At 62.7% G+C, this 54,050-nt stretch carries 60 protein-coding genes, 1 other RNA gene and 2 pseudogenes (2 of these 63 running past the window's edge); 26 read left to right on the forward strand and 37 right to left on the reverse strand.

The features are described 5' to 3' along the window. The 4 genes from tolA to ybgC form a co-directional block, all read right to left on the reverse strand. A protein-coding gene (gene tolA, locus NLY37_RS20775; RefSeq protein ID WP_023733017.1) for a cell envelope integrity protein TolA crosses the window boundary here: on the reverse strand, positions 1–847 show its 5' portion. It extends 311 nt beyond the left edge of the window; only the first 847 of its 1,158 coding nucleotides appear in the window; the start codon lies at positions 845–847; the stop codon falls past the left edge of the window. A gap of 7 nt (positions 848–854) precedes the next feature. Beyond that, positions 855–1,307 carry a protein TolR gene (tolR, locus tag NLY37_RS20780; protein ID WP_023673843.1) on the reverse strand — a complete coding sequence of 151 codons (453 nt, stop codon included), beginning with the start codon at positions 1,305–1,307 and terminating at the stop codon, positions 855–857. Between the two features lie 9 nt (positions 1,308–1,316). Continuing rightward, positions 1,317–2,027 (reverse strand): protein TolQ, encoded by a 711-nt coding sequence (gene tolQ / locus NLY37_RS20785; protein WP_023673844.1) that lies wholly within the window; start codon positions 2,025–2,027, stop codon positions 1,317–1,319. Positions 2,028–2,339: 312 nt separating this feature from the next. Then, positions 2,340–2,810, reverse strand: coding sequence for a tol-pal system-associated acyl-CoA thioesterase (ybgC, locus tag NLY37_RS20790; protein WP_023673845.1), 471 nt, complete (start codon positions 2,808–2,810; stop codon positions 2,340–2,342). Between the two features lie 65 nt (positions 2,811–2,875). On the opposite strand from ybgC, the gene NLY37_RS20795 reads away from it, so the two are divergent. Further along, positions 2,876–4,126, forward strand: coding sequence for a glycoside hydrolase family 5 protein (locus NLY37_RS20795; RefSeq protein WP_023742242.1), 1,251 nt, complete (start codon positions 2,876–2,878; stop codon positions 4,124–4,126). A gap of 144 nt (positions 4,127–4,270) precedes the next feature. On the opposite strand, the pseudogene NLY37_RS20800 reads toward NLY37_RS20795, so the two are convergent. From NLY37_RS20800 to NLY37_RS20825, 6 genes and pseudogenes are all read right to left on the reverse strand, one after another. Beyond that, positions 4,271–5,170: pseudogene (locus NLY37_RS20800) on the reverse strand (metallophosphoesterase). Between the two features lie 134 nt (positions 5,171–5,304). Next, a complete protein-coding gene (gene ruvB / locus NLY37_RS20805) occupies positions 5,305–6,342 on the reverse strand; it encodes a Holliday junction branch migration DNA helicase RuvB (protein WP_023700287.1) in 1,038 nt (345 codons plus the stop codon). A 43-nt stretch (positions 6,343–6,385) separates the two neighbouring features. After that, on the reverse strand, positions 6,386–7,006 hold the full coding sequence (ruvA, locus tag NLY37_RS20810) for a Holliday junction branch migration protein RuvA (RefSeq protein WP_023668770.1): 621 nt from the start codon (positions 7,004–7,006) through the stop codon (positions 6,386–6,388). A 10-nt stretch (positions 7,007–7,016) separates the two neighbouring features. Beyond that, on the reverse strand, positions 7,017–7,523 hold the full coding sequence (gene ruvC, locus NLY37_RS20815) for a crossover junction endodeoxyribonuclease RuvC (RefSeq protein WP_023668769.1): 507 nt from the start codon (positions 7,521–7,523) through the stop codon (positions 7,017–7,019). Between the two features lie 66 nt (positions 7,524–7,589). Next, a complete protein-coding gene (gene rcdA / locus NLY37_RS20820) occupies positions 7,590–8,120 on the reverse strand; it encodes a protease adaptor protein RcdA (protein ID WP_023668768.1) in 531 nt (176 codons plus the stop codon). A 385-nt stretch (positions 8,121–8,505) separates the two neighbouring features. Then, the gene (locus NLY37_RS20825; protein WP_023668767.1) at positions 8,506–8,886 is read right to left on the reverse strand and encodes a hypothetical protein; all 381 of its coding nucleotides are present in this window, start codon (positions 8,884–8,886) and stop codon (positions 8,506–8,508) included. Positions 8,887–9,197: 311 nt separating this feature from the next. Here NLY37_RS20825 and NLY37_RS20830 point away from each other — a divergent pair, with 311 nt between their 5' ends. Continuing rightward, a complete protein-coding gene (locus NLY37_RS20830) occupies positions 9,198–9,749 on the forward strand; it encodes a DUF2269 family protein (RefSeq protein ID WP_023694595.1) in 552 nt (183 codons plus the stop codon). Between the two features lie 7 nt (positions 9,750–9,756). On the opposite strand, the gene NLY37_RS20835 is transcribed toward NLY37_RS20830, so the two are convergent. Continuing rightward, the gene (locus NLY37_RS20835; RefSeq protein WP_023668765.1) at positions 9,757–10,527 is read right to left on the reverse strand and encodes a sulfite exporter TauE/SafE family protein; all 771 of its coding nucleotides are present in this window, start codon (positions 10,525–10,527) and stop codon (positions 9,757–9,759) included. Positions 10,528–10,769: 242 nt separating this feature from the next. Between NLY37_RS20835 and NLY37_RS20840 the strand changes: the two genes are divergently transcribed. Then, positions 10,770–11,228, forward strand: a complete 459-nt coding sequence (locus NLY37_RS20840; protein WP_023668764.1) for a GNAT family N-acetyltransferase — start codon at positions 10,770–10,772, stop codon at positions 11,226–11,228. On the opposite strand, the gene NLY37_RS20845 is transcribed toward NLY37_RS20840, so the two are convergent. Continuing rightward, positions 11,225–11,662, reverse strand: coding sequence for an Lrp/AsnC family transcriptional regulator (locus tag NLY37_RS20845; RefSeq protein ID WP_023704892.1), 438 nt, complete (start codon positions 11,660–11,662; stop codon positions 11,225–11,227). The genes NLY37_RS20840 and NLY37_RS20845 overlap by 4 nt on opposite strands. 129 nt (positions 11,663–11,791) lie before the next feature. Here NLY37_RS20845 and NLY37_RS20850 point away from each other — a divergent pair, with 129 nt between their 5' ends. The 3 genes from NLY37_RS20850 to NLY37_RS20860 all read left to right on the forward strand — a co-directional run bounded on the left by NLY37_RS20850 (position 11,792) and on the right by NLY37_RS20860 (position 14,611). Further along, positions 11,792–12,709, forward strand: coding sequence for a DMT family transporter (locus NLY37_RS20850; RefSeq protein WP_023704893.1), 918 nt, complete (start codon positions 11,792–11,794; stop codon positions 12,707–12,709). A 143-nt stretch (positions 12,710–12,852) separates the two neighbouring features. Further along, positions 12,853–13,500, forward strand: coding sequence for a thiamine phosphate synthase (locus NLY37_RS20855; protein ID WP_023704894.1), 648 nt, complete (start codon positions 12,853–12,855; stop codon positions 13,498–13,500). Positions 13,501–13,546: 46 nt separating this feature from the next. Then, the gene (locus NLY37_RS20860; protein WP_196814837.1) at positions 13,547–14,611 is read left to right on the forward strand and encodes a tetratricopeptide repeat protein; all 1,065 of its coding nucleotides are present in this window, start codon (positions 13,547–13,549) and stop codon (positions 14,609–14,611) included. A 9-nt stretch (positions 14,612–14,620) separates the two neighbouring features. On the opposite strand, the gene NLY37_RS20865 is transcribed toward NLY37_RS20860, so the two are convergent. After that, positions 14,621–15,637, reverse strand: coding sequence for a zinc-dependent alcohol dehydrogenase family protein (locus NLY37_RS20865; RefSeq protein WP_023742241.1), 1,017 nt, complete (start codon positions 15,635–15,637; stop codon positions 14,621–14,623). 80 nt (positions 15,638–15,717) lie between these two features. Here NLY37_RS20865 and NLY37_RS20870 point away from each other — a divergent pair, with 80 nt between their 5' ends. The 7 genes from NLY37_RS20870 (at position 15,718) to NLY37_RS20900 (ending at position 21,863) form a co-directional block, all read left to right on the forward strand. Next, positions 15,718–16,602 carry a LysR family transcriptional regulator gene (locus tag NLY37_RS20870; protein WP_156933948.1) on the forward strand — a complete coding sequence of 295 codons (885 nt, stop codon included), beginning with the start codon at positions 15,718–15,720 and terminating at the stop codon, positions 16,600–16,602. Between the two features lie 141 nt (positions 16,603–16,743). Then, positions 16,744–17,310 carry an elongation factor P gene (gene efp, locus NLY37_RS20875; RefSeq protein WP_023668757.1) on the forward strand — a complete coding sequence of 189 codons (567 nt, stop codon included), beginning with the start codon at positions 16,744–16,746 and terminating at the stop codon, positions 17,308–17,310. Between the two features lie 22 nt (positions 17,311–17,332). After that, entirely contained in the window at positions 17,333–18,133 is an 801-nt protein-coding gene (locus tag NLY37_RS20880; RefSeq protein ID WP_023742238.1) for an inositol monophosphatase family protein, read from the forward strand. A 110-nt stretch (positions 18,134–18,243) separates the two neighbouring features. Then, positions 18,244–18,960 carry a PAQR family membrane homeostasis protein TrhA gene (gene trhA / locus NLY37_RS20885; RefSeq protein ID WP_023700276.1) on the forward strand — a complete coding sequence of 239 codons (717 nt, stop codon included), beginning with the start codon at positions 18,244–18,246 and terminating at the stop codon, positions 18,958–18,960. Positions 18,961–19,139: 179 nt separating this feature from the next. Next, positions 19,140–20,165, forward strand: a complete 1,026-nt coding sequence (locus NLY37_RS20890) for a MotA/TolQ/ExbB proton channel family protein (protein WP_023668754.1) — start codon at positions 19,140–19,142, stop codon at positions 20,163–20,165. Position 20,166: 1 nt separating this feature from the next. Next, on the forward strand, positions 20,167–21,198 hold the full coding sequence (locus tag NLY37_RS20895) for a peptidoglycan -binding protein (protein WP_023684164.1): 1,032 nt from the start codon (positions 20,167–20,169) through the stop codon (positions 21,196–21,198). A 239-nt stretch (positions 21,199–21,437) separates the two neighbouring features. Then, complete coding sequence (locus tag NLY37_RS20900) at positions 21,438–21,863, forward strand: hypothetical protein (RefSeq protein WP_023742237.1); 426 nt, start codon at positions 21,438–21,440, stop codon at positions 21,861–21,863. A 78-nt stretch (positions 21,864–21,941) separates the two neighbouring features. Here the strand turns inward: NLY37_RS20900 and NLY37_RS20905 are convergent, their stop codons facing one another. Next, the gene (locus tag NLY37_RS20905; RefSeq protein ID WP_023668751.1) at positions 21,942–22,295 is read right to left on the reverse strand and encodes a DUF1304 domain-containing protein; all 354 of its coding nucleotides are present in this window, start codon (positions 22,293–22,295) and stop codon (positions 21,942–21,944) included. Between the two features lie 146 nt (positions 22,296–22,441). On the opposite strand from NLY37_RS20905, the gene NLY37_RS20910 reads away from it, so the two are divergent. Beyond that, entirely contained in the window at positions 22,442–23,929 is a 1,488-nt protein-coding gene (locus NLY37_RS20910) for a carboxypeptidase M32 (protein ID WP_023742236.1), read from the forward strand. Between the two features lie 10 nt (positions 23,930–23,939). Here NLY37_RS20910 and NLY37_RS20915 read toward each other — a convergent pair whose 3' ends face one another. Beyond that, on the reverse strand, positions 23,940–25,742 hold the full coding sequence (locus NLY37_RS20915; RefSeq protein WP_023668749.1) for an ABC transporter transmembrane domain-containing protein: 1,803 nt from the start codon (positions 25,740–25,742) through the stop codon (positions 23,940–23,942). Between the two features lie 204 nt (positions 25,743–25,946). Here NLY37_RS20915 and rpmE point away from each other — a divergent pair, with 204 nt between their 5' ends. Beyond that, a complete protein-coding gene (rpmE, locus tag NLY37_RS20920) occupies positions 25,947–26,168 on the forward strand; it encodes a 50S ribosomal protein L31 (protein WP_023668748.1) in 222 nt (73 codons plus the stop codon). Between the two features lie 185 nt (positions 26,169–26,353). Here rpmE and NLY37_RS20925 read toward each other — a convergent pair whose 3' ends face one another. Next, complete coding sequence (locus NLY37_RS20925; RefSeq protein WP_023684159.1) at positions 26,354–26,995, reverse strand: TetR/AcrR family transcriptional regulator; 642 nt, start codon at positions 26,993–26,995, stop codon at positions 26,354–26,356. A 117-nt stretch (positions 26,996–27,112) separates the two neighbouring features. Between NLY37_RS20925 and NLY37_RS20930 the strand changes: the two genes are divergently transcribed. Further along, the gene (locus NLY37_RS20930) at positions 27,113–27,940 is read left to right on the forward strand and encodes an NAD(P)H-binding protein (protein WP_023668744.1); all 828 of its coding nucleotides are present in this window, start codon (positions 27,113–27,115) and stop codon (positions 27,938–27,940) included. A 1-nt stretch (position 27,941) separates the two neighbouring features. Continuing rightward, positions 27,942–28,418 carry an anthrone oxygenase family protein gene (locus NLY37_RS20935; RefSeq protein ID WP_023698432.1) on the forward strand — a complete coding sequence of 159 codons (477 nt, stop codon included), beginning with the start codon at positions 27,942–27,944 and terminating at the stop codon, positions 28,416–28,418. 33 nt (positions 28,419–28,451) lie between these two features. Here NLY37_RS20935 and NLY37_RS20940 read toward each other — a convergent pair whose 3' ends face one another. The 4 genes from NLY37_RS20940 to NLY37_RS20955 all read right to left on the reverse strand — a co-directional run bounded on the left by NLY37_RS20940 (position 28,452) and on the right by NLY37_RS20955 (position 30,883). Beyond that, positions 28,452–28,763 (reverse strand): Rdx family protein, encoded by a 312-nt coding sequence (locus NLY37_RS20940; protein ID WP_023668742.1) that lies wholly within the window; start codon positions 28,761–28,763, stop codon positions 28,452–28,454. Then, complete coding sequence (locus tag NLY37_RS20945) at positions 28,760–29,548, reverse strand: RDD family protein (RefSeq protein ID WP_023742235.1); 789 nt, start codon at positions 29,546–29,548, stop codon at positions 28,760–28,762. Before NLY37_RS20945 ends, NLY37_RS20940 begins: the two co-directional genes overlap by 4 nt. A gap of 81 nt (positions 29,549–29,629) precedes the next feature. Beyond that, positions 29,630–30,379 carry a YebC/PmpR family DNA-binding transcriptional regulator gene (locus NLY37_RS20950; RefSeq protein ID WP_023668740.1) on the reverse strand — a complete coding sequence of 250 codons (750 nt, stop codon included), beginning with the start codon at positions 30,377–30,379 and terminating at the stop codon, positions 29,630–29,632. Between the two features lie 180 nt (positions 30,380–30,559). Further along, entirely contained in the window at positions 30,560–30,883 is a 324-nt protein-coding gene (locus NLY37_RS20955; protein WP_023668739.1) for an ArsR/SmtB family transcription factor, read from the reverse strand. A 50-nt stretch (positions 30,884–30,933) separates the two neighbouring features. Between NLY37_RS20955 and NLY37_RS20960 the strand changes: the two genes are divergently transcribed. The 3 genes from NLY37_RS20960 to NLY37_RS20970 are packed head-to-tail and all read left to right on the forward strand — an operon-like array spanning position 30,934 to position 32,311. Next, complete coding sequence (locus tag NLY37_RS20960) at positions 30,934–31,416, forward strand: SRPBCC domain-containing protein (RefSeq protein WP_023668738.1); 483 nt, start codon at positions 30,934–30,936, stop codon at positions 31,414–31,416. A gap of 20 nt (positions 31,417–31,436) precedes the next feature. Next, positions 31,437–31,799 (forward strand): VOC family protein, encoded by a 363-nt coding sequence (locus tag NLY37_RS20965; RefSeq protein ID WP_023700266.1) that lies wholly within the window; start codon positions 31,437–31,439, stop codon positions 31,797–31,799. A gap of 29 nt (positions 31,800–31,828) precedes the next feature. Beyond that, positions 31,829–32,311, forward strand: a complete 483-nt coding sequence (locus NLY37_RS20970) for an SRPBCC family protein (protein WP_023742234.1) — start codon at positions 31,829–31,831, stop codon at positions 32,309–32,311. 21 nt (positions 32,312–32,332) lie between these two features. On the opposite strand, the gene NLY37_RS20975 is transcribed toward NLY37_RS20970, so the two are convergent. The 5 genes from NLY37_RS20975 to ssrS form a co-directional block, all read right to left on the reverse strand. Further along, a complete protein-coding gene (locus NLY37_RS20975) occupies positions 32,333–33,094 on the reverse strand; it encodes a TerC family protein (protein ID WP_023694576.1) in 762 nt (253 codons plus the stop codon). 73 nt (positions 33,095–33,167) lie between these two features. Continuing rightward, entirely contained in the window at positions 33,168–33,992 is an 825-nt protein-coding gene (locus NLY37_RS20980) for a TIGR00282 family metallophosphoesterase (protein WP_023668734.1), read from the reverse strand. Positions 33,993–34,048: 56 nt separating this feature from the next. Continuing rightward, complete coding sequence (locus NLY37_RS20985) at positions 34,049–34,576, reverse strand: DUF3592 domain-containing protein (protein ID WP_196813862.1); 528 nt, start codon at positions 34,574–34,576, stop codon at positions 34,049–34,051. 82 nt (positions 34,577–34,658) lie between these two features. Further along, positions 34,659–35,243 (reverse strand): 5-formyltetrahydrofolate cyclo-ligase, encoded by a 585-nt coding sequence (locus NLY37_RS20990; RefSeq protein WP_023698428.1) that lies wholly within the window; start codon positions 35,241–35,243, stop codon positions 34,659–34,661. Positions 35,244–35,335: 92 nt separating this feature from the next. Then, positions 35,336–35,491: non-coding RNA, 6S RNA (gene ssrS / locus NLY37_RS20995), on the reverse strand. Positions 35,492–35,640: 149 nt separating this feature from the next. Here ssrS and NLY37_RS21000 point away from each other — a divergent pair. After that, on the forward strand, positions 35,641–36,480 hold the full coding sequence (locus NLY37_RS21000) for an AAA family ATPase (RefSeq protein WP_023700255.1): 840 nt from the start codon (positions 35,641–35,643) through the stop codon (positions 36,478–36,480). A gap of 41 nt (positions 36,481–36,521) precedes the next feature. On the opposite strand, the gene NLY37_RS21005 is transcribed toward NLY37_RS21000, so the two are convergent. After that, positions 36,522–38,060: an MFS transporter gene (locus NLY37_RS21005; RefSeq protein ID WP_023700254.1), complete on the reverse strand. Its 1,539-nt coding sequence runs from the start codon at positions 38,058–38,060 to the stop codon at positions 36,522–36,524. Positions 38,061–38,202: 142 nt separating this feature from the next. Between NLY37_RS21005 and NLY37_RS21010 the strand changes: the two genes are divergently transcribed. From NLY37_RS21010 to msrB, 5 genes are all read left to right on the forward strand, one after another. Then, positions 38,203–39,066 carry a LysR family transcriptional regulator gene (locus NLY37_RS21010; protein WP_023698426.1) on the forward strand — a complete coding sequence of 288 codons (864 nt, stop codon included), beginning with the start codon at positions 38,203–38,205 and terminating at the stop codon, positions 39,064–39,066. Between the two features lie 58 nt (positions 39,067–39,124). Then, on the forward strand, positions 39,125–39,571 hold the full coding sequence (locus NLY37_RS21015) for a GNAT family N-acetyltransferase (RefSeq protein WP_023668728.1): 447 nt from the start codon (positions 39,125–39,127) through the stop codon (positions 39,569–39,571). Between the two features lie 306 nt (positions 39,572–39,877). Next, positions 39,878–41,068 (forward strand): vWA domain-containing protein, encoded by a 1,191-nt coding sequence (locus NLY37_RS21020; RefSeq protein ID WP_023700253.1) that lies wholly within the window; start codon positions 39,878–39,880, stop codon positions 41,066–41,068. A 16-nt stretch (positions 41,069–41,084) separates the two neighbouring features. Next, entirely contained in the window at positions 41,085–41,882 is a 798-nt protein-coding gene (locus tag NLY37_RS21025) for an MBL fold metallo-hydrolase (protein WP_023684142.1), read from the forward strand. 100 nt (positions 41,883–41,982) lie between these two features. Further along, complete coding sequence (msrB, locus tag NLY37_RS21030; protein WP_013529102.1) at positions 41,983–42,387, forward strand: peptide-methionine (R)-S-oxide reductase MsrB; 405 nt, start codon at positions 41,983–41,985, stop codon at positions 42,385–42,387. Between the two features lie 61 nt (positions 42,388–42,448). Here msrB and NLY37_RS21035 read toward each other — a convergent pair whose 3' ends face one another. From NLY37_RS21035 to NLY37_RS21085, 11 genes and pseudogenes are all read right to left on the reverse strand, one after another. Then, the gene (locus NLY37_RS21035; protein WP_031196451.1) at positions 42,449–42,760 is read right to left on the reverse strand and encodes a hypothetical protein; all 312 of its coding nucleotides are present in this window, start codon (positions 42,758–42,760) and stop codon (positions 42,449–42,451) included. A 7-nt stretch (positions 42,761–42,767) separates the two neighbouring features. Next, complete coding sequence (locus NLY37_RS21040) at positions 42,768–43,208, reverse strand: hypothetical protein (protein ID WP_023694568.1); 441 nt, start codon at positions 43,206–43,208, stop codon at positions 42,768–42,770. Positions 43,209–43,300: 92 nt separating this feature from the next. Further along, entirely contained in the window at positions 43,301–43,561 is a 261-nt protein-coding gene (locus NLY37_RS21045) for a DUF2312 domain-containing protein (RefSeq protein WP_023668722.1), read from the reverse strand. 149 nt (positions 43,562–43,710) lie between these two features. Continuing rightward, entirely contained in the window at positions 43,711–47,169 is a 3,459-nt protein-coding gene (gene pyc / locus NLY37_RS21050; RefSeq protein WP_023742233.1) for a pyruvate carboxylase, read from the reverse strand. A gap of 281 nt (positions 47,170–47,450) precedes the next feature. Continuing rightward, complete coding sequence (locus tag NLY37_RS21055; protein WP_023668720.1) at positions 47,451–48,572, reverse strand: branched-chain amino acid ABC transporter substrate-binding protein; 1,122 nt, start codon at positions 48,570–48,572, stop codon at positions 47,451–47,453. A 137-nt stretch (positions 48,573–48,709) separates the two neighbouring features. Then, complete coding sequence (locus tag NLY37_RS21060) at positions 48,710–49,057, reverse strand: DUF6867 family protein (RefSeq protein ID WP_023668719.1); 348 nt, start codon at positions 49,055–49,057, stop codon at positions 48,710–48,712. A 112-nt stretch (positions 49,058–49,169) separates the two neighbouring features. After that, positions 49,170–49,898, reverse strand: coding sequence for an ABC transporter ATP-binding protein (locus NLY37_RS21065; protein WP_023668718.1), 729 nt, complete (start codon positions 49,896–49,898; stop codon positions 49,170–49,172). Positions 49,899–49,918: 20 nt separating this feature from the next. Continuing rightward, a pseudogene (locus NLY37_RS21070) lies at positions 49,919–51,025 on the reverse strand (ABC transporter ATP-binding protein); the annotation flags it as partial. Further along, positions 51,025–52,620 carry a high-affinity branched-chain amino acid ABC transporter permease LivM gene (livM, locus tag NLY37_RS21075; RefSeq protein ID WP_023742232.1) on the reverse strand — a complete coding sequence of 532 codons (1,596 nt, stop codon included), beginning with the start codon at positions 52,618–52,620 and terminating at the stop codon, positions 51,025–51,027. The pseudogene NLY37_RS21070 and the gene livM, both read right to left, overlap by 1 nt. Before the next feature lie 4 nt (positions 52,621–52,624). Continuing rightward, on the reverse strand, positions 52,625–53,527 hold the full coding sequence (locus NLY37_RS21080; RefSeq protein WP_023668715.1) for a branched-chain amino acid ABC transporter permease: 903 nt from the start codon (positions 53,525–53,527) through the stop codon (positions 52,625–52,627). A gap of 460 nt (positions 53,528–53,987) precedes the next feature. After that, a protein-coding gene (locus NLY37_RS21085; protein WP_023742231.1) for a 4-hydroxyproline epimerase crosses the window boundary here: on the reverse strand, positions 53,988–54,050 show its end. 939 nt of this gene lie beyond the right edge of the window; only the last 63 of its 1,002 coding nucleotides appear in the window; its start codon lies beyond the right edge, outside the window; its stop codon occupies positions 53,988–53,990.

A 54,050-nucleotide genomic window follows, 5' to 3' on the forward strand; every position in this document is an offset into this window, starting at 1 on the left:
GATCCTTGTCGCCGCCTAGCGATGCCTGCTGGGTCGAGCGCTTAGCGCCGCCGCCGGATGGCTTCTGCTTGTCGAGCAAAGCCTTGATGTCAGCCTCATTAAACTGCTTGTCATCCGACTTCGGCTTCGACGAGGCTTCCTTGACTGGCTTGTCAGCGTCCTTGCGGTCCGGTGCCTTGGCGCTTTCGGCCTGCGCCGGCTGCGGCTTCGGCCGTGCTTCGGGAGCAGGAGCGGAAGTCGGAAGCTGCGCTTCTTCCAGAGGCTGCTGATCCGATATGGCTTCGGCGACCGCATCGGGCTTCACGCGTGGCTTCGGCTCTATGGCGGCGGTCGTGTCCGGCTGCGGTGTTGGTGCAGGCTCCTTCACCGGGGTCGGCTTCGGTTCAACCTGCTTCACCGGCTCGGGCTTGACCTCTTCCTTCGGCTGCGGCTCCGGCGCCACCTCCGTCGCAGGTGTCGGCTTCGGCGCTTCCTTTGGCTTCGGCGTGTCCTCGGTCTTCGGCTTTTCGGTCGGCGTCGGCGCCGGAGCAGCCGTCGCTGTTTTCTCCACCGGCTTCGGCTTGGGATCGTCCGTCACCGGCTTGTCGGTATCAACGCTGTTCTCGCCGATTTTCTGTGCATCTGGCACGATGTCGGGACGCTTGGTCGGCATCGGCGCCGGCTTTTCATGCATCACCGCCTTCTTGTCGCCCTGCAGCGTCTGCGCAATGGCTTCCATGGGAACGATGTCGACCGCTATCGACTCCACATCCGTGGACGGCAGCGCGGCCGGCGCCGACAGGGTGAACAGGCCGAAAGCCAGTGCCACCGTATGCAGTATCACCGATGTGGTGAGGCCGGTCTTCATCGTGCGTCTACTGATCCTGTTGCTGCAGTGAAATCAGGCCGATATTCTTGTAGCCGGCGGCCTGGATGAGGGCCATGACCTCCATCGCGGCGCCATAGTTGGTCGCCTTGTCGCCTCGGATGAAGATGCGCTCTTCGTAGCCGGTCTTGGAAATCGCCTGCAGTTTGGCGACCAGCTCTTCCCTTGGGATTTCGGTCTCCTGCAGGAAAATCTTGCCGGCCGCGTCGATCGAAACGGTGATCGGCTGGGTGTCGGCGTTCATAGCCTTGGCCTTAGTCTCCGGCAGGTCGACCGGCACGCCGACCGTCAACATAGGTGCGGCGACCATGAAGATGATCAAGAGCACCAGCATCACATCGACCATCGGCGTGACGTTGATTTCCGACATCAATGCATGGTGGCGGCCGCGCCGCCTGTGTCCGCGCCCGCCGCGTCCTGCCATGCCAACCGACATACCCATCTTCTTACCTCAGCCCTTAGGCGCTACTTTTTCATCGATTTGGCGCGAGAGTATGGCGGAGAACTCATCCGAGAACCCTTCCATCCGCACCGCGATCTTGTTCGCGTCGGATGACAGCTTGTTGTAGGCGATAACCGCCGGTATGGCGGCGAGAAGACCGATGGCCGTCGCCAGCAGCGCTTCGGCAATGCCGGGTGCAACAACCGCGAGACTGGTGTTCTTCGAACCGGCAATCGCCTGGAACGAGGTCATGATGCCGATGACGGTGCCGAACAGGCCGATGAAGGGTGCGGCCGAACCAGTGGTGGCGAGAAAGCCGAGACGGCCCTCCAGCTTCTCCATCTCGCGCGTCAACGCCAGGTCCATCGCCTTGTCGATGCGGGTCTGCAGGCCGAGCGGCGATTTGGCCCCCTTCTCGAAGCTCTTCTTCCATTCGCGCATGGCCGCAACGAAGATCGCACCCATGCCCGTGGTCTTGCGGTCGGCAAGCGTGCGATAGAGCTCTTCCAGCGACTGCCCCGACCAGAACACCTGTTCGAAGCGATTGAGCGACAGACGCATGCGGGCATAGCTGACCAGCTTGTCGACGATGATCGCCCAGGTCCAGACCGAGGCGCAGAGCAGACCGATCATGACCAGCTTGACCACCCAGCTGGCCTGTGTGAACAGCGCCCAAATCGACAATTGCGCTGCCGGATCGGCGAGTGCGGTAGTTTCCATGCTTCAGTCCTTAAGATTTTCCGGGCATCGCTGGCGGCTGGCCCATGGGCATCCCTTGTGGTCCGTTCGCGCTTGGCTTGCGGATTAACCCCAAAATGCACCGTTGGCGGCCTTTTCAGGGCAAATATTGGTGAAAGGAAGGCGCGCGGATTCTTCCAATCTTCACCGATCTCTTCATGAACCGTTATGGTTAAGGATGGGTTAGGAAATATGGCGCGGCGCATTGCCGCGCCAAGGCACGACGCGGGCCATCCATCCACAATCGAATGCGCTGCCGATTGGCCGCTCGTTGCCGGCCGGCAGGCCTGGATATCAGCTTGCTCCTGGTAGAAAGGCCGCGATCCATTCTTTCGGAAAGCGCTTCGGCCGGCCGTTCTCGCCGATGATCGCCGCCTCGACCTTTGCTTCGACCAGAACCTCTGTCCCGCGTTTCAATTGCTGCGCCATGACGATGCGGGCGCCGGAAATATCCTGCGTTGATGTGTCGATGGTCAGGATGTCGTCCATGCGGGCAGGCGAGCGGAAATCTATCTCCATCCGCCGCACCACCCAGACGATCCGTTCGCCGTGCTTGCCTTCGTGAAGTTCTGTGTGGTGGACGCCCGCCAGCCTGAGATAGTCCGAGCGGCCGCGCTCGAAGAATTCGAGATAGCGCGCGTGGTAGACGACGCCGGAAAAATCGGTGTCGGCATAATAGACTCGCGCCATCAGCCGATGGCCGAATTCCGTCAAGGCTCCGGAAAGCCCGCCGGCAAGCGCCGCCGATTCACCATGATCGTCCATCGCGCTTTCCTTTTTGCCCCCGGCGGGGCACCTGTCTTGCCAAAATCACCAGCGCAGCAAACCGGATGGCATTGTTGACGGCGATGATCAAGACCGTGATGGCAGCGCTGCTGGTGCTGGCGGCGTCTGCGCTTCCCGGTCAGGCCGCTAGCTTTTCGATGAAGCGCGGCCTCAACCTCGACCAGTGGACGACCTGGGTCGGGGAAGACAAATGGAACGACCGACAAGCCATCCTGCCCTATCCGGAATGGCGCAAGTTCCTGAACGAGGATGACCTCAAGGCGCTGAAGGCCGCCGGTTTCGACTTTCTGCGCATGCCGGTCGATCCCTCGCCGTTTATGTCGGATCAGACACTGGCGCTGCGCGACGACCTTTATGCCAGCGTGCGGGACTCGGCGCGCATGATCAACCGGGCCGGTCTGAAAGTGATCGTCGACATGCACCTGATCCCGGCCGGCGGCGGCCGCGAGATCGGCATGGGCCAGGTGATGGACGATCCCGCAACCTTCGACGCCTATGTCGAGGTCGTCCGCAAAATGGCGCGCACGCTTGCCACCGAGGACCCGGCGCAGGTCGCTTTCGAGCCGATGAACGAGCCTATCGTCGACTGCGACAGCGAGGGCACCAGCCTGTGGCCGGAGCGTCAGCAAAAGCTGTTCGCGGCCGCGCGCGCCTCGGCCACCAGGCTGACGCTGATCCTGACCGGCGCCTGTTATTCCAGTGCGGCTTCGCTGGTCAGGATCGACCCAAAGTCGATCCCCGACGACAACATCATCTGGACCTTCCACTCCTACGACCCGTTCCTGCTGACGCATCAGGGCGCGACCTGGGCCGGCGATTTCATTCTCTATGTTACCGGCCTGCCCTATCCGCTGACCGCGGTGCCGCGCGCCGAGCTCGATGCGACGCTGGATGCGATCCGCGCCAAGATAAAAGCCGAGGCGCCACGGACCAGACGGAACGGCCTGCTCGCCTATCTCGATGAACAAGTCGCCAGCATGGACACGGACGAAAAGCTGCTCGGCGTCATGGATGCGCCGTTCGAAAAGGTCGAGGCCTGGGCGAAGGCCAACGCCATCAAGCCGGAAAACATCACGCTGGGCGAGTTCGGCATGATCCGCCAGGAATATGGCAATCCCTATGTGATGCCGCCCAAATACCGCGCGGCCTATGTCAAGGACATGATCGCGCGCGCCGAGGCGCATGGCTTCTCATGGTCGGTGTGGAGTTTTGGCGGCGCCTTCGGCATCGTCGACGCTTTCAACGGCGAAAAGGCCGAACCCGCCGTGATGGATGCGATCCGCTCGCTCCATTAGCCCTAGGGCATGTCGAGATTCAGGTCAGGCCGAGTCGAAAATGAGGGGTCCGAAAACCGGAACGGAGCGGACTTTGGTCCGTGACTACCGGAAGCGCAGGAACACCTCATTTGCAGGCCGGCATCACCTGAATACCGGCATGCCCTAACCGAGGTCGATCTGCAGGATCTCCGGCCGCATGCCAAAGCGCACCGGCGCGATGCTGAAGCCGAGTCCGCCTGACACGATCAAATTGCGGTCATTCTCGACGACATGGCCAAAGGCAAAGCGGTTGCCGAAGCGGGACGGCACCACCGGTGAATAGCCGAACAGCCTGACCTGCCCGCCATGTGTGTGGCCCGACAGCGTCAGCGAAACCCGTCACGGCACTTTCGGGAAAATGTCAGGCTCATGCGCAAGCAGGATGATCGGTGCCTGGTCGGTGATCTTGGCCAGCGTGCCGTCGAGATCGTCCAGGCCTTCAAATCTGTCGCGGCCTGCGGCCTTGTTCGGTAACAGTGCCAGCTGGTCGGCGAGCCCGGCGATCCAGAAGCCGTATCCATCCTTTTGCAGGCGCACGGCGTCGTTCTCCAGAACCGAGATGCCGGATTCCTCCAATGCCTTGCGCGCCACAGTCCCCGCTCCGGCCTGCTGCGCGAAAGGATCGTGCCACCAGTCGTGATTGCCGAGGATCGACAGCACACCAAGCGGCGCCTTCAGTCCTGACAAGGCCGGCGCCCATTCATGGGCCTCCACCCGGTTCGTCACCAGGGACATGCCTGAGAAATAGTCGCCGAGCAGTACGATCAGATCGGGCTTCAGCACGTTCGCATCTTCGACGAGCGAAGCGATCCGCTCAGGCGTCATCCAGGGACGGCAGGCGTGAATATCGGCAAGTGCTACGACGCGCAGCTTGAGATCTGCAGGCCAATGCGGCGGCGTCAGCTGGTAGCGCTTCACATGCGTCAACAGCATCGGCTCGATGCCGACCGCATAGGCACTGAGCGAAGCCAGCGAGAGGAACGAACCTCCGGCGAATTTCAGGAACCCGCGTCTGGTGATCACTTTTCTGGCTCCGACCTTGATCGGAGCAGTTCGCGCCGACATTGCGACGCCCGATACAATCGAGGAATGCGCCTTCACGCTGGCAGGTTTGAGGAGATTCTGCACAGAAATCCGTTCCGAAGAACAAATGTCCGTTACTCTTCCTGGAACAGGTTGATCTGCTGCTGTGCCAGATCCTTTGGCGCGTCGAGGCCGAGATGGCGCCAGGCGTTGGCGGTCAGCACGCGGCCGCGTGGCGTGCGTTGGATGAAACCCTGCTGGATCAGATAGGGCTCGATAATGTCCTCGATGGCGTCGCGCGGCTCGGAGAGGCCGGCGGCGATGGTTTCGATGCCGACCGGCCCACCACCGAAATTGCGCGCGATCATCGAGAGATAGCGGCGGTCGAGTGCGTCGAGGCCGAGCGCGTCGACCTCGAGCCGGGTGAGAGCTTCGTCGGCAATCTGCTTGTCGACGTGGCCGTCACCGGCGACGGAGGCGAAATCGCGCACGCGGCGCAGCAGCCGGCCGGCGATGCGCGGCGTGCCGCGGGCGCGACGTGCGATCTCCAGCGCGCCATCGTCGCCAAGCGGCATTTGCAGGATGCGGGCGCCGCGCCGCACGATCTGCTCCAGTTCCTCGACAGAATAGAAATTGAGCCGCACCGGAATGCCGAAACGGTCGCGCAGCGGGTTGGTCAAAAGGCCGAGCCTGGTGGTGGCGGCGACGAGCGTGAAGCGGGCAAGATCGATCTTGACCGAGCGTGCCGCCGGACCTTCGCCGATGATCAGGTCGAGCTGGAAATCCTCCATCGCCGGGTAAAGGATCTCCTCGACTGCCGGATTGAGCCGGTGGATCTCATCGATGAACAGCACATCGCGGTCTTCGAGATTGGTGAGAAGTGCGGCGAGATCGCCGGCCTTGGCGATCACCGGACCGGAGGTCGAGCGGAAATTGACGCCGAGCTCGCGCGCCATGATCTGCGCCAGCGTTGTCTTGCCAAGCCCCGGCGGCCCGACGAACAGCACATGGTCAAGCGCCTCGCTGCGGCCCTTGGCGGCCTCGATGAAGACTTTGAGATTGGCCCGCACTGCGGCCTGGCCGACGAAATCGGCGAGCGTCTGCGGCCGCAAGGTCTGCTCAGCATCCTCGCCGCGCTTTTCCGGGGCAATGAGGCGGGGTGAAAGGCTCATGCGGCCTTCCTCGCACAGGGCAAAGGACCGGACAAGCAATCACTCACCGCGCCAGTTCCTTCAGCCCGAAACGAATGAGCTTCGAGGCATCGGCGTCCTCGCCGGCCGTCTTCAGCGCCGCCGCGACAGCATTGGCTGCTGTGTCGCGCGAATAGCCGAGATTGACCAGCGCCGAGACGGCGTCGGTAATCGGCGCCGGCGCCACGCCTTCGCCGAGCTCCTGCTTAAGGCCGATGGTGCCGGAGGCGGTTCCGGCATAGGCCGGCGCCTTGTTCTTCAACTCGGTGACGATGCGCTCGGCCACCTTCTTGCCGACGCCGGGCGCGCGGCTGACCATGGCGATGTCGCGCAGCGCGATCGCATTGGCGAGGTCTGCCGGCGCCAGCGTCGACAGGATGGCCAGCGCCACCTTGGCGCCGACGCCTTGCACATTGCTCATCAACAGCCGGAACCATTCGCGCTCAAGCACCGACTGGAAACCGTAGAGCCGGATCATGTCCTCGCGCACATAGGTCTCGATGAACAGCACCACCGCCTCGCCGGGCGAAGGCAGCGCGGCCAGCGTGCGCGCCGAGCAATAGGCGACATAGCCGACGCCGTGCACATCGACGAGGCAGAAATCCTCCTCGATCTCGTCCAGCGTGCCTTTCAATTTGCCGATCATGCGTGATCCCTCATGCCAGCGCCATCCTGTAGGCGACGCTTTGCCGGTGATGCGCGTGGCAGATGGCGATAGCCAACGCGTCTGCGGCATGTTCGGTGTCGAAAACGGCTTTCGGCAACAGCACCTTTACCATCATGTGGATCTGCTTCTTGTCGCCATGGCCAACGCCGATCACCGCCTTTTTGACGGCATTGGGGGCATATTCGGCCACAACAAGGCCGGCGCGCGCCGGCACCAGCATGGCTATGCCGCGCGCCTGGCCGAGCTTCAGTGTCGCCACCGCATCCTTGTTGACGAAGGTTTGCTCGACGGCCGCTTCCTGGGGCATGGCCGCATGCAGGATCTCGGCCAGCCCGTCATGCAATTGGCAGAGCCGTGTCGCCAGCGCCGCCTTGTCGTCGGAGCGTACAGTGCCGGAGCTGATAAAGCGCAGCGAGTTGCCGAGGCTCTCGACGATGCCCCAGCCGGTGCGCCTCAGCCCCGGATCGATACCGATAATGCGAATCGCTTCCCTCATGCGCGAAGTCTACCTCCGGCGCACAGCGATGTCAGCGAAATGTGAACAAACCGGAAACGGAGGCGTTTAACCTCGAGCGAAAGCCGTGTTCAGCAGCGTGATCTGGTCGGAAACCGGATTGGCGCGGCGGGCGGCGGCAGGCGTCTCGGCAAACGCGCCGCCATAGATCTCTTCGTCCATGCGGCGCACCAGCGCCTGCAGGCGCAGCGAGCGGGTGACGAGGTCGAGGAAATCCTTCGGCAGTTCGCCCCAGCCGACCGCTTCGTCATGCGCCGAGGCGGTGTCGAGACGCACCTTGGATTTTTCCGAAGCGACCTGGTCGCGGGTCATCTCGCCGGAATTTGCCGCCCGCTGCAAAAGCAGCCAGGAGGCGACTTGCATCAACCTTGTGGTCAGCCGCATCGATTCGGCCGCATAGAGCGTCGCCGCCAGCCTGGACAGCTTCTTGGCCTCGGCCCGGCCCTTGCCGTCAAGATACTCGGCTGCCTGTTCGACCAGGCCCATGCCTTCCTGGTAGAGCGGTTTGAAGGATTGGGAGAAAACCCGGCGTTCCGCCAGCTTGATGGTTTTCGCGATGCCCTTCGAAGGCTCGTTCATCGATACGCCCCTGCACTGCCCCGTCGGCTGATTCGGCTTCTCGCCGTCACGCCGGCACCCTAGATGACTGAAGCTTGAAAATGCGCTTCGCCGCCGGCGAAGGCAAGCACATGTTTAACAAACGGTTAACGCCTGCGCAGGGGCGCCAAGCGGACCAAAAGCAGACAAAAAAAGAGCCGCGGATAAGGCGGCTCTCAGGAGTTTAACAGGGAGGCGTCAAACGAAGTGGCTCCAACCACTCGGTAAGAATCCAGATCACTGGATGGACATAGTAAACACCTGTAAAGCTTAATGAATCCTTAACGGCGCGGATATTTCTTGATCGACCGCTGCCCTTCTGTGCCGTATCAGCACAACGGTGCCCTAAGCCTGATCGTCGGCTTGTTCATGCCTTCTTCCACACAGCCGGCAAGGAAATGAAGGCGAACAGCAGCATTGCCGCATAAAACCCCATCGAGGAGGAAGCCAGCACCGGCTCGATCTCCGGATGGCCGGCAAGTTCAAAGTAAAGCCCAATCATCAGTGCGATGCCGCAGATTGCCGTCAGCCAGAAATGCACGACGGCAATCGTCTTTTGCCCGACCGCTGGAAACAGGTGGTAGAAGAAGGCAAACACCGCCGACATCAGCCAGCCCGCCACCATGGTGTGCGCGTGGGTCGGCATCTGCCCATGGTCATTGGAGATCGCCATATGCAGGCCGAGCGCCATGCCGCACAGGGAATAGATGACGGCCAGGGTGAAGAAATTTCGTGCTACGCCTTGCATGGGATACCCTCGTTGGTTGTTGCAGACTTGGTCCGACCGCGCGCGGCCAAAATGGAGCGTCGGTCGCGAGCGGCTTAGTCCCCGCAGGTTTCAGGATCATGCCGCGAAACCAGCCAATGCCGACACGGCGTCTATCCGGCAAATGCCGGGTATTGTGCGGGCTGGCGGTAAAATCCGGCGACGGCGCCACCGCAACAAGCCGGCACCCACGCGGCATCTTCTGGATACATGTACGGAGATAATCCGCCCTCCTTCGGAAGCAGACGCGCGAAAGCAGCGTTTACCCCCGGAACGATGCACAAGGAGCGGCAATGGACTGGTATTCTCTCTTCAAATTCCTGCATGTCATGGCAGCGATCCTCTGGCTCGGCGGCGGTTTCGCCATGCTGCTGGTTTCGATACTCGCCGATCGCGACGGCGACGACGAGACGCTGATGGTCATGCTGAGAACGACGGACAAACTCGGCTTGCGTCTGTTCGTGCCGGCGTCTATCGCGACCCTGGCTTCTGGTCTGGTGCTGACTTCGCTATGGACCGGCTTCTCCGACCTTTGGGTCGTCATCGGCCTTTGCGGCTACGCCGCCGCGTTTCTGACCGGTATCCTCGTGCTGAAGCCTTCGTTCGAAAAGCTTGCCACAATGCTTGCCGCGGACGGCATGACCCCGGCTGCCATAGCGTTTGGGCGCCGCATGATACGGATCGTCAAGTTCGATTTCGTCATCATGATCGTCGTCGTCGCCGACATGGTGCTGAAGCCGACCGCGCACGACATCGCCACTCTCGGCGCCATGGCGGTCGTGGTCGTTGGTGGTGCATCGCTGACCTTTGCGAGCGCCCCGCGAACCAAACCGGCAGCCGCCTGAGCGGGATTTAGAGCAGGCCGGCGATCCCGTCCCAAAGCAGCTTGACCGCGACCACGGCCACGGTCGCGTAGGTGAAGGGATAAAAAATCTCCGGCCGCATGCGCCGCACCAGCCAGGCGCCGGCGATGGTGGCCAGCGGCGCCAGCGGCATCAGCACGGCCGACGCCGTCAGGTTGGCGGTGTCGAACTGGCCAAGCGCGAAGTAGGGGATCAGCTTCAGCGCGTTGGTGGCGGCAAAGAAGATCGCCGATGTCCCTGACAGCACCTTCGGATCGAGCCGGATCGGCAGCGCATAGACCTGGAAGGGGGGCCCGCCGACATGGGCGACGAAGCTGGTGAAGCCGGCGACGGTGCCCCAGAAGGCGGCGGCGATGCGGTTGGGCGCCGCCGCATGGTCGGAACCGTGGCGGAACTGGAGATAGAGCCAGCGCAGCACGAAGATCAGCGCGACAGCGCCGACGATCAGCCGCACCATCTCTTCGGTGACGAGCGCTGCCGTCAGCCAGCCGAGCCCAATGCCGATCACCGCGCCCGGCATCATGTCGACCAGCATCTTTCTGTCATACACACCCCACCACGTCCACACCGAAACGATGTCCATCAGGCACAGGATCGGCAGCAGGATGGCCGCCGCCTGCACCGGCGGCATGGCCAGCGCCATCAAAGGCACGCCAACGAAGCCGACAGCGCCGCCGAAGCCGCCTTTCGACAGCCCGACAAGTATCACCGCCGGAATGGCGGCGGCATAAAACCACGGATCGGCGAGCAGACCTGACATGAACTGGAAATGCTGGAGGGAAGACGGTTGCCCTGCAATAGCCCAGAAACCCTTGCGCCGCGACCGGGAAAATGCCGGCCGTGTCGATCAACTGTGCGTAAAGCGACGGTTCCGGATTTACGGCAAGATCGCCGCCGATGCATAAGGGCGCCGTCCGATGCATCAGGTTTTGGCCCCAGGTTTTGGCCCCAGGTTTTGACCCCAGGTTTTGACCCCAGGTTTTTGACCCCAGGTTTTTGACAATGAGCGAACCCCACATCCGCCGCGCCGAAGCGGCCGACCTGCCTGCCATCGTAGCCATGCTCGCCGACGATCCGCTTGGCCGCAGCCGCGAGGATGCGACCGAGCCACTCGCCAAGGCCTATCGCGACGCCTTTGCCGCCATCGACGCCGACCCCAACCAGTTTCTTGCCGTGATGACGGATAGCGGCCGCGTCATCGGCACGTTGCAGATCAGCTATCTCGCCGGGCTGTCGCTGCAGGGCGCCTTGCGCGGCCAGATCGAGGCTGTGCGCGTCGTCGCAGACCGCCGCGGCGAACGGCTGGGACAGCGTCTGCTGGAATGGGCGATCGAACAGTGCCGTGAACGCGGCTGCAAGATTATCCAGCTGACCACCAACAAGAGCCGCCAGGACGCGCATCGCTTCTATGACCGGCTCGGCTTCAAGGCCAGCCACATCGGTTACAAATTGGAGCTTTAGTTCAGCGGTGGAGGACGGCGCCGGATCGGCTGCGCCTTGATGATGGCGGTGCTGGTTTCCGCCTTGTCGGCGATGCGGTCGAGAAGCTTGTCGAGCTCGCCGATGGAGCGCACGTAGAGCCGGGCCACGAAACAGTCGTCGCCGGTGACCTTGTCGCATTCGCCGAATTCCGGGATCTCCTCGATCAGCTTCTGCACGATGTGCAGCTTGCCCGGCAGTGGCCGCACCCGCACGATCGCCTGCAACGGAAACCCCAGCGCCTCCGGGTCGATCTCGATGGTGAAGGCGCGGATGACGCCGCGTTCCTCGAGCCGCCGCAGTCGTTCCGAGACGCTCGGCGATGACAGCCCGACCTGCTGCGCCAGATCCTTCAACGAAGTCCGCGAATCCAGGATCAGGATGTCGAGAAGCTTTCTGTCCAACTCGTCCAGCATTTTCATCTCCTCGCAAAAGGGCAGCGCGCGCCTTATTAAATAAGGTCCTGCCCCCATATCACCTTTCATAGGGTATATAAACCCTCAAGACGGCATGAGATTATGGCCTCAACAGATAGAGGTATTGTCATGGACAACACGGTACGCGGCACGATCGAGATGACGGCGGCGATGACGATTGTCGGCACGATCGGCTGGTTTGTCGTCATGTCGGGCCAGCCCGTTATGGACGTGGTGTTCTGGCGCTGCGCCTTCGGCGCGGTGGCGCTGCTGATCACCTGCGCGGCACTCGGGCTGCTGCGCGGCAGGCTGACGCTGCGCATTGTTGCCATCGCCGCTCTTGGCGGCGCGGCTATCGTCATCAACTGGCTGTTGCTGTTCAGCGCCTTCTCCCGCGCCTCGATCTCGATTGCCACGGCGGTCTACAACACGCAGCCCTTCATGCTGGTCGGCTTCGGCGCGCTGTTCTTCGGCGAGCGGCTGACACTGGCCAAGCTGACCTGGCTCGGCATCGCCTTCGCCGGCATGCTGCTGATCGTGCAGACAGGGCCCGATGCGGGTGTCGGTTCCGGCATAACCGGCACAGATTATGTCATCGGCATCGTCATGGCGCTCGGAGCGGCCTTCTTCTGGGCTGTCGCGGCAATCGTCGCCAAGAAGCTCAAGGGCACCCCGCCGCATCTGATCGCGCTGATCCAGGTCTGCGTCGGCGTCGTCATGCTGGCGCCCTTTGCCAACCTCTCGCATTTGCCCGCCGATGCCTGGAGCTGGGCCATGCTGGCCACGCTTGGCGTCGTTCACACCGGCCTGGTGTACATATTGATGTACGCCGCCATCCAGAAACTGCCGACGCATCTGCAGGGGTCGCTGTCCTTCATCTATCCTGTCGTTGCGATCCTGGTCGATGTGATGGCCTTCGGCCACCGGCTGCATCCGGCCCAGTTCGTCGGCGCAGCCGCCATCCTGATCGCCGCCGCCGGCATGAATCTCGGCTGGACTTTGTGGAGGGCCAAATCGCCGGCCGAAAGCCCGCAAGCCGTCAAATGAGCCGCAGAGCGTCGGCTCGCCGGCGATCGTAAACCAAAGCCATCGCATCGATCCCCGCCCGCCTGTTCAAGGCGGGCGCTTTGTTCTATGCCGCAATGCAACCATCTTCGCCCGGCATAGGCGAAACCCGGGATCGAAAGCCAATGAACGACGCAACACCCCCCAACCGCTGCCGCATCGTGCTGATCGCACCCAGGGACGCTCCGGCGCGCCGCATTGCGGCTGCCTTCGACGGCGGTGATATCGCTTCGCTGATCCTGCCTGAAAACGGCATGGACGAGGCTGCCTTCCAGGCTTTTGCAGAACAGATCGTACCGGCCGCGCAAGCGGCCGGCATCGCCGTCATCATCGCCGGCGATACCCGCATTGCCGGCCGTGTCCAGGCCGACGGCATTCATGTCGAGGTTTCCAAGGACGCGCTCGCCGAGACCATCGAACACTTCCAGGGCAAGATGATGGTCGGCGCCGGTGGCGCCAAGACGCGCGACGACGCGCTGGAACTCGGCGAAACCAGACCCGACTACATCTTCTTCGGCCGCTTCGGCTACGACAACAAGCCGGAACCGCATCCGCGCAACCTGTCGCTCGGGCAATGGTGGGCGGACGTGATTGAGATCCCTTGCATTGTCATGGCCGGTTCCGCCATCGCCTCGGTAGAAGCGGTGGCCGCCACTGGCGCCGAGTTCGTGGCGCTGTCCAGCGCCGTCTTTGCCGAAGGCGCCGATCCGAAGGCGGCGATTGCCGCCGCCAATGCGCTGCTCGACCAAACCGCGCCGCGCTTCGAGGGCTGACGTGCGCCGACATGGACTTCCTCTCGCGGTTCTCGTTGCGGCGTTGATGAGCGGGGCAGCGATCGCGGCGGAGACCGTTCCGCTGCCGCAGCCGAGGCCGGACACCAGCGCACCCGCCCTCAGCGTGCCGGATGCGGTCGCCCCCGATGCGGGTGCCCCAAAAGCCGGTGCCACGGATTCCGGCGTCCATATCGACAAGCCGATCGACACCCCGCTGCCGCAGCCGGCGACAACCGCGCCGCTGCCGTCGGCCGACGCGATCAACCCCGAACGTTTCGGCGCCAAGCCGGCGGACCCCGCCTATGGCGCTTTCCAGCGCGGCCTTTACAAGACGGCCTACAATCTGGCGTTGGTGCGGGCTCAGAATGGCGACCCGGCGGCGCAAACGCTGGTGGCCGAGATCCTGTCGCGCGGGTTGGGCGTGCCGCTCAACCCAGCGGAAGCCGCCAAATGGTATGCGCAGGCCGCCGAGCAGGGGATTCCTGAATCGCAGTTCCAGTATGCGCTGATGCTGCTCGACGGCCGCTACGTCAAGAAGGACGAGAAGGGAGCTTATGCGCTGATGCAGGCCGCCGCCGAGGCCGGCAACCGGCTGGCGCAGTTCAACTTCGCGCAATTGCTCGTGCAGCAGGATCCGGGCGATGCCGGCATCGCCAGGGCTGTGCCTTATTATGAGCGTGCCGCGGCGACAGGGCTTGCCGACGCCCAGTATGCGATGGCGCAGGTCTATGCCAATGGCGTCGGCGGCAAGACCCGCGACGATGCAAAGGCCCGCAGCTTGCTGGCACAGGCTGCCAGGCAGAACTACGACACCGCGCAGATCGATCTTGCCGCCTGGATGATCGAGGGCCGGGGCGGTGTTCGCGACCTGAAATCCGGCTTCAACTGGATGAAGCAGGCAGCTGAAGGCGGCAATGTCGCTGCCCAGAACCGGTTGGCAAAGCTCTATATGGGCGGCATCGGAACCGACCCCGACCTGATCCTGGCCGGGGCCTGGTATGTGGTCGCCCGCCGCGCCGGCCTTATCGATCCGGAGATGGACGATTTCCTGCAAGGGCTGACCGACGATCAGACAAAGCAAGCCTTGCAGAAGGCCAACCGCCTGCCCTGACACGCAACGTCACTGTGTATGATCCAGCACGACCTTGCCGAAGGGAGAGCCGTGTTCGAGATGGCGAAAGGCCTGCGCTGCCTCTGCCCATGGGAAGACCCGGTCGATCACCGGCCGCAGCCGATTGACGGCGAGCGCCCGGTTCATCGCTTCGAAGGACTCGCGCGAGCCGACCGGTATGCCGCGTGCTTTCACCTGGCGTCGGAAGATGTCGAGCGGATTGATCACCCCTTCGCTGCCGCCGAGATAGCCGATGACGTTGATCTGGGCGCCGCGCGCCGACGCCTTGAGCGACTGCGCGAAACTCTGGGGACCACCGACTTCGATGATGTGGTCCGCGCCGCGGCCATCGGTCAGCGCCAGCACGGCCGACGACCAGTCCGGATTGTCGCGGTAGTTGATGCCGTGATGCGCGCCAAGCCCCTTCGCCCGGGCAAGCTTCTCATCGCTGCTCGACGTAACAATGACGCGCGCGCCGGCCGCCCTTGCCAACTGCACGGCAAACAGCGACACGCCGCCGGTGCCGAGGCTGAGCACGGTTTCGCCTGGCTTGAGCTTGCCCTCGGTGAACAACGCATGCCAGGCAGTGACCGCGGCGCAAGGCAACGTCGCCGCCTCGACATCGCTGAGCTGCGCCGGGGCGATGACCGCCGCCTGTTCGTCCAGCCGGGCGAATTCGCTTAGCAGCCCATCGATGGGGCCACCGCGCTGGTATGAGGGTTCGGCCATGGCGAAGCTGCCGCCGACCCATCGCTGCCAGAACGTGCCGCAGACCCGGTCGCCGACCTTGAAGCGGCTGACCTCGGAGCCAACCGCAACGACCTCGCCGACGCCGTCGGAAAGCGGCACCAGCGGCAAGGGGAATGTCGTGTGATAGCTGCCGCGCGCGATCTCGACATCGCGGTAGTTGAGCGCCGTCGCCTTGACGCGGACGATCATCTCCTGACGGCCGGGTTCCGGCGTTGGCCGTTCGACCATCATGAGATTGTCGATGCCGCCTGGGCTCTGCAGTTCGATTGCCTTCATTGTCATTGTCCTTCCGTTTGAAAGGAAAATCGCTTGCCAGGCGGTGGATTTCAAATTCATAATGTTCAGAATGATTATGCTTGCGAAACATCGTTCTGACTATGCTTGAGGAATTGCGCACGCTCGCCCTGTTTGCCGAGGAGGGCTCGATCCAGAAGGTCGCCCGGCGCCTGCCGCTGACGCAGCCGGCTGTGACCCGGCAAATCCAGCGGCTGGAGGACATGCTTGGCACGACGCTGCTCGACCGCCGGCAAAAGCCGCCGCGACTGACGCCGACGGGGCTGGAAGTGCTGGCGCGCGGCCGCGATATCATCGCTTCCGTAGAAGCGCTGAAATCCTTCGCCGGAAAGACCGAGCCGGAAGGACTGTTCCGCCTGGGTCTCGCCCATGGCCTCTCGGACCGCGACATAGCGGGGGCCATCGCCAACGCCGCGGCGGCATTCCCGAAAGTGTCGCTACGGCTCAAGACCGGCTGGAGCGCCGAACTGATCGATCAATTCGAACGCGGCGAGCTCGATGTGACGATTGTTCTGCGATCGTCGGACAAGCCAGGTCCGGAAGCGCTTGGCACTGAACGTCTTGGCGTCATCGCTGCGTCCACCGTCGCCGATCCGGAAGACGGTGGCCGGACACCCATGCCGTGGGTGCTTAGTCCGGCACCTTGCGACGCGCGCCAGAAGCTCACGTCCGTTCTGGTCGGCGGAAGGCGTTATTTCGAGATCGCGGCGGAGATACAGGATCCGGCCTTGCAGATGGAATGGGTCCGTCGGGGGCACGGCCTTGGGCTAATGCCGTTGCGTCTTGCAAGGCGCCGACTTCCCGACGGCCTCATGCTCGTCAACACGGAAGATGTCGACCTTTCCTTACAGGTCGCCGCACTTCGCTCGCCTCATCTCAACCGGCTGACTGAGGCTGCGGATGCCATCGTCGAGGCCGTCGGCAAAGTCATTGCAGCCCAGGTTTGAGGCTACCAGCCGCTGTCGGGCGATCTGGCATCCCTTGCCTCTCCTGCCGATTTGTGGTCTTGGGGGCCCGAAATCGCTTGTCCAGCGATCATCCCCATACCAACGGCCAAGCCGTTGGTAGCATCCCGGATCAATCTCATCATGGCCAAGATCAATGGCAACGAAATCCGTCCCGGCTATGTCATCGAACACGATGGCGGCCTCTGGGTGGCGGTCAGGACCAACACCGTCAAGCCCGGCAAGGGCGGCGCGTACAACCAGGTCGAACTGAAGAACCTGATCAACGGCACCAAGCTCAACGAGCGCTTCCGCTCGGCGGAGACCGTCGAGCAGATCCGGCTCGATCTGAAGGATTTTTCCTTCCTCTACGCCCAGGACGACGCGCTGGTGTTCATGGACACGCAGAGCTACGAGCAGCTCGAGCTGGCGAAGGATTTCGTCGGCGACCGCGCCGCCTTCCTGCAGGACGGCATGATGGTGACGGTCCAGCTCTATGAGGACAGGCCGATCGGCATTTCGCTGCCCGACCAGGTGACGCTGACCATCACCGAGGCCGACCCGGTGGTGAAGGGCCAGACGGCCGCGTCCTCGTACAAGCCGGCGGTGCTGGAAAACGGCATCCGCGTGCTGGTGCCGCCATTCATCGGCGCCGGCGAACGCATCGTCGTCGACACCAACGAACTCACCTACATGCGCCGCGCAGACTGACGCGTAGGCAGGAACAGATACGATGGCACGCTCCGCACTTCTCAATGTCATGGTCCAGGCCGCCATGAAGGCCGGCCGCTCGCTGTCGCGCGACTTCGGCGAGGTGCAGAACCTGCAGGTGTCGATGAAGGGACCGGGCGACTATGTCAGCCAAGCCGACCGCAAGGCCGAGGACATCCTGTTTGCCGAACTGTCGAAGGCACGGCCGGGCTATGCCTTCCTGATGGAAGAGCGCGGCATGATCGCAGGGGACGACGACCAGCACCGTTGGATCGTCGACCCGCTCGACGGCACCACCAATTTCCTGCACGGCATTCCGATCTTTTCCATCTCGATCGCGCTGGAGCGACAGGGCCAGTTGGTCGCCGCCGTCATCTACAATCCGGCAATGGATGAGCTCTACACCGCCGAGCGCGGCGGCGGCGCCTTCATGAACGATCGCCGGCTGCGCGTTGCCGGCCGCAGCAAGCTCACCGACTGCGTCATCGGCTGCGGCGTGCCGCATCTCGGCCGCGGCCAGCACGGCAATTTCCTCGTCGAGTTGCGCAATGTGATGGCCGAGGTCTCGGGCGTGCGCCGCCTGGGTTCCGCCGCGCTCGATCTCGCTTATGTCGCCGCAGGCCGCATGGACGGCTTTTGGGAAACCGGCCTGTCGGCCTGGGACATTGCCGCCGGCCTGCTGCTGATCCGCGAGGCCGGTGGCTTCGTCTCCGACATGGATGGAGGCCAGGATATGCTCGAGGGGGGTTCGCTCGTCGCTGGCAACGAGGTCATCCAGCGCGCGCTGCTCAAGGCCGTGAAGAAGCCGCTTTCGGCGCGCTGATCACTTGGCATGCCGGCGCGGCGCGCTGAAGCGCCGCAGTCGCAAAACCGCAATCAAAGCTTGAAATACTGCCCGGCGGCCGCCCAGATAAGGGTGACGCAGGATCTTTTATGACGAGCATACCTTCACTATCCTCGCGAGAAGCGCAGCCAGACCAGCCAATTGAAATCCCTTTTGTCGGGCGTTGGCACTATTCGCGTGCGGAGATGATCGCCGATGGCATCGTCCACGCGGTCGGCATCGTGCTGGCGATAGCCGCCGGCTCGGCGTTGCTGGCGCTGGCCGCCTTCCATGCCGGTCCCGGCGAATACATCGCCGCCGCCTTCTTCGTGGTGTCGCTGCTGACTGTGCTGTCGATTTCGCTGACCTACAATCTGTGGCCGGTGACGTCGCCGGCGAAGTGGATCTTGCGGCGCTTCGATCATGCGGCGATCTATCTCCTGATCGCCGCGACCTACACGCCCTTTCTGGCCCAGCTCGACGGCTCGCCGCTGGCGCTGCCGATGATTGTCCTTGTCTGGACCGCTGCTTTGACCGGCATTGCCATGAAAGTGTTCCTGCCCGGCCGCTTCGATCGTCTGGCCATTGTCTTCTATCTCGCCATCGGCTGGAGCGGCGTCGTCCTGGTCAAGCCGCTGGTGGCGACGTTGCCGACGACCTCGATCGCGCTGATTGTCGCCGGCGGCATCGTGTACTCCTGCGGCGTCATCTTCTTCGCCTGGAAACGCCTGCGCTTTCACAATGCCCTCTGGCACGGCTTTGTCGTCACCGGCGCCGGGCTGCATCTTGCCGCCATGGTCGACTGCCTGGTCGTCAACCGCCTCTGAACGGCGTGGTGCGGCCCGACAGTCGGGCAATATTGCCAAGCGCCATTCAATTTGGTCACAATTCCGTTTAGAGTCGCGAATTACGTGGTCGGCGGCACTGGAGCGGTTCCAGGGAAGTATGAGCGGCTTCCCGTTCGGAATTGCGTCAAGGCAAATAGAGCATCGGAAACGGGGCACGGATGGCTTTTCTCAGATCCTTCGGCGTGGGCAGGCGTTCTGATGTCCTGATGTACGATCCGCACAAACTGTCGAGCCCGCAGGTCTTCCTCCTGACCATGGTCATCTTCCTGGTCATCGTCGCCTTCATCGCCGCCATCCTCACCCGCCAGATCTCGACCGCTTTCGGGAGCAATCCCGGCCTCAACGGCCTGATCGTCGGCGTCCTTGTGGTCGGCATCCTGCTTGCCTTCGCCCAGGTCGGACGACTGTTTCGCGAAGTGCGCTGGGTCAATTCCTTCCGCGCCGGTTCCGAAACCACCGAGCCGGTGCTGCTGGCGCCGATGAAGGCGATGATCGGCCGCTCCTCGACGGTCGCCTTCTCGACGTCTTCGATGCGCACCATGCTGGATTCGATCGCCACCCGCCTCGACGAAAGCCGCGACACCTCGCGCTATCTCGTCGGGTTGCTGGTGTTCCTCGGTCTGCTCGGCACCTTCTGGGGCCTGCTCAACACCATCGGCTCGATCCGCGAAACCATCGAATCGCTCGATCCCGGCACCGGCGACGCCGCCGCCGTGCTCGATTCGCTGAAGCAGGGGCTGTCGGCGCCGCTGGCCGGCATGGGTACGGCCTTTTCGTCCTCGCTGTTCGGCCTTTCCGGGTCGCTGGTGCTAGGCTTCCTCGACCTGCAGGCCGGCCGCGCGCAGACCCGCTTCTATACCGAGCTTGAAAACTGGCTGTCCTCGGTCACCGATCTCTCCTCCGACATCGCCGTCGCCGACCCGGCCAAGACTGAATCCTCCGACGAGATCCGGGTCCTGTCGGAACGGCTGCGCAGCATGCAGGAAAGCGGCGGCGGCTCCAATCCGCGCGTCGCCACCGCCATGGCCAATCTCGCCGACGGCATTTCCGGCCTGGTCAAGAACATGCGCTCCGAGCAGCAGATCATGCGCGACTGGGTCGAGGCCCAGTCGGACGAGCAGAAGGCGATGCGCAACACGCTGGAAAAGATCGCCGACGCGCTGAAGAAACCCGGGGTCCACTAGCATGGCTCTCGCCAGGGGCCGGCGCACCGATCGCCGCATCGACTATTGGCCGGGCTTCGTCGACGCGCTGTCGACGCTGCTGCTGGCCATCATGTTCCTGCTCACCGTTTTCGTGCTGGCGCAGTTCCTGCTCGGACGCGAACTCTCCGGCAAAGATACGGCGCTCACGCGCCTCAACTCGCAGATCAACGAACTGACGCAGTTGCTGGCGCTGGAGCGCTCGAGCGCGCAGGACAAGGACGATTCGCTGGCCAATCTGCAGGCGTCGCTGTCGGCCGCGGAAGCTGAGAAGAGCCGGCTCGAGCAGCTGCTGGCACAAGGTGCCGGCGCCGGCGACGCCGCCACCCAGCGCGCCGCGGAACTCGGCGGCGAACTCGACAGCCAGCGCCAGATCAGCCAGCAGGCGCTGAGCCAGGTCGAGATCCTGAACCAGCAGATCGCAGCACTGCGCAAGCAGATCGGCGCGCTCGAGGACGCCCTCAATGTGTCCGAAACGCGCGACCGCGATTCCAACACCAAGATCGCCGATCTCGGCCGTCGGCTCAACGTCGCGCTGGCGCAGCGCGTGCAGGAGCTGAACCGCTATCGCTCCGACTTCTTCGGCCGCCTGCGCGAAATCCTCGCCGACCGCGAGAACATCCGCATCGTCGGCGACCGCTTCGTCTTCCAGTCGGAAGTTCTGTTCCCGACCGGGTCGGAAGTGATCAACGATGCCGGCAAAGTCGAGATGAAGAAGCTCGCCGATGCCATCATCGAGTTGCAAAAGGAAATCCCGCCCGAGATCAACTGGGTGCTGCGCGTCGACGGCCACACCGACAACAAGCCGCTGTCCGGCGCCGGCCGCTATCGCGACAATTGGGAATTGTCGACGGCGCGTTCGACCTCGGTGGTCAAGTTCCTGATCGAGAACGGCGTGCCCGCCAACCGGCTGGTTGCGGCCGGCTTCGGCGAATTCCAGCCGCTCGACCCCGCCGACACCGAAGACGCCCGCAACAAGAACCGACGCATTGAACTGAAGCTCACCGAACGGTGATTTTCAGTCACGCGAAATTGTTTGCCGGCTCAACTCTAGAGCGCAACGCCAGGTCGGCAAGGCCTGAAAACATTATCTTTCTTTAATTACACTTCGCGTTTCCGGGCTCCTACTTTGACGCGCAGGGCCGAGAACCGCCGGCGATGCCTCCCATCGCGACGCGACGGAACCGGACGGCCCGCTTCCGGAAGGCGGAGCGAAAGCGCTTGCCCCTTCCATAGCAGGAGGAGACGCACATCATGCGCTCTTTGAAGACTCTCAGGACCGCAACCCTCACGACACTTCTGATCACTGTTCCACTCGCCGGCGCCTATGCCGCCGGACATCACAAGGGCGCCCTCGACGCCAGCGACCCGACCGACATGACCGGTCCGCGCGTGACCGGCCTGATCGAGCAGGTGCGGGGCGTCGAACAGGGCATCACGGATGCGCGCGAGACGAAGGGCATCTCGACCTCGGAAGCGCAGTGGCTGCATCTGCGTGCTGCGCATATCGGCCAGCCCGCCGAACGGGTCGCCGCTTCGGACCATGGCCGGATCCCGGCCGCGCAATATCACGATCTGCTGCGCCGCCTCGACAATGTCGATCAGAGGCTGATGTCCGACACCGGCAGCGGCTTCATGATCGGTGATGGCTCCGACGGCGGAAATTATCCGAACGGCTGAGATCCGCTCTGATATCTCCAGGAATGAGGAAGGGACTGTCTGACGCCCCCGGATCTGGCTCCGAGGGCGTCTTTTTTGTCACCAGCCCAGCCACAGCGCAGCGAGGGCCAGCACCGCCGGCACGGTCTGAATATAGAGGATCTTCCGGCTGGCAGTCGCCGCGCCATAGAGGCCGGCGACGGCGATGCAAAGCAGGAAGAACACCTTGATCTGGAATCCCGCCGCGCCGAGATAGAGGCCCCAGATCAGCCCGGCGGCAAGGAAGCCGTTGTAGAGCCCCTGATTGGCGGCGAGCACCTTCGATGCGCTGGCGAAGTCCGGCTTGAGGTTGAACGCCCTGTGCCCGCGCGGTGTGTCCCACGCCACCATCTCCAGATAGACGATAAAGAGGTGGATCAGGGCCACCAGCCCGACCAGGATATTGCCGATCATCTTAGTCTCCCCTCCATGGCGGTGTTCCACCGTCAGCCAGCATTCCACGCACCAGCTCACCGGCGCAAGCTGCATAGCCACCTTTGAGGGTTGCCAATCCTGGCGCGTTGGTATCTTTTCCCGCGGTCCAAAACGCGGAACCTGTCATGTCTTTTCAGAAGCTCGATGATCTCGGCCACAAGCTCGAAGCGCTGGAACATGCGCTCGCCATCCTCGGCGCCGACGAGGCGACCCACATGGCCGTCGGCGGCGGCGAGAAGCGCGCCGAAGCGATGTCTTCCCTTGCCGGCATGCTGCATATCAGGGCTACCGCGCCGGAGATCGCCGACTGGCTCGCCGCTGCAGAAGCTGAAGCGCTCAACGAGGAGCAGCAGGCGGCGGTCCGCGAACTGCGTCGCCAATACACCAACCTGACCTGCCTGCCGGTCGAATTCGTCGAGCGCCAGACGGTAGCGCGCATGCGCTCGGAGCAACTCTGGCGCGACCTGCGCGCCAAGAACGACTGGGCCGGATTCCTGCCGGCGCTCGAAGGTGTCATCGCGCTGGTGCGCGAGGAAGCCGCTTTGCGCGCCGACGCGCTCGGCCTCGATCCCTACGACGCACTGATGGAGCAATACGATCCTGGCAACCGGGCCGCCGACATCACGCCGGTCTTCACCGAGCTGAAGACATTCCTGAAGGGCTTCGTGCCGGAAGCGCTGGCCGTACAGGAAGCGCGACTGGCCAAGCGCCCGCTGAAGCCGCTCTCCGGCAGCTATGCGATCGACAAACAGCGCGAGCTTGGTCTCGCCATGATGGCTTCGGTCGGCTTCGACCTCACCCATGGTTCTCTGTCCGTATCGCACCATCCTTTCTGCGGCGGGGTGCCGAGCGACGTTCGCATCACCACCCGCTACAAAACGTCCGATTTCCTGTCGGCTTTGATGGGCGTGCTGCACGAGACCGGCCACGCGCTCTACGAGCAGAACCTGCCGAAGGCCTGGGCGCACTGGCCGCTCGGCAAGGCGCGCGGCATGGCGGTGCATGAAAGCCAGAGTCTGTTCGTCGAGAAACAGGTCGGCCGCAACCCCGAATTCTGGCGCTGGGCGCTGCCCGTGGTCGAAAAGCATCTCGGCGAAGCCTGGTCGCTCGACGACATCCTGCCGCATGTGCACCGGGTCGAGCGCGGCCTGATCCGCGTCGACGCCGACGAGGTCACCTACCCGCTGCATGTCATCCTGCGCTACGAGTTGGAGCAGGAGGTGGTCTCGGGGCGGCTGCAGGCGGCCGACCTGCCCGAAGCCTGGGACGCCAAGATGCGGGAGTATCTTGGCCTTTCGACCATCGACAACCCAGCCGACGGACCGATGCAGGACGTGCATTGGCCAGGCGCCGCCTTCGGCTATTTCCCGTCCTATACGCTGGGCGCTATGATGGCGGCGCAGCAATGGGCTGCGCTGACGCGCGACCATCCTTCAGCCGACAGCGACCTCGCCAAGGGCAATTTCGCCGCCATCAATGACTGGCGCCGCGACAATATCTGGTCGCAGGGATCCCGCTGGTCGACGCCCGAACTGCTTGAGCGCGCCACCGGGGAAAAGCTCAACGCCGCGTATTTCACCGAGCATCTCCGCAAGCGGTATGGTCCCGCCTGATTGCGGGTTGCTACTCCGCGGCACCCCTGAAGGCGCTTGCTCCGGTTTCGAACTGCAGCTTGGCCAGCCTTGCATAGATTCCGCCCTTGGCGACCAGGCTCTGGTGCGTGCCTTCCTCGACGATGCGGCCGCCATCCATGACCAGGATGCGGTCGGCCTTCAGCACGGTCGCCAGCCGGTGGGCGATGACGATGGTGGTGCGGCCCTGCATCAGCCGTTCCAGCGCCGTCTGCACCAGCGTTTCGCTTTCGGCGTCGAGCGCCGACGTGGCCTCGTCGAGCAGCAGGATCGGCGCGTCGCGCAGGATGGCGCGGGCGATCGCCACGCGCTGGCGCTGGCCGCCGGACAAGGTCACACCGCGCTCGCCGACCTGGCTGTCGTAGCCCTTGTCGAGCCTGAGGATGAACTCGTCGGCCAGCGCGTCCCTGGCGGCGGCCTCGATCTCGGCATTCGTCGCGCCCGGCCGGCCAAAGCCGATATTGTCGCGCGCGCTTGCCGCAAAGATGGTGACATCCTGCGGCACGATCGCAATGCGCTCCCGCACTTCAGCCGGATCGGCTTCGCGCACGTCGACGCCGTCAATGGCGATGCGGCCAGTTTCGGGATCGTAGAAGCGCAGGATCAGCGAAAAGACGGTGCTCTTTCCGGCGCCCGACGGGCCGACGATCGCCACCGTCTCGCCGGGCTTGACCTGAAAACTCAAGCCGTGGACGGCGGCACGGTCCGGCCTTGCCGGGTAGGAGAAGGAGACGTCGTCGAAACTGATCGCGCCTGTCGCCTTGGCGGGCAGCGGCAGCGGATTGGCCGGCGGTTGAATCGCCGGCGTCTCGTCGAGTATCTCGGTCAGCCTTTCGGCCGCACCCGCCGCCTGGGCAAGCTCGCCCCAGACTTCCGACAGTGCGCCCAGCGCGCCTGCGGCAAACACGGAGTAAAGCAGGAACTGGCCGAGCGTGCCGGGCGACATCGTGCCGGCAAGCACGTCACGCGAGCCGAACCACAACACCGCCACGACCGAGGAAAAGATCATGAAGATGGCAAAGAAGGTGAGCAGCGAGCGGGAGAAGATCGACGAGCGCGCCGCCTGGAAGGCGGCTTCCACCGCGGCCGAGAACCGCCCGGTGACCAGCGTCTCGTTGGTGAACGCCTGCAGCGTGCGCACCGCGCCGATCTGCTCGCTGGCATAGGCGGTCGCTTGCGCCAGCGTGTCCTGCGCCTGCCGTGACCGGCGCCTCACCGAACGGCCGAACGCGACCAGCGGCAGTACGATGAGCGGAATGGCCGCGATCACCAGGCCCGACAGTTTCGGGCTGGTGACGACCATCATCGCCACCGCGCCGAGCCCGAGGATGACGTTGCGCAACGCCACCGAGGCGGTGGCGCCGACCGCGGATTTCACCTGCGTGGTGTCGGCGGCAAGCCGCGAGACGATCTCGCCCGATTGCGCGGTGTCGAAGAAGGACGGCGAAAGCGTCGTGACATGCGAAAACACGTCGCTGCGGATGTCGGCAACGACCCGCTCGCCGAGCGTGATGACGAAGTAGTAGCGTCCGGCCGACGCTGCCGCCAGAATGGCTGCCATCGCCACCAAAGCGGCGAAATACTCGGCGATGAAGACGGTGCCGGAAGCACTGAAACCGTGATCGATCATGCGCCGCACGGCCAGCGGCAGCGCCAGCGTCGTCGCCGCGGCGATGGCGAGCGAAATGAGGGCGCCTATGACCAGTTTGCGGTAGCGGAATATGTAGGGATACAGGCGCCTGAGCGGCCCGAGCGAGCGCCTGCGCCCGTCTTGCTCGCCGCTGATGTCCGCCATGACCGTTTCCTCTGGCCGCTCCAGGTGGGCGCGTTCAATATGCGCCTGCCGTGGCCTTGTGATTCAATTCCGGCTGATGTATAGGCTCGCCGACCGTTTTAGAAGCCGTGGCTTTTCAATAGCTGCGGCTTCGAGTTTTAAAAAGGGGCGCATCGACGCAGGCCGCGGGCCCGTCTGTAGCGCCGCAAGCCAGGAAGCACGACAATGAAGGCCGATATCCATCCCGACTACCACACCATCAAGGTCGTCATGACCGATGGCACCGAATACTCGACCCGTTCGACCTGGGGCAAGGAAGGCGATACGATGAACCTCGATATCGATCCGACCACGCACCCGGCCTGGACCGGCGGCCAGCAGACCCTGCTCGACCGCGGCGGCCGCCTGTCGAAGTTCAAGAAGCGCTTCGAAGGCTTCGGCCTCTAAAGTTTACCTGTATCGCTGAATCAAGAACCCGCCTTTGTGGCGGGTTTTTTTGTTGCCGCCAAAGTCAGTCGCTTCGAGCTAACGCGCCGATACCTCCCGCTTGTGGGGAGGTCGCCCAGGGTCGGGTGCGGTCCGACGCCTCCACCCTGCTGCTTCGAAGCGACCCTTCCCAGAGTGGTGCGAGCCTACCCGTCCACCAATTCCCGCAGCGCCATGCGCTTGTAGGCGGCGACCAGCCTGTCGCCCTCCTGCCGGTCGACCGAGATCGCCAGCCGCACGGCAGCCTCGCCCATCTGCCAGACGAGGAAGGCCGTCGTCTCCAGCGCCACCGGATCGGCGCCGGGATGCAGCCGCTTCAGCACCATGGTCAGGAATTCGGCATTCGCCCGGCTGTCGGCGAGTTCGAGCTGGCGCAGCGCCTTGTCGGCCTGCGTGCCCGACCAGATGTCGCGCATCACCGGCTCGGCCAGGAACAGCTGATAGTAGATATCCACCAGCTCCGAAAACGCCTGCCGCAGGCCCTCGGCGTCGACGACATCCTTGAGCGCCGAGGAGATGCAGGCCTGGCTTTCGGCGGTGTAGCGCTCGGCCAGCGCCCAGACGATCGCCCGCTTGTCGGGAAAGAACTGGTAGAGCGAGCCGATCGACACCGCGGCCCGCTCCGCCACCTCGCCCATGCGCATGGCGTCGCTGCCTTGCTCGGCAATCAGCGCCGAGGCTGCGGCCAGCATGCGCTCGACCCGCTCGCGGCTGCGCTGCTGGGTGGGCGCCCGTCGCGGCGATGCGACCTGCTCCTGGGCAGATGCGGGCGTTGCTGTGTCTTCCATGACGGCCTCCGGTCTCGACAAAATCTGCCAACAAACGGCTTGACTCCCAAAATACGAGGGTTTATCACATTTTGCAAATGTGAGGATTACTCATATTTGTAACAAAGGAAAACCACCATGACCGACACCAAACCAGTCCTGATCCTCGGTGGCACTGGCAAGACCGGCCGTCGCCTCGCCGGGCGGCTGACCTCACAGGGCATTCCCGTGCGCATCGGCTCGCGTTCCGGCAGCCCCCGCTTCGACTGGGAGGTTCCGGCGACCTGGGAGCCTGCCATGCAGGGCGTGGGCGCCGTCTACATCAGTTACTATCCCGACATCGCCGTGCCGGGCGCCGCCGAGACCGTCGGCGCCTTCGCCAGGCTTGCGGTGGCAAATGGCGTCACCCGCATGGTGCTGCTCTCCGGCCGCGGCGAGACCGAAGCCCAGCGCGCCGAAGAGATGGTCAAAGCCTCGGGCGCTGACTGGACGATCCTGCGTTGCGCTTGGTTTTCGCAGAATTTCAGTGAAGGTTTTCTCGTCGAGTCCTTGCGGCAAGGCGAAGTGGCTTTGCCTGTCGGCCCTGTTGGCGAGCCCTTCGTCGATGTCGACGACATCGCCGATGCTGCCTTCGTTGCGCTGACCGAACCGGGTCATGTCGGCCAGCTCTATGAGTTGACCGGGCCGCGGCTGCTAAGCTTCGCCGACGCGGTTGCCGAGATCGCCAAGGCGACCGGCCGCGACATCCGCTATATCAAGATCTCGCATGACGAATTCACCGCCGCGACGGCGGCATACGAACTGCCGCCCGAAATCGCCTGGCTGCTCAACGAGCTGTTCACCGAAGTGCTTGACGGCCGCAACGAGACGCTGACCGACGGCGTCCAGCGTGTGCTCGGCCGCGCGCCGAAAGACTTTTCCGCCTACGCAAATGAAACCGCTGCAACCGGCATCTGGAGCAACTGAGATGATCAAGCTTCTTCCCACCCTCACCATCATCGCCGCCATCGGCTCGGGCGTCGTCGGCGGCGTGTTCTTCGCCTTTTCCGACTTTATCATGGCGGCGCTTGCCCGGCTGCCGGTCCCCCAAGGCATCGCAGCGATGAATTCGATCAACATCACGGTGATCACGCCCACCTTCATGACGGCGCTGTTCGGCACCGGCCTGCTCTGTCTGGTGCTTATCGCCGCCGTTCTCATGGGGTGGAGCCAGTCCGGCTCATACTGGCTGCTTGCCGGCGCCGTGATCTATTTGATCGGCAACCCGATCGTGACCATGGTCTTCAATGTGCCGCTCAACGATGCGCTCGCCGCCGTCGACCCGGCCAGCGCCAATGGCGCAGCCGTGTGGGCGAACCATCTGAATCAATGGGTGATGTGGAACCACGTCCGCACCATCACCGCCATCGTGTCGATGGCCTGCTTCATGTTCGCATTGCTCTGAAAAATGACACTTCGCAAACGCAAGGACCTCGCCTCAAGCGGGGTCCTTTTGCGTGTGACCCTTGCGGTCGGAATGACCGAGATCGCGGCCCGGATCGATGACGTCGCGCACCAGCTGCTTGAGCTTGGCGGCATCGGGAAAGCCGCCGTCGCGCTTGCGGTCCCAGACCAGCACATCGTTGCAGGAAACGGTGAAGATGCCGCCTGTGCCCGGCACCAGCGTCACTTCACCAAGATCCGTGCCGAAGGTGGAGAGCAGTTCCTGCGCCATCCAGCCGGCCCGCAACAGCCACTGGCACTGCGTGCAATAGGTGATGACCACGCGGGGCCTCTCCGGCACACTCATGTCTGGGCCTCCTGTATGCGCACCGTGGTATTTGCGAATCGATCGTGTATCGGGTCGTCGCCCAGAGCTATGGATATCGCAATCCAGACCGGCCAGATCAGCACCAAAACGAGGGCAGCGGATGCAACCACTATTTCCAGGCTGGAGTAATCCTGCACGCCACCGGGAGCGGTGCCCCAAGCCTGAAAAGCATACCAGCTTCCCGTCAGGACGATCGGTAATGCGCCGAGAAACTTGATAAGTTGCCGCCGAACAGCCTTTCTCGCCGGCAGGCCGACCCTATGTCTGTCGTCCTCATCATGTACAGTGAGCTCCGTGAGCCGCTTGCCGATTGATTGGCCGGACTTCAACTCCATAACGAGGAGATAAGACGCCAGAGCGATCAGCTCGAGGAAACCCAGGTCCAATGCTGCAGGCCTGAAATTCCCTTGCGAATCCAGATCGATCGAGATGGAGGAGGTTTCTCCAGGCTTTGAGCCCGGCGCCGTACCCACGCTCCATATGGCGACCGGCAAACCGAGTACTGATGTTCTACACACCTGCCAATCATAACGGGCAAGTGTCGGGGCACCGTGAACCGTACCCTCCTGGCATAGTTTCCAGTTCAGCCAAAAGCTGCCTTTTACGCCACCGTTGGTCAGCAGAAATAGAGCCCCTACGAGCAAATAGAGGGCGATCAGGATTACAAGGTAGTCGATGAGTGCAGCGAGAAACCGTCGCCATATGCCGGGCCGGCGAGGCCAGGCCACCGCATCGGCAAAACTTGCCTCTTTATAGTCGGTCATCGGCCCCCCCTGATAACTGACTAATCTATAGGCAGGCCGCCGTCATACAGCAATATTCGCATCCGACTGTATTGCACGGACCTACGCCGCGCTGAGCTTGGCCATGGTCTCGTCGTCGACCTCGAAATTGGCGTAGACGCTCTGCACGTCGTCATCGTCCTCGAGCGTTGCCACCAGTTTCATCAGCGATTGCGCCCGCTCTTCGTCGACCGGGACATTGTTCTGCGGCTGCCAGATCGGCTTCACCGATTCGGCCTCGCCAAGCGAGGCTTCCAGCGCCTTAGACACTTCGCCCATACTCTCGAACGCACAGTAGATGGTGTGGCCTTCCTCGTCGGACTCGACGTCATCGGCGCCGGCCTCGATCGCCGCGTCCATCACCTTGTCGGCGCTGCCGGCGGAGGCCGGATAGTAAATCTCGCCGGCGCGGTTCCACATGAACGACACCGAGCCGGTTTCACCAAGCGCACCCCCGGCTTTGGTGAAGGCGGCGCGCACGTTCGAGGCCGAGCGGTTGCGGTTGTCGGTCAGCGCCTCGACGATCAGCGCCACGCCGCCTGGCCCATAGCCTTCATAGCGCACCGCTTCGTAATTCTCGGCATCGCCCATCGATGCCTTGTTGATGGCGCGCTGGATGTTGTCCTTCGGCATCGACACCGCCTTGGCGTTCTGAATGGCCAGGCGCAAACGCGGGTTCATCGACGGATCCGGTGTTCCGCTCTTGGCGGCGACGGTGATTTCGCGCGCCAGCTTGGAAAACATTTTCGACCGCACCGCGTCCTGCCGGCCCTTGCGGTGCATGATGTTCTTGAACTGTGAATGGCCGGCCATGGCACCCCTGTCGTCTTCGGCTAGAGCATCCCGAAGCGAGGTGGTCTCACCTCGTCCTCCCGGGTACTCGAATTCAAATTTTCAGAGCCGTCCAAGGTGCAACGCGATGGATGCACGGCGTTCTCTGTCGGAATGGCCGGCTTATAGATAAATCGGCTCAATTCGTCCAGCCGCGCCGGTTCAGCCCTCCAGATCGGACTTCAGCCGGTCGATAATGCTGAGCGCATGGCCGGCATACTGGCTGATCCAGCGGTCGTGGATGTGCTTGATCGGCAGCGCGTTGAGATGGTTCCAGCGCTCTCGCCCTTGGCGCTTTGCCACCACCAGTTCGGCTTCTTCCAGCACCTTGAGATGCAGCATGACGGTGCAGCGATCGATGTCGGGAAACGCCTCGCACAACATGCCGGTCGTCTGCGGCGCATCCTTCAGCCGATCCAGCAATTCGCGACGGCGCGGATGCGCCAACGCCTTGAAAACGTGATCGTCTGCGGTTTGGCTTGACATGTTATGTTTCTATAACATATCGTCGAGCCAATCAAGGAGGAGCTGTGGATATGTCTCTTGGATTCAGAGTTTCCGGGCGCATCGGCAAACCGGTCGCCGAAGTCTTCGACGCCGTCGTCAATCCCAAAAAGCTGAGTGGCTATTTCACCACCATCGGCGGCGCCAGCGCGCCGCTGAAGGCCGGCACCGGGGTGGTCTGGTGGGGCAAGGTGCCCGTCGAAGTCGATGAGGTGATCAAGGACCGCCATATCGTGCTGCGCTGGGATGCCACCGATGCCGAAGGCAAGCCCGCCTACAAGACACGCATCGAGATGAACTTCGAGCCGCTGGACGATGGCGGCACCCTTGTGACCATTGCTGAATCCGGCTGGCCGGAAGGCGTGGTCGGCCTGCAGAAATCCTACCTCAATTGCGAGGGCTGGTCGCAGATGCTGGCCTGCATGAAGGCCTATGTCGAATACGGCATCAATCTGCGCGACGGCTACTACCGCGGCGAGATGAGGGGCGAGCCGGCCAACGAGACAAACAGATGAACAGCGCAACGGAGCCCGCAATGACCGCGAAAATGACAGGTGGAATCAACATCGCCATGAAAGTCCCGTCACATCAGTACGAGGCGACGATCGCCTTCTATCGCGACGTCGTCGGCTTGAATCCATTCACCGCCAAGACGCCGGCCATCGGCTTCGAGCTTGGCCCAAACCGTCTGTGGATCGACGAGGCGCCGATGCTGAGCCAGGCCGAAGTCTGGCTTGAGCTTTTCACCGACAATTCTGCAGCCATTGCGGATCATCTCGCCAAGGCCGGCGTCGTCCGTTGCGACGCGGTCGAGCCCCTGGGCGAAGGCTTTCGCGGCTTCTGGATCGCCAACCCGGCCAGCATCGTTCACATGGTGCGCGAGCCTGACGCCTGGTGAGCGCAAACCGGACAAGGAAAGGAGCATCGATGGAAATTCACAAAACGCCGACTGCCGAAGCCGGCATGCTGATCAGGCGGCCGGTCGCCGAGGTCTTCGAGGCGATCGTCGACCCGGCCATCACCACGAAATTCTGGTTTACCCACAGTAGCGGCCGGCTGGATAGCCGCAAAGAGGTTCGCTGGGAGTGGCGCATGTACGGGGCCTCGGCGATGGTCAATGTCAGCGAGATCGTCGAGAACAAGAAGATCGTCATGCAATGGAGCGATCCGCCGACCACTGTGGTCTGGACATTCACGGAGATGCCCGGCGCCGAAACGCCTGACGGTGCGACCTTTCTTGAGGTCAGCAATTTCGGCTTCGCCGGCGCCGCCGACGAGCAGGTCAAGCAGGCGGTCGGCTCGACCGACGGCTTCGCACTGGTTCTTGCCGGCGCAAAGGCATGGCTGGAACAGGGCCTGTCGCTTGGCCTGATCGGCGACCGTTATCCGAAGGGCGTGCCGGGGCGCTAGGATCGCCCCGATCGCCCAGCCTCAATGCCCACCGCTGGATTTCTTCCTTCGCCGCGCCAGCATGTTGAGGCCCTCGACCAGGGCGGAAAAGCCCATCGCGGCGTAGATGTAGCCCTTCGGCACATGATAGCCCATGCCGTCGGCGATCAGCGTCATGCCGATCATCAGCAGGAAGCCCAGCGCCAGCATGACGATGCTCGGGTTCTTGGCGATGAAATTGGCCAGCGGCCCGGCCGCCAGCATCATCACGCTCACCGCCACGATCACGGCGATGTACATGATGGCAATCTCGTCGGTCATGCCGACGGCGGTGATGATCGAATCGATCGAAAAGACGAGATCGAGCAGCAGGATCTGGAAGATGGCGCCGGCAAGCGAGATCTGCAGCGTCTCGCCCATCATCGTATCCTTGTGGTCGTCGGGATCGACGGTGTGGTGGATTTCCTTGGTCGCCTTCCAGACCAGGAACAGGCCGCCGGCAATCAGGATCAGGTCGCGCCAGGAAAAGCCATGGCCGAACGCTGTGAACACCGGCGTCGTCAGCTGCACGATGATGGAGATGGTTGCGAGCAGCACCAGCCGCATGATCAGCGCCGCCGAGATGCCGAGACGGCGGGCGCGGGCGCGCTGCGCCTCAGGCAATTTGTTGGTCAGGATCGAGATGAAGATCAGATTGTCGATGCCGAGCACGACCTCGAGGACGATCAGCGTCAGCAATGCGACCCACGCGGTTGGATCGGAAACAAATTGAAAATGCGGCGCAAAGAACTCGATCAGCTGCATGGAGGTCGTCCCCTCTTTAACGATCTAGAGCAGTTTCGTCGCCAGTTAGGTACTTTACTCGACTATATCAATGTCAAGACCAGAAGGATGGCGCGGTTTCTTCGAGCCGCGGCCCGCGACGAAAAGGCGCGATCTTCTCGGTCAGGCCGGTGCGGTCGGAAATAGTGACGCCGACGCCGCACAATGTCGCCGGTCCGGTCGCCGCCTCGAAGCGGCCTTTCGGCACTTTCGACAGGAAGCGGTTGAGCGGCTCTTCCTTGTCCATGCCGAGCGAGGAATCATAGTCGCCGCACATGCCGGCATCGGACATGTAGCCGGTGCCGCCGTTGAGGATCTGGTGGTCGGCCGTCGGCTGGTGCGTATGGGTGCCGATGACGAGGCTGGCGCGGCCGTCGACGAAATGCGCGAAGCACATTTTCTCCGAGGTCGCTTCGGCATGGAAGTCGATGACCACGGCATCGGCCTGCTCGCCCAGCGGACAGGCGGCCAGCTCGCGCTCGCCGGCCTGGAACGGATCGTCGAGCTCGGGATGCATGAACACCCGGCCCATGATGTTGGCGACCAGCACGCGCGCGCCGTTTTTGGCGATATAGACGCCGGAACCGCGCCCCGGCGTGCCCTTGGGGAAGTTGGACGGGCGCAAGAAGCGCTCCTCGCGCGGCGCGAAGACCAGTGCGTCGCGCTGGTCCCAGACATGGTTGCCGGTGGTGACGACATCCGCACCGGCGGCGATGGTGTCGCGAAAAATGTCTTCGGTGATGCCGAAGCCGCCGGCGGCGTTCTCGCCATTGACGATGACGAAGTCGAGTTTGAAATCCGAGATCAGGCCGGGCAGTTGTTCCCACACCGCCGTACGTCCCGATTTGCCCACCATGTCGCCGAGGAAGAGAAGTCTCATGCCCACTTCTATCCAGAGGCACGGACGCTAGGCAAGCGCTACCCGGGCGATTGGCGCTAACGCCGGCCGAAAGTACCACGCTGCTGTTGAGGCGGCTTGGCGCTCGCGCCCGCAACGCGAACTGCCGAAGGCATCATCGGTGACGCCGGCGGTGCGGTGCGTCCGCGCAGCCAGAAGAACCACACGTAAAAAACAGTGAACCCACCAGTAGCGGCCAGGAGCAACAGCCCGCCGCGCCAGCCCTTCATCGCCGCGGTATCGAGGATCGATGGATTGGCAGGGTTGTAATACAACTTCACCGCGTCGCCTTTGGACGCCGTGTAGAGGCCGATGTCCTTTCCCTTGCCGGACCACGTCATCGGTGCATCGTTCGCGACATAGGTGACAGCGACGTTGATGCCTTTCGCGGTGAGGCCATTACCCTGGGCTTCGCTGTAGGAACTGACATCCGTCACTGTGGCAACCGTCTGATGCCAGGCGAACTGGTGGTGCAGGGCCGTTCCGGAAATGTGCAATGCCATCGCGAACAGCGTTACCGCGATGAGGACGAACGGCATCAGCAGGAAGCGTGCGAAGACAAACATGATGGCCGCCATCGGCTCGGACTGTGTTGCCGGAATACTATCCGGCACGTCTTGGAAACGCGTTAAGCGGGATCGCGGTCTTTTAAGCGATGTCGAAGCGGCGCAAACCGCTCTCGGTGAGTATTTCCGGGATGATGACGTCGTGCGCCTCATCCGGCACCAGACCCACCTCCTGGCAATCGAAAGCGATGCCGATCAGTCGTGGCGGCTGGCCCTTGTCGATCAGCCTGGCGATGGCGCGGTCGTAATAGCCGGCGCCATACCCGATGCGATGACCGCGGCTGTCGAAGGCCGCGAGCGGCACCAGCATCACCGCGGGATCGAGAACCTCGGCCTCCGCATGCGGACCGACCGTGCCAAAACCCATCTCGACCATCGGCGCGCCGCGCACCAGTTCGCGAAAGACGATGGTGGTCTTGTCGAGGATGGCCGGCAGGCAAAGCCTGGCCCCGTTCTCGCGCAAGGCGAACATCAGCGGCCTGACGTCGACTTCCGATCGCATCGGCCAGAAAGCTGAAACGATCTGACCCGGCTCGATGGCGAGGTGGTCGCGCGCCGTCTCGGCCATTTCAAGCGCGATCTCCACCCGCCACAGCGGATCGAGCGCATCGCGACGGCCGAGTGCCTCGAGGCGCAACTGCTTTTTCAGGTCTTTGGGAGATGTCATGCGCGGACGATAGAAAAGGTCGGATCTGGGTGACGTTTCATGAGCGACGTTTTCTACCACATCATCCGCCAAACTGGGCGGATAGAGGTAAGTGACGATCCACACAACCGGTGGAGAGAGCGATCCCGGGAACCTACAAAGTAGGTGGGCGCCGTATGAGAAAACCCACGGGTCTTCCCAGGGACAGCTCCCTAAGGATCGTTAAGGCCCCGGGGAAAATGTTCTCCTGCCGGGAAGCGCAGACCGCCAAGCCCAATATAGGCGGCTGGTCGGTCAAGCGCTAGTGACATGAGCCGATGTTTCCATTTCGATCTCACACGCTTTGGTCGCAGCCGGCTCGCCCTTGCACAGGTCAAGCAGCGTCCTTACGCTCGCGCTGACCAACCGAGGAGCAAGTATGCGTTTCGAAGGCACGGCGGCCTATGTCGCCGACAAGGATCTGATGGTGGCGGTGAACGCCGCGATCGCGCTGGAGCGGCCGTTGCTGGTCAAGGGCGAGCCGGGCACCGGCAAGACCGAGCTTGCCCGCCAGGTGGCATCGGCGCTCGGCCTCGACCTGATCGAATGGCACGTCAAGTCGACCACCCGTGCGCAGCAGGGACTGTATGAATATGATGCTGTCTCGCGGCTGCGCGACAGCCAGCTCGGCGATGCCAGGTTCAACGACATCAAAAACTACATCAAGCGCGGCAAGCTCTGGCACGCCTTCGCGGCCGGTAAGAAGGTCGTGCTGTTGATCGACGAGATCGACAAGGCCGATATCGAATTCCCCAACGACCTGCTGCAGGAACTCGACCGGATGGAGTTCTTCGTCTACGAAACCGGCGAAACGATCCGCGCCGCTGTGCGCCCCATCGTCATCATCACTTCCAACAATGAGAAGGAACTGCCCGACGCCTTCCTGCGCCGGTGCTTCTTCCACTACATCCGCTTTCCCGATGTCGACACGCTGCACAAAATCGTCGACGTGCACTATCCCGGCATAAAGCAGAATTTGGTGCGTGCTGCCCTGACCCAGTTCTACGAGATCCGCGATGTGCAGGGGTTGAAGAAGAAGCCGTCGACCTCCGAGGCGCTCGACTGGATCCGCCTGCTGGTCGCCGACGACATCGCACCCGAGGATCTGCGCGCCGACCCCAGGAGCGCGCTGCCGAAGCTGCACGGCGCACTGCTCAAGAACGAACAGGACGTGCATCTGTTTGAACGCCTGGCCTTCATGGCCAGACGGCAGGGGTGAGGATCGAGGGTTGGCTGACAGCTACGGGCGGCTTTGGCCGCTTACTCCGCGGGAGCAAACCCTCTCTCCTGCGGCGCGACGCGCTTCGGCCCGAAGATGACGAAGCCGATGACCGACAGGGCGAGAACGCCGATCCCGCAATAGAGCATGACCCAGCCGAAACCATTGACCAGCGCGGCATGCACGATGGCGCCGGATGGGTCGAGGGCTGCGAGCTTCGGCGTCCCCTGCGCAAGGCCCTCCAGATTGCCGGTGGCGACCCTTTCCGCCAGTGCCCGCAACTCATCCGGCTCCAAAGCCGCGCCGAGTGTGGCCCGCAGGTGGGAAACGATACCTTGCGTCAGCAGCAGGCCGAGCACCGCGATGTTGATAGCGAGCGTGATCAGGCGTGCGCTGATGTCGATGCCGGACGCCATGCCGGCACGATCCGGCGATACCGCGCCGGTCGTGGTATTGGTGGTCGGCGAATTGGTGAGACCGATGCCGATGCCGGCAATCAGCGTGCCGGGCAGCATGGTCAGCCAGGTGGCGCCCTCGAGCCTGGAGCCGATCCACATGGCGATGAAACCGATCCCTAGCGTCAGCAGACCGAGCGGGATGGCAATTCGTGCCTGATAGCGCGCGCGAATGCGCTCGGCGATCGGCGGCATCACCATGAAGGGCAGCGTGTAGACGAGCAACAGCAGGCCGGTCGTCGTGCTGTCATAGCCGAGAACGCCCGAATAATAGATCGGCAGATAGATGATGAACGGCCAGTAACTGAAATTCATGCCGATGGCGCCCATGATCGCGCCGGAAAACTGGCGGATGCGGAACGCGGAGAAATCGAACATCGGATAGGGATTGACCCTCTCGGCCACAAGGAAAGCGATGAACGCAGCCACGGAGGCTGATATCACGCCGATGCGGGCGCTGGTCCCGAGATCCGCACCTTGCGTGATCAGATAGGAAAAGCCGAACACCGCCGCCGACAGCGTCAGCATGCCGGCCCAGTCGAGCTTCTGGGCGTTGTGATCGCGCGATTGCGTGACACCGGCGCCGATAAAGGCGAGCGCCAGGATCGCCAGCGGCACGTGGATGAGGAACACCCATTGCCAGTTCGACAGCGCCACGATCAAGCCACCGATGGCGGGCCCGAAACCGAGCCCGATGCCTGAGACGACGCTCCAGGCGACGAAAGCCTTGCCGCGTTCGCGGCCGTCCTGGAACTGGTGAGACAGCACGGCGACGCTGCAGGTCAGCATCGCGCCGCCGGCGAGGCCTTGCAGGAAGCGGGCGGCTATCAGCAGTGCAGCACTCGGAGCCAGGCCGCACAGCAGCGAGGCGAGGCCGAAGGCGACGGTGGTGATCACCATCACGCTCTTGCGGCCGAAACGGTCGGCCAATGTCCCTGTCGCCATCAGCACTGTCGTGCAGGCGATGGTGTAGGCATTCATGATCCACTGCAAATCCCTGAAATTGCCGGCGAGCACGCTTTCCAGTTTCGGCAGGATCACCGGCACGCTGGAGATTTCGAGCCCGAACAGCAGCGACGCCAGGCACACGCCGGTGAGCGCTATGGTGTTTCGTTGAATTGGCATATCGATCTCTTTCCATCCGAGCATGAGGCGCTCTTCAAACCGCGACCAGTTTGAGATAGAGGAGACTCGACCATGAAAAAAGGCTATGCTCGGCTATATCAGAAATGACAAAACGGAATGATCGGCCCAATGGAGTGCTGCGATGACCAGTCTTGATGTGGACGCCGTACGAACCTTTGTGATGGTGGCCGATCTGCAGAGCTTCACCCAGGCGGCATCGGCGCTGGGCAGCACGCAGGCGACGATCAGCGTCAAGCTGCGCCGCCTTGAGGAGAAGCTCGGCGCGCGATTGATTGAAAGAACGCCGCGCCGCGTCAGCCTGTCGGCACGAGGCGCCGTCTTCCTCCCCGCCGCGCGTGACTTCCTTGCCGCGCACGAGCGCGCCATGGCGGAGTTTGCGTCAGCACCGTGCCGGCTTGCGCTCGGCTTTGTCGATCATGCCGCCGGTCCGGCGCTGTCCATTCTGATTGCCCAGCTCCATGCGCACGATCCATCGCTGACGCTCAGTTTGAGGATCGATACCAGCACGGTGCTCAAGGAAGCTTTCGATCACGGCGAGCTCGATGCAGTCATCGTGCACCGCGAAGGCGACAGCCGTCCTGGCCGGACCTTGTCGCGCAACCACTATGGCTGGTTCGCAGCACCTTCCTTCGAGTGGCAGCGCGGAACGCCGTTGCGCCTCGCGCTCTTAAGCACCGTGTGCAACTGTCCGGATCGTGTGCGGGCGGTCGAGGCGCTGGACAAAGCAGGCATCGCCTGGGAGGAGGCCTTCGTCGGCGGCGGCGGCGCGGCCGTCAACATTGCGATATCGGCGGGCTTTGCCGTTTCGGCGCTGGCTCACTGCGTCGCTCCGCCCGGCCTGATCGAGGTTGGCCGCAAGCTCGGCCTGCCGTCGCTTGACCCCTCCGAAGTGGTCCTGCATTCGCACAATCTGGCGCCGCGGGCGCGTGACGCGCTGCAAATGCTGGCGACCGCATTTCGCGAGTACAATTCGCCGGTGGATTAGGCGATGGTGTTTCCGATCTGATTCCGCCGGAATCCGATAAGGCTTTGGAGGAACCGAAATGACGGAGATCACCGTCCGTCCGCTGGCGCTGGCCGACCATGCCGACTGGCGGCGGCTGTGGACTGCCTACCTCACCTTCTACGAGACCAAGCTGCCGGACGAGGTCTACGACATCACCTGGAAACGACTGTTCACGGAAGGTGAATTCGAACCGAAGGGGTTTATCGCCACGCTCGACGGCAAGGCGGTCGGCCTGACCCATTATCTCTATCACCGCTCCGGCTGGTCGGAGAAAAACAACTGCTACCTGCAGGACCTGTTCGCCGACCCTGATGTGCGCGGCAAGGGCATCGGTGCGGCCCTCATTGAAGCGGTCAAGCAGGAAGCCGGCAAGATCGGCGTCAAGAACGTCTATTGGATGACCCACGAAACCAACGCCACAGCGCGCAAGCTCTACGACCATGTCGCGCGGCGGACAGGTTTTATCGAGTATGATCTGCTATGATGCGAGCGCGATCGAAATAACGCGGAAGGAGCCGAATGATCCGCTATGTCGGAATCGTGGATGGCAGTGACGGCGTTTGGGGAGTGCGGATGCCCTATCTCGCCGGCTGCCACGGGGCCGGCGCAAACCCGGCTGAAGCGATAGCCGATGCCGCGTCGGCTATGCGCGAATGGGGCGGAAGCCCGCATCGCAAAGCACTTGCCCATGCCCAACCCACGTACTGTGGCAAATCTTCTGCAATCCGGCGAAATCGACAGTGCCCGTGGCGACTCCGCCGTGACCGTTCGGCATAGATAACGGCCAACCATGTTCCTCCCCTTCTTTCTCGAACTAAAGGCCGCGCGGGTTCCCGTTTCGCTCAGGGAATATCTGTCGCTGCTGGAAGGGCTGGAGGCCGGGCTGGTCGACTATGACGTCCAGGGTTTTTACTACCTCGCCCGCGCCGCGCTTGTGAAGGACGAACGCCATATCGACCGCTTCGACCAGGTGTTTGCGCATGTCTTCAAGGGGATCGAGGCGCTCACCGGCCCCGATGCCGTCGGTGTCGCCAACATCCCTGAGGAATGGCTGCGCCGGCTCGCCGAAAAGCACCTGACCGAGGAAGAGAAGAAACTGATCGAGGCGCTCGGCGGTTTCGACAAGCTGATGGAGACACTGAAGCAGCGGCTGGAGGAGCAGAAAGGCCGCCATCAGGGCGGCTCGAAATGGATCGGCACCGGCGGCACTTCGCCTTTCGGCGCCTATGGCTACAATCCCGAAGGCGTGCGCATCGGCCAGCATGAAAGCCGCAATCGCCGTGCGGTGAAAGTCTGGGACAAGCGCGAGTTCAAAAATTTCGACGACGCCGTCGAGCTCGGCACCCGCAACATCAAGGTGGCGCTGAAGCGCCTGCGCCGCTGGGTGCGCGAGGGTGCGGAGGAAGAGTTCGACCTGCCCGGCACCATCCATGCCACCGCCGAGCACGGCTATCTCGATGTGCAGACGCGCCCCGAACGGCGCAACGCCGTGAAGCTCTTGATGTTCTTCGATGTCGGCGGCTCGATGGACGACCACATCAAAAGCGTCGAGGAGCTGTTTTCGGCCGCCCGCGCCGAATTCCGCCAGCTCGAATATTTCTACTTCCACAACTGCCTCTACGAGGGCGTCTGGAAGGACAACCGCCGCAGGCATGCCGAGACCATCCCGACCTTCGACCTGCTCCACAAATACGGCCCGGACTACAAGGTCATCGTCGTCGGCGACGCTTCGATGAGCCCTTACGAGATCGCGCATCCCGGCGGCTCGGTCGAGCATTGGAACCCGGAAGCCGGCAGCGTCTGGCTTGGCCGGCTGCTGCAGCAATGGCCGAATGCGGTCTGGCTGAACCCCGAAAACCAGAAAAACTGGGGCTTCACCCATTCGATCGCGATGATCCGCGATCTCTTCGGCGGCCGCATGTTCCCGCTGACGATGGCCGGGCTGGAAGCCGCGACCAAGCAGCTTTCACGCAAGCATTGATATGAGAGGAAAACCGATGACCTGCTTTCTTTGCCCGCAATGCGGCGTCCAGTTCGCGGCAACGCAGACCCCTCCAGAAAATTGCCCGATCTGCGAGGACGAGCGGCAATATGTGCGCTGGGAAGGCCAGGCCTGGATCACTGGGGAAGAACTCTCTGCCGGGCATAGGCTTGTGATGAAGGACGATGCCGGCGTTCTCGCTTTCGGCATCGAGCCGCGCTTTGCTATCGGCCAGCGGGCGCTGCTGGCGCAGACGCCGCACGGCAATGTGCTGTGGGATTGCATCTCGATGGTGAGCGACGAGGCGGTAGCCGAAATCAACCGTCGCGGCGGCCTGGCCGCGATCGCCATTTCGCACTGCCACTATTATTCGGTGATGGTCGAGTGGAGCGAGGCGTTTGGCGGCGTGCCGATCTATCTCCATGCCGACGACCGCCAGTGGATCATGCGGCCGCACAACGCCATCGTCAGCTGGGCGGGCGAGACGCTGGCCATAAACCCGTCGCTGACACTCGTGCGTTGCGGTGGCCATTTTGCCGGCGGCCAGGTGCTGCATTGGAAACGCGATGACGGTAACGCCCTGCTGTCCGGCGACATATTGCAGGTGACGCCGACGCGTCGCCATGTCAGCTTCATGTACAGCTATCCGAACTACATTCCGCTCAATGCGCCGGCCGTGCGACGCATCGCGGCGGCACTTGAGCCTTTCGAATTCGACGACATCTACGGCGCGTGGTGGCAGCAGAACATCATCGGCGGCGCAAGAACGGCATTTCATGCGTCGATCGCCCGCTATCTTCAGGCGATTGGGTAGGAGCTCGGCTGAAAATGCGAGCAAAACACGTAACAAACGCCTATCTCTAAGCGAATATAGCTTGCAACCAACAACAAGCCGCCAAGGCTGAGGAGATCAAATGGACACCCACACCTACCCTGTCACCCGCACCGACGCCGAATGGCGCGCCCGCCTGACGCCCGAGCAATATGCGGTCATGCGCGGCCATGGCACCGAACGGCCCGGAAGCTGCGCGCTGCTCTACGAAAAGCGCGCCGGCACCTTTTCCTGCGTCGGCTGCGACCAGCCGCTGTTCGAATCCAAGCTCAAGTTCGAGAGCGGCACCGGCTGGCCGAGCTTCAATGATCCGGTGCCCGGTTCGGTCGAAAACACCGTCGACCGCAGCTACGGCATGGTCCGCACCGAATGCCACTGCGCCCGCTGCGGCAGCCATCTCGGCCATGTCTTCGAGGACGGCCCGCCGCCGACCGGCCTGCGCTATTGCATCAACGGCGTGGCGCTGAAATTCGAGCCGGCGGCTTAAGCCGCGGCTTGACCACCATCTTCAAAGGGCGGCTTCGGCCGCCTTTTTCGTGTCAATCTTCTCAGACAACCACCACCAGGATCAGCCAAAGCGTAGCCCCGAGCGTCATCAACGAAGCCTTGGCGCCACTGGATTTTTCCGTGGTTCGCCAGACGGCAAAGGTCAGAAAGATGTTGTAGGGCACGGGCGCGAAATGCACCGCCAGGACGACGGCGAGCGGCAGCTTCAAGCCGAGCAGAATGAGCGCGGCCACCGACGAGGTGATGTTGATCGCAGTGCCGACAAGGACTAGATCGCGCCAGAACAACCGCTCGACCGGAACCGCGCCTTGCCAGCGCGAGCCGAAGAAGGATCCGATGCTTTGCACCAACACCTGATAGCTATCCCTCTCTCAGCACGTCGGTGACGGCGCGCTCGAAGCGCGAGCATTCCGTCACCAGCCAGTCGGCCATGGCCGGCCAGTTGTCCTCGGCATAGCAGTTCACCCGCCACATCGAATTGATGCCGAGGGCCTCGCAGCTCTGCTCCGGCCTGAGCTTCAGCCTGTCTTCGATTGCCGGTTGGAACGGCTTCAGCCGCGACCAGACCCCGGTCGCGCCGAACTTCTCGTTACGGCCGAAAAAGACGCCAACTTGGCTTTGCGCCGGCGCGACATACATGGACAGGACCAGGGCGAAGTCGGGCAGCCCGCGCTGCCAGAACCAGGGTCCGCGCCGCGCCATGGAAGCGCGTTCCTCCGGATGCCGTTCGGCGAACAGCGCCCAGAAGCTGCGTTGGCGGAATTCAGAGGCGCGGCGGGCGCCGAAGTCGAATTCGCTCATGGTTCGATGCCCGTTCCAGCATCATTCCTTGGCCCGAGACTGTTTCGAATTCGCTCTGGCGATATCAGCCGGAGTAGAATTTCCAGACAGCCTTACACCATGCCGAGCGCGGCCTTGTAGAGATCGAGGATGGTTTCCTCTTCCTGGCGCTCGGCCTGGTCCTTCTTGCGCAGCCGGATGATCGACCGCATCGCCTTGGTGTCGAAGCCGGTGCCCTTGGCCTCGGCGAACACTTCCTTGATGTCGTCGGCGATGGTCTTCTTTTCTTCCTCGAGCCGCTCGATGCGCTCGATGAAGGCGCGCAACTGGCCGGCGGCAACAGTCTGGCTGGTATCTGTGATGTCGTCGGCCATGTTTTTTCTCCGCTACTTTTTCGCACCGCGATTCTGGCGCGGTAAATTGGGAGCGGGTTCGATGCCCGAGCAGGCGCGGCGGGTCAAGCCATTATCGGCGCTTCGTGAACGGCTGCTGCCAGCCGTCCCCAGTGTGATGGATCCGCGCGTCAGCCAAACGCGATCAACAGATCCTTCGCATCGATCTGATCGCCGGCCTTGACCAGCACTTCGGCCACTGTGCCGTCGCGCTCGGCATGCAGGGCCGTCTCCATCTTCATGGCTTCGATCGACAACAGCACGTCGCCGGCCTTGACAGCTTGGCCGGCGGCAACCGAAAGGGCGGAGACCACGCCCGGCATCGGCGCGCCGACATGCGCCTCGTTGCCGGGCTCGGCCTTGCGCCGAGCCTTGGCCGCCGAGGCGCCATGCGCCCTGTCCGGCACCCGGACACGGCGCGGCTGGCCGTTGAGCTCGAAGAACACGGTGACCATGCCCTTCTCGTCGACGTCGCCGATCGCAAGGCAGCGCACCACAAGCGTCTTGCCTTTTTCGATGTCCAGGAAGATCTCGTCTTCGGACTTCATGCCGTAGAAATAGGTCGGCGTCGGCAGCACACTGACCGGCCCGTAGGTTTCCTGCGCGGCGGCGAAGTCGGTGAACACCTTCGGATACATCAGCCAGGAGGCGAATTCGTACTCCGAGAGCTTGCGCTCCAGCTTCTGCTCGATCTCCTTGCGGCTGGCCTTGAGGTCGGCTGGCTTGATCAGCGAGCCCGGCCGCACGGAGATCGGCTTGCTTTCCTTCAGTGCCTTCTTCTGCAGCTTCGCAGGCCAGCCGCCGGGCGACTGGCCGAGATCCCCGCGCAGCATCGAGACGACCGAGTCCGGGAAGGCGATGTCCTTGGCCGGGTTTTCAACGTCGGCAACGGTCAGATCCTGGCTCACCATCATCAGCGCCATGTCGCCGACCACCTTGGACGACGGCGTCACCTTGACGATGTCACCGAACATCAAATTGACGTCGTGATAGGCTTGTGCCACCTCGTGCCAACGCGTTTCCAACCCGAGCGAACGCGCCTGTTCCTTGAGGTTGGTGAACTGACCGCCCGGCATCTCGTGCAGGTAGACTTCCGAGGCTGGCCCCTTGAGATCGCTTTCGAAGGCCGCATACTGGTTGCGCACCGCTTCCCAGTAGAAGGAGATGTTGCGGATCCATTGCGGATCGAGGCCGGGATCGCGCTCGGTTCCCTTCAGCGCCTCGACGATCGAGCCCAGGCAAGGCTGCGAGGTGTTGCCGGAGAAGGAATCCATCGCCGCGTCGATGGCGTCGACGCCACTTTCCACGCCCGCCAGCACCGTCGCCGCCGACAGGCCTGACGTGTCGTGGGTGTGGAAATGGATCGGCAGGTCGGTGGCTTCGCGCAGCGCCTTGAACAGCACGCGGGCGGCGGCAGGCTTCAAAAGCCCGGCCATGTCCTTGACGGCGATGATATGGGCGCCGGCTGCCTGCAATTCCTTCGCCAACCCGACATAGTATTTAAGGTCGTATTTGGCGCGCGTCGGATCGAGGATGTCGCCGGTGTAGCAGATCGCTGCTTCGACCAGCTTGCCCTCGGCGCCCACCGCGTCCATGGCGACGCGCATGTTCTCGACCCAGTTCAGGCAGTCGAAGACGCGGAACAGGTCGACGCCGCCAGCAGCGGCCTGGCTGACGAAATGTTGCACGACATTGTCGGGATAGTTGGTGTAGCCGACGCCGTTAGCGCCGCGTAGAAGCATCTGCAGCAAAAGGTTGGGGGCTGCTTCGCGCACTTTGCTCAGCCGCTCCCACGGATCCTCGGTGAGGAAGCGCATGGCGACGTCGAAAGTGGCGCCGCCCCAGCATTCCAGCGACAGCAGCCGCGGCAGCGCCCGCGCGTAGGTGCCGGCAATGCCGGCAATGTCATGCGTGCGCATGCGGGTGGCGAGCAGCGACTGGTGACCGTCGCGCATCGTCGTGTCGGTGACAAGCACCTCTTTTTGCTCACGCATCCAGGCAGCGAATTTCTCCGGCCCCAACGCGTCGAGCTTCTGCTTGCTGCCATCAGGCACATTGCCGTTGAGATAGGGCACGACAGGCGCTGCCGCATCGGCCTTCGGCATCGGTCGGCCGCGGGTTTCGGGATGGCCGTTGACGCTGACGTCGGCCAGATAGTTGAGCAGCTTGGTGGCGCGGTCCTGCCGCTTCACCTGCGCGAACAGCTCCGGCGTCGTGTCGATGAACCTGGTCGTGTAGGAATTGTCGGCGAAGCGCGGGTGGTTGATGATTGCCTCGAGGAAGGTGAGGTTGGTGGCCACGCCGCGGATGCGGAACTCGCGCAGGGCCCGATTCATGCGGGCGATCGCCTCGGCCGGTGTCGGGGCCCAGGCAGTCACCTTCTCCAGCAGCGGATCGTAGAAGCGGGTGATGACCGCGCCCGAATAGGCGGTGCCGCCGTCGAGGCGGATGCCGAAACCGGCGGCTTCGCGATAAGCGGTGATGCGGCCGTAGTCCGGAATGAAACTATGCTCCGGATCCTCGGTCGTGATGCGGCACTGCAGCGCATGACCGTTCAGCCTGATATCGGCCTGCGCCGGCACGCCCGACTCTTTCGTGCCGATGGCAAAGCCGTCCAGTATGTGGATCTGCGCCTTGACGATGTCGATGCCGGTCACCTGCTCGGTCACGGTGTGCTCGACCTGGATGCGCGGATTGACCTCGATGAAGTAGAACTTGCCGGTGTCGGCGTCCTGCAGGAATTCCACCGTGCCGGCGCCGATATAGCTGGTCTCGCGCGCGATCTTGAGCGCATAGCCGCAAAGCTCCTGGCGCAATGCCTCGCTGAGATAGGGCGCCGGCGCCCGTTCGACGACCTTCTGGTTGCGGCGCTGGATCGAGCAGTCGCGCTCGAACAGATGTACAGCGTTGCCATGCGTGTCGCCGAGCACCTGGACCTCGACATGGCGGGCGCGCTCGATCAGCTTTTCGAGATAGACCTCGTCCTTGCCGAAGGCGGCCTTGGCCTCGCGCTTGCCTTCCATCACCTCGCGGGCGAGATCGGCTTCCGTGCGGATGGCGCGCATGCCGCGCCCGCCCCCGCCCCACGATGCTTTGAGCATCACCGGATAGCCGACTGTCTTGGCGAGCTGCTTGACTGCTTCCATGTCGTCCGGCAGCGGTTCGGTTGCCGGCACCACCGGCACGCCGACCTCGATGGCCAGATTGCGCGCGGCGACCTTGTTGCCGAGCCGGCGCATCGTGTCGGGCTTCGGCCCGATGAAGGTGATGCCGGCCTCGGCGCAGGCATCTGCGAATTCAGGGCTTTCCGACAGAAGGCCATAGCCCGGATGGATGGCGTCGGCGCCGGACAGCCTGGCGACGCGGATCACTTCCTCGATCGACAGATAGCTTTCGATCGGCCCCATGTCCCTGGCCAGATGCGGCCCGCGCCCGACCTGGTAGCTTTCATCGGCCTTGAACCGATGAAGCGAATATTTGTCCTCCTCGGCCCAGATCGCCACGGTTTTGAGGCCGAGCTCGTTTGCCGCGCGAAAGACGCGGATGGCAATTTCGGACCTGTTGGCGACGAGGATCTTCGTGATGGCCAAGGAAGGAGGCTCCGGACAGGGAGGGATGAGGCAGAGGCATGATTAACGCGAAAATGCTGCAGTGCAACCAAAATCGGGGAGAGATTAAACCGATTTAAATGCGATTCTAGCACAACGGCTCGAAAAGCTGCGTGCGATTGGCGTCGCGAGCTGACGCTAATTGTCGTGCCCGCACAAATTCGACCCGGCTAACGGCTTGTCCAGCCACCCTCGCTGCCGCCCTGCACCAAAGAAAAATGCCCGGCGCGAGCGCCGGGCATTCCATAGAGCTGTGTTCCGAATTACGACTTCGGGAACCAGGAGATCTTGCCGTCCGGACCCTTCTTCCATTCGTACATGATGTAGCCCGGGAGCTTCGGATCGCCCTTCGCGTCATAGGCGAGATCGCCCAGAACGGTCTTGAACGGGCCCTTCTCGTGCAGCGCCTTGGCCACTTCCACGGGGTCGTTCGACTTGGCCACGGCAGCAGCCTCGGCGATCACCTGCATGGCGGCGTAGGAGTAGAGAGTGTACGCTTCCGGCTCGAAGCCCTGAGCGCGGAACTTCTCGACCAGTGCCTTGTTCTCGGGGATCAGACGCGGATCCGGACCGAAGGTGTTGAGCGTACCGATAACCGCATCGCCGGCGATCGCAGCCAACTCGTCGGTAACGATGCCGTCGCCTGACATCAGGGTAGCCTTGAGGCCCTGGTCCGCCGACTGGCGGATGATCAGGCCGGCTTCGGTGTGCAGGCCGCCCCAATAGATCAGGGTAACACCGGCGTCCTTCATCTTGGCAATCAGCGCCGAGAAGTCCTTGTCGCCGACATTGACGCCTTCGTACATGACTTCGGTCAGGCCGGCTGCGTTCATCGCCTTCTTGGTCTCGTCGGCAAGGCCCTGACCATAGGGGGTCTTGTCGTGGATGACGGCAACTTTGGCGTCCTTGAAGTTGGTCGCGATATAGCCGCCGGCGATGCCGCCCTGCTGGTCATCGCGTCCGCAGGTGCGGAACACGTTCCACAGGCCGCGCTCGGTGAATTTCGGGTTGGTCGCCGCCGGGGTTACTTCGACGATGTTGTTGTCGACGTAGACTTCCTGCGAAACCGGGATCGAGACGCCCGAGTTGAAGTGGCCGATCACGAACTTCACGCCGTCGCCGACGAACTTGTTGCCGACTGAAATGCCCTGCTTCGGATCGGAGACGTCGTCGCCGACTTCGAGCTTGATCTGCTCGCCGTTCATGCCGCCTGCTGCGTTGATGTCGGCAACGGCCGCTTCCGCACCCTTCTGCAGCTGCGCACCGAAGGCCGCATTCGGACCGGTGATCGGACCTGCGACGCCGACGATAACGTCAGCCCATGCATTGCCACCGAACGCGACAAGCGCGGTCAGGGCAACGGCGGACAAAAGTGATTTCTTCATTTAAACGCTCCCATTTACGAGGTGGGCGTGGATGAAACTTTCATGCGATGCCCACCCTTATCGCAGAAAGCGTACTTTGCCGATTTTCAGGCCCTTGTCACGCCGATTCATCCCCGGAACGGCGTTAATGATGAACTTCAACCTTTCGGTTTCCAGCTTAAGATCGAAGCACGTTCGTAAAGCCAATTATACTGCGTCACCATCTGGTTCGTGCGCGTGTATTGATAGCCGACAAACCCCAATATCATGAGCACGATTGTGTCCACGACATAGTATTGCAGCGAAAACATCGTGCCGCCGAACAGGGCATGATGGATGAACCTGATGCCTATGCCGAGGCCCAGCAGATAGGCGAACAGCGCCGGCAGGCTGCGCCATGTCTGGGCGCTGGCCTTGCCGGTCATCCATGCCGCCCAGCCGCCGAGTAGACAGGTGACGAAGAAGAACTGCCAGATGGAAGGTTCCTCGTGAAGAATGCCTTGCATGATGAAGACTCCCTAGCATGATCCCGAAAAGTTGCAGACTTTTCGGACAAAGGTCATGCGACAAACAAACAAGTTGGAGCGGAATACCGTTTGCATACATTCCGCTCCAAAATCAGTGATGGCCGCCTTCGAGATAGGCCGCGCGCACTTCCGGATTGGCGAGCAATTCCTTGCCTGTGCCGCTCATGGTCACGTTGCCGTTGACCATGACGTAGCCGCGCGTGGCGAGCTTGAGCGCGCCGAAGGCGTTCTGCTCGACCAGGAACACGGTCAGCCCTTGCGTGCGGTTCAGTTCGCGGATGGCATCGAAGATCTGCTTGACGATCAGCGGCGCCAGACCCAGCGACGGCTCGTCGAGCAGCAGCAGCTTCGGCCGCGCCATCAGCGCACGTCCGATCGACAGCATCTGCTGCTCGCCGCCCGACAGCGTGCCGCCGCGCTGGGCAATGCGCTCCTTGAGGCGCGGGAACAGCGCGAACACCTTCTCGGCATCCTCGTCATAGTGCTTGAGGTTGTCGAGACCGGCGCCCATCTGCAGGTTTTCCATCACCGTCATACGCGGGAAAATGCGCCTGCCTTCCGGCGACTGCGCAATGCGCATGCGAGCGATCTCGTGCGTCGGCATCTGGGTGATGTCGGTGCCGGCGAAAGTGATTGAGCCGGCACGAGCGCGCGGCGCACCGAAGATGGTCATCATCAGCGTTGACTTGCCGGCGCCGTTGGCGCCGATCAGCGCGACGATCTCGCCTTGGTTGACGTGGACATCGACGCCGTTCAGCGCCTTGATGTTGCCGTAGTAGGTCTCGACGCCCTTGATGTCGAGCAGCGTCGTCTCGGCCATCACTTACGCCCTCCGCGCGGCTTGCCTGTCGGGGATTTGGTGGCCGCCGGTTTGGACTTGGCCGTTAGACGCTCGGACGGTGCTCTTGGCGCGGAGTTGGCTCTTGTATCGTATTGGGTGGCCTTTGAAGCTCCCTTCGACACTGTGACCCGCTCGCCCTGGCTGTGGCCGATCGTGTCGCTTACCGGGCCGGCGAGATAGGAAGACGATGTGCCTGGTCCGTGAGCCGAATCCGGCCCGATGTCCAGCTGCTCGATGACGTCTTCATCGCCGACCTCGGTCAGCACCGTCTCGACCTCCTCGTCGTCGACGCCGAGATAGGCGGCGATGACGCGCGGGTCGGTACGCACCGATTGCGGGCTGCCGTCGGAAATCTTGCGGCCATATTCAAGCACCACGACATGGTCGGAAATCTGCATGACCACCGACATGTCATGTTCGATCAGCAGGATCGAGGTACTGCTCTTGATGTCCATCAGCAGCGAATTCAGCGCTGCCGATTCCTTCGGATTGAGACCGGCCGCAGGCTCGTCGAGGCACAGAAGTTCGGGCCCTGTGCACATGGCGCGCGCAATCTCGAGGCGCCGCTGCGCGCCATAGGGCAGGTCGCCGGCCGGATCGTCGGCGCGATCGACAAGGTCGGCCTTCTCCAGCCAGTGCTTGGCAAGCTCCACCGATTCAGCCGAGGCCCTGCGGTAGCCGCCGATCCCGAATAGGCCCAAGATCGTGTAGCCGGATGCCTTCATCAGCTTGTTGTGCTGGGCAACCAGCAGATTCTCCAGCAGCGTCATGCCCGAGAACAGGCGGATGTTCTGGAAGGTGCGCGCCACCTTGGCGCGCGCCGGGATCTCATGATTGGGCAGCCGTTCGAGCAGGAAGCTCGAGCCGTCGGCCCGGTTGAGCGTAATCATGCCTTCCGACGGCTTGTAGAAGCCGGTGATGCAATTGAAGACGGTGGTCTTGCCGGCGCCATTGGGTCCGATCAGCGCGGTGATCTCGCCTCGCTTGGCCTGGAACGACAGGTCGCCGATGGCGATCAGGCCGCCGAACTTCATCGAAAGATGCTCGACCTGGAGGATGGCGTCTTTCATACCCGGATTGGTCTTCTGAATGGAGGTCGCGCTCATCAGCCGTGCCCTTCCTTGGTGAAGGAGGAGGAGACCGCTTTTCGTTCACTGAGGAAGGCCGTCGGTTCACGGCTGCCGACAAAGCCGCGCGGCTTCCACAGCATGACGATGACCATCGCCATGCCGAACAAAAGCATGCGGTAAAGCTCCGGGGTGAAATCATTTCCGAAGACACTTTTCAGGAAATCGAGTTCGCGCAGCGCCTCGGTGCCGCCGATCATCACCAGCGCGGCGACCGCGATGCCGACCAGCGAGCCCATGCCGCCGAGCACCACGATGGCCAGGATGATCGCCGATTCCAGGAAGACGAAGGATTCAGGGCTGACGAAGCCTTGCCGTGCGGCGAAGAAGGCGCCGGCAAAACCGCCGAACATGGCGCCGGTGGCAAAGGCGGTGAGCTTGGTGGTGGTGGTGTTGATGCCAAGCGAGCGGCAGGCAATCTCGTCCTCGCGCAGCGCTTCCCAGGCGCGGCCGACAGGCATGCGCCTGAGCCTGATGGTGACGAAGGCGGTCAGCAGCGCCAGCCCGAGAATGAGATAGTAGAGGAAGATCTTGTAGTAGGCGCTCGACTGGGCGATGTGCAGCACCTTGCCGATGTAGTTCGGGTCGGTCGAATTGAACGTCATCAGGCCGAAGAAGGTGACCTTCGGGATGCCGGAGATGCCGGCCGAGCCGTTGGTGACTTCACGCCAGTTGATCAGCACCAGGCGGATGATCTCGCCGAAGGCCAGCGTCACGATCGCCAGGTAATCGCCACGAAGCCTGAGCACCGGAAAGCCGAGCATAACGCCCCAGAAGGCGGCCATGGCGCCGGCGGCGGGCAGCAGGATCCAGAACGACAGGCCGTATTGCGAACCGAGCAACGCATAGGCATAGGCGCCGACCGCGTAAAAGGCGACGTAGCCGAGATCGAGCAGGCCGGCGAGGCCGACGACGATGTTCAGCCCCCAGGCCAGCATCACATAGATCAGGATCTGGATGCCGAAATTGTCGACCCACTTCAACGAGCCCTGCAGGCCGCCGGTTATCGACCACGCGTAGATCGACAGCACCACGACGACGAGGATCGGGTATAGCACCAGCGCCGCAATCCCGAGCTTGGTGAAATTGGCGTGGATGAAGGAGCGGAAATAGAAGATCACGCAAGCGAGCGCGTAAATGACGGCCAATGCGCGCAGGAACTGAAGGTAGCCGGCCAGATCGGGTCCCACCAACACCGGCAGGGCGCTGCCGAACGCAACCAGGACAACCGCCAGCACGACGGCGACGATGAAGGCCGGAAGCAGGAAGAAGCGCGACGCGACGCTCGCCGGCAACAGGCCGGTGGCGACATTGGTGATCTTCTGATTGGCCATGAACGGCTGGCCATATGCAATGTAGAAGAAGCGGCCAAGCATGGTCAGCACGACCACGGTGATGAGCAGCAACCAGCGCTGCACCAGGATCAGCTGGTTGCTTATGTTCTGGTCGGTCTTCAGGCCGATGAAGAGAATGAACAACCCCAGCGAGATGGCGCCGGCATAGAACGCTTCGCGCAATGCACGCTGCACGGGGGAGGCGACGGTGTCGCGCTCCGAGGATACGGAAACCGCCATTGTCTCAGACCTTTTCGACTTCTGGCCGGCCCAAAATGCCGGAAGGCAGGAAGATCAGCACGATCGCCAGGATCGAGAACGCCGCGACGTCCTTGTAGTCGATCGAGAAATACGCCGACCACATGCTCTCGATGAAGCCGATCAAAAGCCCGCCAAGCACCGCGCCCGGCAGAGACCCGATGCCGCCGAGAACGGCCGCGGTGAAGGCCTTGACCCCCGGCACAAAGCCGTCGGAAAAGGCGATGACGCCGTAATACATCAGGAACAACGTGCCCGCGACGGCCGCAAGCGCTGCACCCATGATAAAGGTGATCGAGATCGTACGGTCGACATCGACACCGAGCAGCGCCGCCATCTTGCGGTCCTGCTCGCACGCCCTTTGCGCCCGGCCGAGGGAAGTCCTGTTGACCAGGTACCAGAACAGCGCCAGCAGCAGGGCGGTGACGACGACGATGATGATCTGCTTCAGCGACACGCTGATGCCGTTGATGTTGTAGACCTGGCTGACCATCGGCGGGATCGGCTTGTTGCGCGGGCCCTGCGTCACCTGGATGAAGTTCGACAGCGCGATCGACATGCCGATGGCGGTGATCAGCGGCGCCAGCCGGAACGAACCGCGCAGCGGCCGGTACGCCACCTTCTCGATCGTCCAGTTGTAGAGGCTGGTGAGCAGCATCGCCACGATCATCATGATCAGCAGCGCCAGGACGACCGGCACCGAATAGAACAAGGAGCCGAGGATGAGGAAGACGACGAGGGCGGCGAATGCCCCGACCATGAAAATGTCGCCGTGGGCGAAGTTGATCATGCCGATGATGCCGTAGACCATCGTGTAGCCGATTGCGATCAGCCCATAGATCGATCCCAGCGTCAGCCCATTGATAAGCTGCTGGACAAAGTACTGCATGTGTACATGGCTCCCCTGGAATGTCGCCCATGCAGACGCATTCCTTTTCGTATTTCCCCTAGTCGTAAAGTTTCGAGCCCGGATTGCAACGTGATTTTTCAAACGTCGAGCGTGTTTTGCCGGCACGCCTTCCGATTGCCCGTTTTTTTGCTCCCCACCCCTGGACTATCGCGGACCCTATCATTGGCATAACGCAATGTCTTTGACGATTCAGCCGGACCAGCGACCTCATTTCGAAGAAATCCCGGTCAAAATTAGGTGATGAGACGAATCTTTGCGTTGTTGGCGGGCTTCGTTTTTTAGCCACATTCCGTACTGACCAGCTGCAACATGGGTTACTTCCCGACTATGGCGGTCGATGCCTCGCACAACGCGCTAACCTTTCGCTGACTGGTTTCGCCAAGAGGTCCCGCCCTGGGTCCAAGTCCTGGTCTCGGTGGATGATCGGCAGCCTACCGTATCACTTAACCACAAAACCGTGCGCGAACGGATCGCGGTCGTCGATGAAGATGGTGTTCAGGCC

The organism is Mesorhizobium sp. C395A (assembly GCF_030323205.1).
Classification (GTDB): domain Bacteria; phylum Pseudomonadota; class Alphaproteobacteria; order Rhizobiales; family Rhizobiaceae; genus Mesorhizobium.

What these genes read in the sequence shown, in the direction of transcription:
- NLY37_RS20835 (WP_023668765.1), bottom strand. Translation starts at nt 10,527, where the DNA reads ATGTCAGGTCTGCTCGCCGATCCGTGGTTTTATGCCGCCGCCATTCCG.
- NLY37_RS20865 (WP_023742241.1), bottom strand. Translation starts at nt 15,637, where the DNA reads ATGAAGGCAATCGAACTGCAGAGCCCAGGCGGCATCGACAATCTCATG.
- NLY37_RS20910 (WP_023742236.1), top strand. Translation starts at nt 22,442, where the DNA reads ATGTCTTTTCAGAAGCTCGATGATCTCGGCCACAAGCTCGAAGCGCTG.
- ruvC (WP_023668769.1), bottom strand. Translation starts at nt 7,523, where the DNA reads ATGAGGGAAGCGATTCGCATTATCGGTATCGATCCGGGGCTGAGGCGC.
- NLY37_RS20890 (WP_023668754.1), top strand. Translation starts at nt 19,140, where the DNA reads ATGGCTTTTCTCAGATCCTTCGGCGTGGGCAGGCGTTCTGATGTCCTG.
- NLY37_RS20930 (WP_023668744.1), top strand. Translation starts at nt 27,113, where the DNA reads ATGACCGACACCAAACCAGTCCTGATCCTCGGTGGCACTGGCAAGACC.
- ybgC (WP_023673845.1), bottom strand. Translation starts at nt 2,810, where the DNA reads ATGGACGATCATGGTGAATCGGCGGCGCTTGCCGGCGGGCTTTCCGGA.
- ruvA (WP_023668770.1), bottom strand. Translation starts at nt 7,006, where the DNA reads ATGATCGGCAAATTGAAAGGCACGCTGGACGAGATCGAGGAGGATTTC.
- NLY37_RS20860 (WP_196814837.1), top strand. Translation starts at nt 13,547, where the DNA reads ATGAGCGGGGCAGCGATCGCGGCGGAGACCGTTCCGCTGCCGCAGCCG.
- NLY37_RS21000 (WP_023700255.1), top strand. Translation starts at nt 35,641, where the DNA reads ATGCGTTTCGAAGGCACGGCGGCCTATGTCGCCGACAAGGATCTGATG.
- NLY37_RS20915 (WP_023668749.1), bottom strand. Translation starts at nt 25,742, where the DNA reads ATGGCGGACATCAGCGGCGAGCAAGACGGGCGCAGGCGCTCGCTCGGG.
- rcdA (WP_023668768.1), bottom strand. Translation starts at nt 8,120, where the DNA reads ATGAACGAGCCTTCGAAGGGCATCGCGAAAACCATCAAGCTGGCGGAA.
- NLY37_RS20970 (WP_023742234.1), top strand. Translation starts at nt 31,829, where the DNA reads ATGGAAATTCACAAAACGCCGACTGCCGAAGCCGGCATGCTGATCAGG.
- NLY37_RS20795 (WP_023742242.1), top strand. Translation starts at nt 2,876, where the DNA reads ATGGCATTGTTGACGGCGATGATCAAGACCGTGATGGCAGCGCTGCTG.
- NLY37_RS21015 (WP_023668728.1), top strand. Translation starts at nt 39,125, where the DNA reads ATGACGGAGATCACCGTCCGTCCGCTGGCGCTGGCCGACCATGCCGAC.
- NLY37_RS21060 (WP_023668719.1), bottom strand. Translation starts at nt 49,057, where the DNA reads ATGCAAGGCATTCTTCACGAGGAACCTTCCATCTGGCAGTTCTTCTTC.
- NLY37_RS20905 (WP_023668751.1), bottom strand. Translation starts at nt 22,295, where the DNA reads ATGATCGGCAATATCCTGGTCGGGCTGGTGGCCCTGATCCACCTCTTT.
- NLY37_RS20965 (WP_023700266.1), top strand. Translation starts at nt 31,437, where the DNA reads ATGACCGCGAAAATGACAGGTGGAATCAACATCGCCATGAAAGTCCCG.
- NLY37_RS20955 (WP_023668739.1), bottom strand. Translation starts at nt 30,883, where the DNA reads ATGTCAAGCCAAACCGCAGACGATCACGTTTTCAAGGCGTTGGCGCAT.
- NLY37_RS21055 (WP_023668720.1), bottom strand. Translation starts at nt 48,572, where the DNA reads ATGAAGAAATCACTTTTGTCCGCCGTTGCCCTGACCGCGCTTGTCGCG.
- NLY37_RS21020 (WP_023700253.1), top strand. Translation starts at nt 39,878, where the DNA reads ATGTTCCTCCCCTTCTTTCTCGAACTAAAGGCCGCGCGGGTTCCCGTT.
- NLY37_RS20985 (WP_196813862.1), bottom strand. Translation starts at nt 34,576, where the DNA reads ATGTTTGTCTTCGCACGCTTCCTGCTGATGCCGTTCGTCCTCATCGCG.
- NLY37_RS20950 (WP_023668740.1), bottom strand. Translation starts at nt 30,379, where the DNA reads ATGGCCGGCCATTCACAGTTCAAGAACATCATGCACCGCAAGGGCCGG.
- NLY37_RS20840 (WP_023668764.1), top strand. Translation starts at nt 10,770, where the DNA reads ATGAGCGAACCCCACATCCGCCGCGCCGAAGCGGCCGACCTGCCTGCC.
- livM (WP_023742232.1), bottom strand. Translation starts at nt 52,620, where the DNA reads ATGGCGGTTTCCGTATCCTCGGAGCGCGACACCGTCGCCTCCCCCGTG.
- NLY37_RS20960 (WP_023668738.1), top strand. Translation starts at nt 30,934, where the DNA reads ATGTCTCTTGGATTCAGAGTTTCCGGGCGCATCGGCAAACCGGTCGCC.
- NLY37_RS20845 (WP_023704892.1), bottom strand. Translation starts at nt 11,662, where the DNA reads ATGCTGGACGAGTTGGACAGAAAGCTTCTCGACATCCTGATCCTGGAT.
- NLY37_RS20850 (WP_023704893.1), top strand. Translation starts at nt 11,792, where the DNA reads ATGGACAACACGGTACGCGGCACGATCGAGATGACGGCGGCGATGACG.
- tolQ (WP_023673844.1), bottom strand. Translation starts at nt 2,027, where the DNA reads ATGGAAACTACCGCACTCGCCGATCCGGCAGCGCAATTGTCGATTTGG.
- NLY37_RS20880 (WP_023742238.1), top strand. Translation starts at nt 17,333, where the DNA reads ATGGCACGCTCCGCACTTCTCAATGTCATGGTCCAGGCCGCCATGAAG.
- NLY37_RS20830 (WP_023694595.1), top strand. Translation starts at nt 9,198, where the DNA reads ATGGACTGGTATTCTCTCTTCAAATTCCTGCATGTCATGGCAGCGATC.
- efp (WP_023668757.1), top strand. Translation starts at nt 16,744, where the DNA reads ATGGCCAAGATCAATGGCAACGAAATCCGTCCCGGCTATGTCATCGAA.
- NLY37_RS20980 (WP_023668734.1), bottom strand. Translation starts at nt 33,992, where the DNA reads ATGAGACTTCTCTTCCTCGGCGACATGGTGGGCAAATCGGGACGTACG.
- NLY37_RS20900 (WP_023742237.1), top strand. Translation starts at nt 21,438, where the DNA reads ATGCGCTCTTTGAAGACTCTCAGGACCGCAACCCTCACGACACTTCTG.
- trhA (WP_023700276.1), top strand. Translation starts at nt 18,244, where the DNA reads ATGACGAGCATACCTTCACTATCCTCGCGAGAAGCGCAGCCAGACCAG.
- NLY37_RS21005 (WP_023700254.1), bottom strand. Translation starts at nt 38,060, where the DNA reads ATGCCAATTCAACGAAACACCATAGCGCTCACCGGCGTGTGCCTGGCG.
- NLY37_RS20935 (WP_023698432.1), top strand. Translation starts at nt 27,942, where the DNA reads ATGATCAAGCTTCTTCCCACCCTCACCATCATCGCCGCCATCGGCTCG.
- NLY37_RS20975 (WP_023694576.1), bottom strand. Translation starts at nt 33,094, where the DNA reads ATGCAGCTGATCGAGTTCTTTGCGCCGCATTTTCAATTTGTTTCCGAT.
- NLY37_RS20940 (WP_023668742.1), bottom strand. Translation starts at nt 28,763, where the DNA reads ATGAGTGTGCCGGAGAGGCCCCGCGTGGTCATCACCTATTGCACGCAG.
- NLY37_RS20895 (WP_023684164.1), top strand. Translation starts at nt 20,167, where the DNA reads ATGGCTCTCGCCAGGGGCCGGCGCACCGATCGCCGCATCGACTATTGG.
- msrB (WP_013529102.1), top strand. Translation starts at nt 41,983, where the DNA reads ATGGACACCCACACCTACCCTGTCACCCGCACCGACGCCGAATGGCGC.
- NLY37_RS20945 (WP_023742235.1), bottom strand. Translation starts at nt 29,548, where the DNA reads ATGACCGACTATAAAGAGGCAAGTTTTGCCGATGCGGTGGCCTGGCCT.
- ruvB (WP_023700287.1), bottom strand. Translation starts at nt 6,342, where the DNA reads ATGAGCCTTTCACCCCGCCTCATTGCCCCGGAAAAGCGCGGCGAGGAT.
- NLY37_RS21025 (WP_023684142.1), top strand. Translation starts at nt 41,085, where the DNA reads ATGACCTGCTTTCTTTGCCCGCAATGCGGCGTCCAGTTCGCGGCAACG.
- NLY37_RS21080 (WP_023668715.1), bottom strand. Translation starts at nt 53,527, where the DNA reads ATGCAGTACTTTGTCCAGCAGCTTATCAATGGGCTGACGCTGGGATCG.
- NLY37_RS20990 (WP_023698428.1), bottom strand. Translation starts at nt 35,243, where the DNA reads ATGACATCTCCCAAAGACCTGAAAAAGCAGTTGCGCCTCGAGGCACTC.
- NLY37_RS20825 (WP_023668767.1), bottom strand. Translation starts at nt 8,886, where the DNA reads ATGCAAGGCGTAGCACGAAATTTCTTCACCCTGGCCGTCATCTATTCC.
- rpmE (WP_023668748.1), top strand. Translation starts at nt 25,947, where the DNA reads ATGAAGGCCGATATCCATCCCGACTACCACACCATCAAGGTCGTCATG.
- NLY37_RS21045 (WP_023668722.1), bottom strand. Translation starts at nt 43,561, where the DNA reads ATGGCCGACGACATCACAGATACCAGCCAGACTGTTGCCGCCGGCCAG.
- tolR (WP_023673843.1), bottom strand. Translation starts at nt 1,307, where the DNA reads ATGGGTATGTCGGTTGGCATGGCAGGACGCGGCGGGCGCGGACACAGG.
- NLY37_RS20855 (WP_023704894.1), top strand. Translation starts at nt 12,853, where the DNA reads ATGAACGACGCAACACCCCCCAACCGCTGCCGCATCGTGCTGATCGCA.
- NLY37_RS21010 (WP_023698426.1), top strand. Translation starts at nt 38,203, where the DNA reads ATGACCAGTCTTGATGTGGACGCCGTACGAACCTTTGTGATGGTGGCC.
- NLY37_RS20925 (WP_023684159.1), bottom strand. Translation starts at nt 26,995, where the DNA reads ATGGAAGACACAGCAACGCCCGCATCTGCCCAGGAGCAGGTCGCATCG.
- NLY37_RS21065 (WP_023668718.1), bottom strand. Translation starts at nt 49,898, where the DNA reads ATGGCCGAGACGACGCTGCTCGACATCAAGGGCGTCGAGACCTACTAC.
- NLY37_RS21040 (WP_023694568.1), bottom strand. Translation starts at nt 43,208, where the DNA reads ATGAGCGAATTCGACTTCGGCGCCCGCCGCGCCTCTGAATTCCGCCAA.